This window comes from Methylobacterium sp. J-067, assembly GCF_022829465.1.
GTDB classification, from domain to species: Bacteria; Pseudomonadota; Alphaproteobacteria; order Rhizobiales; family Beijerinckiaceae; genus Methylobacterium; species Methylobacterium litchii.
Genome location: NZ_JAKSXZ010000106.1, coordinates 1 through 54,362, shown reverse-complemented (window position 1 = coordinate 54,362; position 54,362 = coordinate 1). Strand labels below are relative to the sequence as shown.

Genomic DNA, 54,362 nt, shown 5'->3' with positions numbered 1-54,362 from the left:
CTGGTTGTACAATTCCCCGAGCAGCGTCATCGCCGCCGAATCCTTGGGGTTGGCCTCGATGCGCTTGGTCGCCTCGCGGAAAGCGGTCACGTACTGGCCGCGCTGGTAGGCGCCGTAGGCGAAATCCGGCGGCTGGCCGCTCACCGGGGGTACGGCGCCGCCGCTGTAGTTCGGCGTGTAGGGCGTCGGCAATTCCCGCGACGGCTTCTTGTCGGCGGGGGGCACCTCGGTGGCCTTCGGATCGACGACCGAGGCGGCGTGGGCCGGCCCCTGGGCGATCAGGAGGGCGGCGAGGGCGAGGGCGCGCATCCTCATCCGGCCTGCGCTCCGATGAGGGCCTGAGCCCGTGCGACGACGGACGGATCGGACAGCCAGAGCGCGCTCTCGAGCCCGACGAACTCGGCGCCGGTCTCCACGAGCGCGGGCAGCTCCGGCTCCGTCGCGGCGACGGCCACGCAGGGCGTCTCGAAGATCTCGGCCCACCAGCCGGCCCGCGCCAGCACGGTTTCGGAATCCGGCGCGGCGCCGTCCGGGTAGAGGCCGCCGAACATGAGGTAATCGACGCCCGCCTCGCCGGCTTCCATGGCGATGTGCTTCGATTCGAGCCCGCCGGTCCCGAGGATGCGCCCATCCTTCAGGCGGGACCGCAGGTCGCCGAGGTCGCTCGCGGGGTCGCGGGGCTTGTCGAGGTGGACACCGTCGGCGCCGCCCCGTGCGGCGACCTGCACAAGGTCGCCCGCGAAGCCGGGGCAGGCGATGACCAGGGCGGCCTCCCGCGCCTGGGTGATGGCGGCGGTGCGCTTCACGAGGGCGGTCAGCGCCCGCTCGTCGGCGGGGGCGAGCCGCAGGATCACCGCCGCGACGTCGCCTGCGGCGCAGGCGGCCTCAAGGGCGGGCAGGAGAGCCTCGGCCCCCGCGGCGTCGAGGCCGTGGGGACCGAGGAGAGCGAGACGTTGATCGACCATGGGCCCTGGATGCGAGGCTGAAACCGCCTTCGCTTACTGCGCCCCGATCTTCGGGTCGAGGGAGCCGTTGGCATAACGCTTGGCCATTTCGGCCACGGAGATCGGACGGATCTTCGAGCCCTGGCCCGCCGTGTTGAACTCCTCGAAGCGCTGCCGGCAGAGCTTCGTCATCGCGTCCATGGCGGGCTTGAGGTACTTGCGCGGGTCGAACTCCGAGGGGTTCTCGGTGAGCACCTTGCGGATCTGGCCGGTCATGGCCATCCGGTTGTCGGTGTCGATGTTGATCTTGCGCACGCCGTGCTTGATGCCGCGCTGGATCTCCTCGACCGGCACGCCCCAGGTCGGCTTCATCTGGCCGCCGTACTGGTTGATAATGTCCTGCAGGTCCTGCGGCACCGAGGACGAGCCGTGCATGACGAGGTGGGTCGTCGGCAGGCGGCGGTGGATCTCCTCGATCACGTTCATGGCCAACACGTCGCCGTCGGGCTGGCGGGTGAACTTGTAGGCGCCGTGGCTGGTGCCCATCGCGACGGCCAGCGCATCGACCTTGGTCGCCTGCACGAACTTCACCGCCTCTTCCGGGTCGGTGAGGAGCTGGTCGTGGGAGAGAGTGCCCTCGGCGCCGTGGCCGTCCTCGGCCTCGCCCTGGCCGCTCTCCAGCGAGCCGAGCACGCCGAGTTCGCCTTCCACCGAGACGCCGGCCCAATGGGCCATCTGGGTGACGTTGCGGGTGATCTCGACGTTGTAGGTGTAGTCGGCCGGGGTCTTGCCGTCAGCCTTGAGCGAGCCGTCCATCATCACGGAGGTGAAGCCGTACTGGATGGCGGTGGCGCAGGTCGCCTCGTTGTTCCCGTGGTCGAGGTGCATGCAGACCGGGATGTGCGGGTAGATCTCGACGAGACCATCGATCAGCTTGGCCAGCACGATGTCGTTCGCATAGGCGCGGGCGCCCCGGCTCGCCTGCAGGATGACCGGCGAATCGGTGGCGTCGGCGGCCGCCATGATGGCGAGCCCCTGCTCCATGTTATTCAGATTGAAGGCCGGCACGCCGTATTCATGCTCGGCGGCGTGGTCGAGGAGCTGCCTCAGGGTGATCCGTGCCATGGTGTCCGCCTTCCCGTTCGATGTGTCGCGATGCAAACGCCCGTGAGGGCGTGAAATTCCAGTTCAGCCCTTGGCGCGCAGCGCCTCGACGCCCGGAAGGGCCTTGCCCTCCAGCCATTCGAGGAAGGCGCCGCCTGCCGTCGAGACGTAGGTGAAGGTCTGGCCGACGCCAGCGTGGTTGAGTGCGGCCACGGTGTCGCCGCCGCCCGCCACCGAGACCAACTGGCCCGCCTCGGTGCGCTCGGCCGCATGCCGGGCCGCCGCGACGGTCGCTGCGTCGAAGGGGGTGAGCTCGAAGGCGCCGAGCGGGCCGTTCCAGACGAGGGTCTTCGCGACGTCGATGGCGGCGTTGATCTCCGCGACCGATTGCGGGCCGGCATCGAGGATCATGCCGGTCTCCGGCACGGCATCGACCGGGACGGTCTCGTGGGCCGCGTTCGCCTTGAACTCGGAGGCCGAGACGGCATCGACCGGCAGGATGATCCGGCAGCCGGCCTTCTCGGCGGCGGCGAGGATGCGGGTCGCGGTCTCGGCGAGGTCCTTCTCGCAGAGGGACTTGCCCACGCCCTTGCCCTGCGCGTGCAGGAAGGTGTTGGCCATGCCGCCGCCGATCACCAGCATGTCGACCTTGGCGACGAGGTTTTCGAGGAGGTCGATCTTGGACGACACCTTGGCGCCGCCGACGAGGGCGATGACCGGGCGCTGGGGGGATTCCAGGCCCTTGGTGAGGGCGTCGAGTTCGGCCTGCATCTCGCGGCCGGCATAGGCCGGCAGGCGGTGAGCGAGGCCCTCCGTCGAGGCATGGGCGCGGTGGGCGGCCGAGAACGCCTCGTTGACGTAGATGTCGCCGTTGGCGGCCAGCGCGTCGGCGAAGCCCGCCTCGTTCTTCTCCTCGCCCGCATGGTAGCGGGTGTTCTCCAGCAGGAGCACGTCGCCGTCCTTCATCGCGGCGACGGCCTGGGCCGCCGGATCGCCGATGCAGTCCGAGGCGAAGGCGACCGGCTGGCCCAGCGCCTTCGACAGGGCCGGCACCACCGGCTCAAGGGAATCCTTGGCCTCGCGCTTGCCCTTCGGGCGGCCGAAATGCGCGAGCAGCACCACCTTCGCGCCCTTGCCGGCGATCTCGCGGATGGTCGGGACGACCCGCTCGATCCGCGTCGCGTCGGTGACGCGGCCGTTGTCCATGGGCACGTTCAGGTCGACGCGCAGGAGCACGCGCTTCCCCTGAAGCGAACCGGCATCGTCGAGGGTGCGGAAGGCGCTCATAGGGTCCTTTGAGGGGTCGGAAGACAGAAAGGCGGGATCAGCCGGCGCGCGGCGGCAGCAGCTGGTCGAGGTTGAAGCGCTGGAGCGCCACCATCAGCGCGACCGTCAGCACGGCGGTGATGACGGCGGTGAGGACGAGGGCGCCGGTTCCCGGCAGGCGGCGGGTGCGCTCGGCGAGGCCACGCACCTCGTTGCGCAAGGCGGCGAGGTCGGATTGGCGGGCAGCCTCGTTCATCCGGCCGGTGGCGCCTTCGACCTTGTCCTCGACGCGGGACAGCAGCGCCTCCGAGCGGGCGTACTTGTCCTCGATGCGCGAGGTCTTGTCCTCGATCCGGGCGAGCTGGTCGAAGAGCTGGTTGGCGGAGATGGCGGTCATCGGGGCCGCGGCGGAGCCGGCGGCAGGCGGTGGAGCGACGGGTGCGGGAGGAGGCGGAGGTGCCGAAGCGGGAGCCTGGGGAATGAAGCCCTGTCCGCTCGAAGAGCCCTGCGACGCGTCTACCATCCCGAGAACCACCCTTCCGAAGGAACGCCGTACACAAAGAGATCGCCCCGCCGCCCATCGGGGGCGGCGGGGCCGGTCGCGGTCGATCAGATCAGCTTGGCCATGGCGACGGCGGTGTCGGCCATGCGGTTCGAGAAGCCCCACTCATTGTCGTACCAAGTGAGGATGCGGACGAGCACGCCGTCCATCACCTTGGTCTGGTCGAGGTGGAACGTGGACGAATGGGGATCGTGGTTGAAGTCGATCGAGACGTTCGGCTGATCGGTGACGCCGAGGACGCCCTTGAGCGGGCCGGCAGCGGCGGCCTTGATCGCGTTGTTGACCTCCTGCACCGAGGTCTGGCGCTTGGCCGTGAACACGAGGTCGACCGCCGAGACGTTCGGGGTTGGCACGCGGATCGAGGTGCCGTCGAGGAGGCCCTTCAGCTCCGGCAGCACGAGGCCCACGGCCTTGGCGGCGCCGGTGGTGGTCGGGATCATCGACAGGGACGCGGCGCGGGCCCGGTAGAGGTCCTTGTGCATCTGGTCCAGCGACGGCTGGTCGTTGGTGTAGGAGTGGATCGTGGTCATGAAGCCACGCTCGATGCCGATGGCCTCGTGCAGCACCTTCGCGACCGGCGCGAGGCAGTTGGTGGTGCAGGAGGCGTTCGAGACCACGAGGTGGTCGGCCTGGAGCTTGTCGTGGTTCACGCCGTAGACGACCGTCAGGTCGGCGCCGTCGGCCGGGGCCGAGACGAGGACGCGCTTGGCGCCGGCGTCGAGGTGGGCCTTGGCCTTGTCCTTCGAGGTGAAGATGCCGGTGCACTCGAGCGCGATATCCACGCCGAGGTCGCGGTGCGGCAGCTCGGCCGGGTTGCGGACGGCCGTCACCTTGATGCGGTGGCCATCGACCACGAGGAATTCGCCATCGACCGCGACCTGGCCGGGGAAACGGCCATGCACGGAATCGAAACGGAGCAGGTGCGCGTTGGTCTCGACCGGGCCGAGATCGTTGATCGCCACGACCTCGATGTCCTTGCGGCCGGACTCGGCAATGGCGCGCAGCACGTTGCGGCCGATGCGCCCGAACCCGTTGATGGCAACCTTCGTCACGGCAATGATCCTTCCTGATTCCGGGCAGCCCTGCTCGCGCGGGCTTGAACCGGGGATGAACCGGTGCTCCGCCATTCCGGCACCGCCGCAACGCTCTCGGGTGCGGCGAAGGAAATGCGGTCGCGGGCCCGCCCGGCGGCGGCTCGGTGGTCCACTTCGGGAACGCGCGGCTGTCTAGCATGGCGCCCCGACCTGTCAAACGACGGGAAGTGACAAACCACTGGTTGTCACGAACTTCGGTGAATTGCGCCGGGCGAAGACTGCAGAGATTCCTCGGAGAGGCTTTTTCCCTGGAAATCGTCAACCATCCGGTCGACACTTGGGCCTGCCCGCACCATGCCCTCACTCAAGATGACGATGCCGTCCGACGTGCCCGATTCAGATCCCGTGTCCGAAGCCTTGCAACGGCTCGACGCCGTCCTCGCGCGTCTGGAGGCGACCGTGACCCGCCGGCTCGAAGCCGAGGCCGCCCCCGACGACCGCGACACCGAACTGTCGCTGCTCGGCGAGGACCGGAGCCGGCTCGCCGCCGCCCTCGACGCGGCGAGCGCGCGGCTCGCGCAGGTGGAGGCGACGTCGGGCGAGGTCGGAAACCGGCTCGACAGGGCCATCGCCGCCGTGGCCGGCGTGCTGGAAAGGCACTGACCGGATGCCGATCATCACCGTCACCATCGACAGCAAGACCTACCGCATGTCCTGCGGCAAGGACGAGGAGGCGCACCTCACCGCCCTGACGCAGGATTTCAGCGAGCGCGTCGCGCGGATGCGGGAGAGCTTCGGCGAGATCGGCGACATGCGGCTGCACGTGATGGCTGCGCTGACGATCTCGGACGAGCTGTCGGACCTGCGCAAGCGCTTCGCGGCCCTGGAGACCGAGGTGGCGCAGTCGCGCTCCGTGGTCGAGGCGGCGGAACGGGACCGGGACGAGGCGGCCACGCGGGCGGCCGAGGGCATCGCCGCCGCCACCGGCCGGCTCGCCCGCCTCGCGGACGCCCTCAACGCCCCCCTCGGCAGCGCGCCGTTCGGGCGGGGCGGGGAGGGGGACTAGCCTCCGCTCACTCGCCCCCCGGCGCGGCGATGTAGCGGCCCAGCGCGGCGGCGGCGCGCAGCATGTGCGCGCGCATTTGGCGGGCGGCCCTCTCGCCGTCCCCCTCCGACATGGCGGCCAGGATGTCGCCGTGCTCCTCATGCGAGCGGTGGATGCGGTCGCCCTGGCGCAATTGCGTGCGCCGGAAGGCGGCGAGGCGTTCGCGCAGGGCCAAGGCCTGCTCCGCGAGGAAGCCGTTATGGGTGCCGGCATACAGCGCCTCGTGAAAGGCGCGGTTCAGCCGGTCGTAGGTGTCGACATCCCCCGCCGCGACGGAATCCGCCGAGCGGTCGTGCAGGTCGATGAGCGCCCCGCGTTCGAGGGGCGTCATGCGGTAGGTGGCGAGCCGGGCGCACAGGGCCTCGACCTCGGCCGAGGTCTCGAACATGTCGCCGATCCGCTGCGGAGTGAATTGCGCCACCACCACCCCCCGGCGGGGGCGGATCTCCACGAGGCCCGAGGCGGCGAGCTGGCGCAGGGCCTCCCGCACGGGGGTGCGCGAGGCGCCGTAGCGATCGGCGAGAAGCTGCTCGTCGAGGGTGGTGCCGGCGGCGAAATCCCCCGCCGCGATGGCGTCCGTCAGCGCGTTGCGGATGCGCTCCGACAGGAGCCCCCGCTCCGCACTTTCCACCGCTTCGCCGCCGTCCATGCCCAGCCCCTCAGCCGACGAGGGCGCGCACCGTGAGGAAGAAGATCGACGGCCCCACGAGGCACCCGATGCCCGTGTGGAACGTCGCCGTCAGCGCGCCATAGGGAACGAGCTTCGGATCGGTGGCCGCCAAACCCCCGGCGACGCCGCTCACCGTCCCCATCAGGCCGCCATAGGCCATCGCGGAGCGGGGATTGTCGAGCCCGATCAGCTTGGCGACCAGCGGCGTGCCGACCATCACCATCACCGCCTTGGTCACGCCCGTGGCGATGGAGAGCGCCATCACCGTCGAATCGGCGCCGATGGCCGCCCCCGTCACCGGGCCGACGATGTAGGTGATCGCCCCCGCGCCGATGGTCGTGATCGACACCGCGTCGTGGTAGCCGAAGGCCACCGCCGTCAGCGTGCCGACGATGAAGGGCAGGATCGTGCCGAGCGCCAGCGCCAGCACGCCCAGCAGCCCGGCGCGGCGGGCCTCGATCACGTCCACCTCGAAGGCGGTGGCAACGATGGCGAAGTCGCGCAGCATCGCCCCGCCCATCAGGCCGATGCCGGCCAGCGCCGGGATGTCGGCGACGCCCTTCTTTCCGCCCGTGTAGAGCCCGCCGAAATACGCGAGCACCAGCCCGAGCACGATGGCGATGGCCGAGCCGTGAACCCGGCCGTTGGTCAGGCGTTTGGCCGCGTAGTTGGAGACCAGGATCAGCCCGCCGACCACGGCGAAGGCCGCGACGAGGCTCTGCTCGATGAAGACGTGCTCGATGCCGTGCCAGATGCCGATGCTGTTCATGACTCAGACCTCCCGCCGCGGCGCGATCTCGTCGGCCTCGCCCTCGATGACGGCGCCGGCATGGGCGGCCTGGGCACCCGCATGGCTCCGTCCGCCGAAGCGGCTCAGGAGCGCCACCGCGCCGAAGCACAGGACCAGCGAGCCCACCGCCGCGATGATGACGATGGGGCCGCCCGTGAGCGCGGCGACCACGTTCTGCTGCGCCGCCATGGCGACGACGATGGGGATGTACATCCCGGCCCAGAACTCGACGCCGAACTTGACGCCATTCGACAGCTTCCCCCGCCGGTCGAGCCAGATCCGGGCGGCGATGAGCAGAATCATGGCGATGCCGACACCGCCGACATTGGCCTTCACGCCGAGCGCGATCCCGAGGAGGTCGCCGAGATACACGCCGATCAGCGTGCAGGCGGCGAGCAGGGCGACACCGAAGACGATCATCGCGCAGCCCTCCCGTGACGGAGCTGGGACGGCGCGCGGACGGATTCCGCCTGATGCGGCATGGGGCGTGTCCTTTCCCTGGGTTTGTTAGCCCTAACGTATGCAACATCGTGCCGAGTTGGCAATGCGATATACGAGAATGTGAGAATTAACGGTTTGAAAATTCACGAGGCAGCGCTAACTTCCTCCCCGCATACAAGGGAGACGAGCGATGGCCGACTGGCGCGGGGAGAGGAAGGCCCGCGACGCGCGCATCGAGGCGGGGCGGGCGCACGCGCAGGGGAAGGTCGTACCGGCCGATGCGGCGGTGGCGCTGCTGGAAGCGGTGCTGAAGCCGGGGGACCGGGTCTGCCTCGAAGGCGACAACCAGAAGCAGGCGGATTGCCTCGCCCGTGCGCTGAGCCAGTGCGATCCGGCCAAGGTGAACGGGCTGCACATGGTGCAGTCGGGCATCGTGCTGCCGGAGCATCTCGACGTGTTCGAGACCGGCATCGCCGAGCGGCTGGACTATTCCTATTCCGGTCCGCAGGGCGCCCGCGTCGCCAAGATGCTCTATGGCGGCCAGATCAAGCTCGGGGCGGTGCACACCTACCTCGAACTCTTCGCCCGCTACTTCATCGACCTCACGCCCCACGTGGCATTGATCGCGGGCGTCTCGGCCGACCGGGAGGGCAACCTCTATACCGGGCCGAACACCGAGGACACGCCGACCATCGTGGAGGCGACCCACTTCAAGAACGGCGTCGTCGTCGCGCAGGTCAACGAGATCGTCGACAAGGTGCCCCGGGTCGACATCCCCGGCGACCGGGTGGATTTCGTGGTTGAGGCGGATACGCCGTTCTTCGTGGAGCCGCTGTTCACCCGCGACCCGGCGGCGATGACCGAGACGCAGATCCTCATCGCCATGATGGCGATCAAGGGCATCTACGCCGAGTACGGCGTGCGCCGGCTCAACCACGGCATCGGCTTCGGCACGGCGGCCATCGAGTTGCTGCTGCCGACCTATGGCGAGAAGCTTGGGCTGAAGGGCGAGATCGCGACGCATTTCGCCCTGAACCCGCACCCGACCCTGATCCCGGCCATCGAATCCGGCTGGGTGAAGCAGGTCCACTGCTTCGGCTCGGAAGTCGGCATGGACCGCTACATCCGCGAGCGGTCGGACGTGTTCTTCACGGGCGCCGACGGGTCGCTGCGCTCCAACCGGGCGCTGTGCCAGACGGCCGGGCTCTACGCCTGCGACATGTTCATCGGCGCGACCCTCCAGATCGACCTGATGGGCCATTCTTCGACCGTCACGCAGTCGCGCGTCGCGGGCTTCGGCGGCGCCCCGAACATGGGCTCGGACCCGCACGGCCGCCGCCACCCCTCCGACGCCTGGATGAAGGCGGGGCGGGAGGCGCAGGTGGTCGGCGATCCGGCGCTGATGCGCGGGCGCAAGCTCGTGGTGCAGCTGGTCGAGACCTTCGGCGACGGGCTCGTGCCGACCTTCGTGGAACGGCTCGACGCGATGGAGCTTGCGAAGAAGATCGGCCTCGAACTGGCGCCAGTCATGATCTACGCCGACGACGTGACCCACATCGTCACCGAGGAGGGGATCGCCAACCTCCTCCTCTGCCGCGACGCGGACGACCGCGAGCAGGCGATCCGTGGGGTCGCGGGCTACACCGAGATCGGCCGGGGGCGCGACCGGGCGAAGGTCGAGGAGTTGCGCGCACGCGGCATCATCCGCCGGCCGGAAGACCTCGGCATCGAGCCCCTGGACGCCGACCGCTCGTTGCTTGCTGCGCGCTCGATCAAGGATCTCGTGCACTGGTCCGGGGGGCTCTACGAGCCGCCGGCCAAGTTCAGGAACTGGTGAGTGTCATGGAATCCCTGACCTTCCGCCACACCACGCAGAAGCCGCTGTCCGGCACCAAGGCCCAGGCGATCACCGGGGTCGTGGCCTCCGGCAACCTCGAAATCCTGCTGGAGCGCGTGCTGCCGCCGGACGCGTTCGAGATCGCCATCGAGACGCCGATCGCCGGCTATGGCCAGGTCTGGGAGGCGGTGGTGGCGGATTTCGTCGCCCGCGCCCAGCCCGGCGGCGTGCGCATCTCGATCAACGACGGCGGCGCCCGGCCGGACACCGTCTCCCTGCGCCTGCTGCAGGGCGCCCGGCTGCTGGAGGCTTAGAGATGGCCGGACCCGACCGCGACTGCCTGAGCTGGTTCGAGGCCAGCGCCCGCCAGCGCCTCGACGCGCTCCTCGATGCCGGCACCTTCCGGGAAGCCATCGGCCCGGCCGAGCGGCGGATGAGCCCGCACCTGCCGCTGTTCGATCTGCCCTGCGCCTTCGATGACGGCATCGTCGTCGGATCCGGTGCCCTCGACGGGCGGACGGTCTTCGTCGCCGCGCAGGAGGGCCGCTTCATGGGCGGGGCCTTCGGCGAGGTCCATGGCGGCAAGCTCGTGGGGATGCTCCGGGCCGCTGTCGAAGCGAAGCCCGAGGCCGTGCTCCTCCTGTTCGACACCGGCGGTGTCCGCTTGCAGGAGGCCAATGCCGGCGAGACCGCCATCGCCGAGACGATGCGCGCCATCACCGAGGCCCGCGCGGCGGGCGTGCCGGTGATCGGTCTGATCGGCGGACGGGCCGGCTGCTACGGCGGCGGCGGGCTCATCGCCGGTACCTGCTCGCGGCTGGCCGTCTCGGAGGGCGGGCGCATCTCGGTCTCAGGGCCGGAGGTCATCGAGACCAACAAGGGCGCCGAGGAGTTCGATTCCCGCGACCGGGCGCTGGTCTGGCGCACGATGGGCGGCAAGCACCGCCGCCTCATTGGCGGGGCCGATGCCTTCTGCGACGACACCGTCGCGGCCTTCCGCGCCGCCGCCCTCGACCTGATCGGCCGGGCGCCGGCCTTCGACCTCGCGATGCTGGAGGCCGAGCAGGCACGCCTGCGCGCCCGCATCGACCGCTTCGGCGATTGCCGCGACGCGACGGAGATCTGGGCGCGGCTCGGCGTCAACGATCCCGAGGCGGTCCCCGCCATGGACACGCGTGCCTTCGAGGAGACCGTCGCCCGCGTGGAGGAGGCCCGCCATGACGCTCGCTGAGATCCTGACTTCGCTCTTCCCCGAGGGCCATGCGGTCACGGTGGCGGACGGGCTCGTCGCCGGGGACGGCCCCTTCGACGGCGGCCGAATGCGGGTGATCGGCATCGACGGCGATACGCCGCTGGGCGTTGAGGGCGCGCTGACGCTCGCCGGGCACGTCCTCGAGGCGGTGCGGGCGGGGGACAAGGCGCCGATCCTCGTGGCGGTCGATTCCGACAGCCAGCGCATGAGCCGGCGGGACGAACTCCTCGGCCTCAACGAATGCCTCGCCCATCTCGCCAAGGCGCTGCTGCTCGCGGACCGGCACGGGCACCCGACCATCGGCCTGCTCTACGGGCATTCGGCGGCCGGCGCCTTCATCGCCACGGCGCTCGCGACGCGGGTGCTCGCGGCGCTGCCCGGCGCCAACCCGAGCGTGATGGACCTGCCCTCCGTCGCCCGCGTCACCAAACTGCCGCTCGAAAAGCTTCAGGAGATGGCGCAATCGACGCCGGTCTTCGCACCCGGCCTCGACAACATGCTCGCCACGGGCGCCGTCCACGCGGTGCTCGACCCCGCCGCGCCCCTGGGGCCGCAGATCGCCTCCCTGATCGCCGACCGGCCGGAGGGCGATGTGCGCGACCGCCTCGGCCGCGAGCGGGGCGGGCGCCCGGTCGCGGAGGAGATCGCGCGCCTCGTCGCCGGGCGGCTCCGTGCCGGCTGAGGCCTTCGCCCGCCACGACCTCGTGGCGGCCGAGCCCGCCGCCTGGGACGCGCTGCTCGCCGGGCGGCGCGACCTCGACGGCGTGCCGCACCTGCCCGGCTGGGCGAAGACGGGCCGCCCGCTCATCGTCCGCCGCCGCGTGCCGGGGGAGGGCGACGGGTCCGTGCCGCTCGGCCTGCCCCTGCCCCCCGCCGACGGCAAGCGCCGGATCGGCCTCGCCCTGCCGGCGCAAGCCCTGCGACCTGTCTTGCCGCCGAGCCTTGCCGAGGCGGCGCCCCACGCCCCCGCCGCGTGGGGGGACGCCATCGCTGCCCTGCTGGCGCTCGCCGCCGAGCACGGCGTGACGCCACGACCCTTCGGCGCCCTGCTGTGGCAGGCGGTGACGGGCCTGACCTACCTCTCGCCCACGTCCGACCTCGACCTGCTGTGGCCGGGGCCTGTCCCGCGCACGTACCTCGACGGTCTCGCCCGGATCGACGCCACGGCGCCGATGCGCCTCGACGGCGAAATCCTCCTGCCGGATGGCGGCGGGGTGCAGTGGCGGGAGTTGCACGAGGCGCCGCCCGGCGGCACCGTACTGGTGAAATACCTCGACCGGGTGGCGATGCGGCCGGTGGCGCTATGACCCTCGCAATCCTCCTGTCGGGCCAGGGCGGCCAGCACCCGGCCATGTTCGACCTCACGGCCGAGCGCGCGGAAGCGCAGCCCGTCTTCGAAGCGGCGCGCCCGCTCCTCGGCGGCACCGACCCGCGCGACCTCGCCAAAGCGGGGGAGGGGCTGCACGGCAACCGCACGGGGCAGATCCTGTGCTGCGTCGCGGCGCTCGCCGGATGGAGCGTCATCGCTTCGGGCCAGCCCGGCCGGGCCATCGTGGCGGGCTATTCCATCGGCGACCTCGCCGCCTGGGGCGTCGCCGGCCGGTTCGACGCCGCCACGGTGCTGCGGCTGGCCGCTGCCCGCGCCGAGGCGATGGACGCGGCTTCCGGTGAGGGGTTCGGCCTCGCGGGCATCCGCGGTCTCACCCTTCAGGCCCTGGACGACCTCGCCCGGCGGCACGGATGCCACCTCGCCATCCGCAACGCCGCCGACAGTGGCGTGGTCGGCGGGAAGCGAGACGCCCTCGACGCCCTCTGCACGGACGCCCTGGCGCAGGGCGCCCAGCGGGCCGTGCCGCTGGCCGTCGCGACGCCCTCGCACACGCCCCTGCTCGCCGCCGCCTCGGAGCGTTTCCGGCAGATCCTGGCGGAGGCCGAGCTTCACCGGCCGCCGCCTTCCGCGCCGCGTCTGCTGAGCGGCCTCGACGGGGCGGCGGTGTTCCAGCCGCAGGCCGGGCTCGACAAGCTCGCGCGGCAGATCTCCCACACGATCGACTGGGCCGCCTGCCTGGAGGCCTGCGGCGAGTACGGCGCGAGCCATGTGCTCGAACTCGGCCCCGGCCACGCGCTGGCCACCATGGCCGAGGCCGCTCTGCCGGGGGTGCGGGTCCACGCCCTCGACGCGTTCCGCTCGGTGGAGGGCGTGTGCGACTGGATCGGGCGCGGCTGAGGCTGGCGCCGTGCTCCGGCCTGTTCCATATCCGGCCCATCCGCCGGAACAGGGAGTACGCCCGATGAAGACCTATCAACTCTACATCGACGGGGCGTTCGTCGATCCGGTCGAGGGCGAGTGGTTCGAGTCCGTCGATCCCTATCGCGGCGAACCCTGGGCCAGGATCCCGCGCAGCTCGAAGGCCGATGTCGACCGGGCCGTCGCGGCGGCCAAGCGCGCCATGACCGAAGGCCCCTGGGCGACGATGACCGCCTCGGCACGGGGCAAGGTGCTGCGTAAGATCGGCGACATCGTGGAGCGGGAGGCCCGCCACCTCGCCGAGATCGAGACCCGCGACAACGGCAAGCTCTTCGCCGAGATGTACGGCCAGACCCGCTACCAGCCGGAATGGTGGCACTACTTCGCCGGCCTCGCCGACAAGATCGAGGGCACGCAGGTGCCGATCGACAAGCCGGAGACCTTCGCCTTCACCACCCACGAGCCGGTGGGCGTGGTCGGCGCGCTGACCGCCTGGAACTCGCCGCTGCTGTTCGTGGCCTGGAAATGCGCCCCGGCCCTCGCCGCCGGCTGCGCGGTGGTGATCAAGCCCTCCGAGTTCGCCTCGGCGAGCACGCTGGAATTCGCCGCCCTCCTCAAGGAGGCAGGCCTGCCGGACGGGATGCTGAACGTCGTGACCGGCTACGGCGCCGAGACCGGCGCGGCCATCGTCGAGCACCCCGACGTCGCCAAGATCACCTTCACCGGCTCGGATGCGACGGGGGCGCGGATCTATTCCGAGGCCGCCAAGCAGGTGAAGCGCGTGGCCCTCGAACTCGGCGGCAAGTCGCCGAACATCGTCTTCGCCGACGCCGACCTGAAGATGGCCGCCGCCGGAGCCATCTCCGGCATCTTCGCCGCCACCGGCCAGACCTGCATCGCGGGCTCGCGCCTCCTCGTGCAGAACAGCATCCGTGAGGACTTCACCGCCCGGCTGATCGAGCTCGCGAAATCCGCCAAGCTCGGCGATCCGATGGATTCCGGCACCAACATCGGCCCAATCACCACCCCGCCGCAGTACCAGAAGGTGCTGGACTACATCGCGGTGGCCAAGAAGGAGGGCGCCCGCTGCGTCTTCGGCGGCAACCCGGCCACCGGCGAAGGCGTGAAGGGCGGCCAGTTCGTTGAGCCGACGATCTTCGCCGACGTGACCAATTCGATGCGCATCGCGCAGGAGGAGGTGTTCGGCCCAGTCCTGTCGATCATCGGCTTCGAGGACGAGGCCGAGGCGCTGCGGCTCGGCAACGACGTGATCTACGGCCTCGCGGCCGGCGTCTGGACGCAGGATATCGGCAAGGCGATGCGGATGTCGAAGGGCCTGAAGGCGGGCACGGTCTGGGTGAACACCTACCGGGCGGTCAGCTACATGATGCCGTTTGGCGGCATGAAGCGCTCCGGCCTCGGCCGCGAGAGCGGCATCGAGTCGATCCGCGAGTATCTGGAGACCAAAAGCATCTGGATCTCCACCAGCCGCGACGCGCCGGAGAACCCGTTCGTGATGCGGTAGGCACAAGAGCCACACCGTCATTGCGAGCGAGAGCGAAGCAATCCAGGGCGGCGCTGCGTTCTGAGAAGGCCCGCATCCCTGGATTGCTTCGCTACGCTCGCAATGACGTGGTGCCATGGGCGAAAGCAGATGAAACCAGCCTTTCGCCTCGCCCTCACAGCCGTCATCCTGCTCGCCGCGGCGTGGATCGCATTCCACCTGCGGTGAGGCCCGAGGAGCCACGATGACCGACGAACCGCACGGCCTCGACCGGGGGCTCACCAACTACGGCGACCGGGATTTCGCCCGGTACCTGCGGCGCTCCTTCGCGCGCTCCATGGGGATCTCGCCCCGGCTCTTGAACAAGCCGGTGGTGGGCATCGCCATGACGCCCTCGGGCTTCAACAATTGCCACCGGGGGATGCCGGAACTGGTGGAAGCGGTCTCGCGCGGGGTGCTCGAAGCCGGCGCCCTGCCGCGCCCGTTCCCGACCGTCTCGCTGGGCGAGGTGTTCCTCAACCCGACCAGCATGGTCTACCGCAACCTCATGGCCATGGACACGGAGGAGATGATCCTCGCCCAGCCCATGGATGCGGTGGTGCTGATCGGCGGCTGCGACAAGACCGTGCCGGCCCAGCTCATGGGCGCGGCCTCGGCCGACCTGCCGGCGATCCAGCTCGTCACCGGGCCGATGTCCACCGGCCGCCACCGGGGCCAGCGGCTCGGCGCCTGCACCGATTGCCGGGGCTTCTGGGCGAAGTACCGCGCGGGCACCGTCGATGACGAGGAGATTGCCGAGGTCGAGGGACGGCTCTCGGTCACGCAGGGCACCTGCGCGGTGATGGGAACCGCCTCCACCATGGCCTGCATCGCCGAGGCCCTGGGCATGTCGTTGCCGGGGACGGCGGCGATCCCGGCCGTCCATTCCGACCGGCTCGTCGCCGCCGAGGAGACGGGCCGCGCCGCCGTGCGCCTCATCGAGACGAAGATCCGCCCGAGCCGGGTCATCACGCAGAAGTCCGTCGAGAACGCGGTCCGCGTGTTGATGGCGGTGTCGGGCTCCACCAACGCCATCGTGCACCTCACCGCCATCGCCGGGCGGCTCGGCATCCGCATCCCCTACGAGCGCTTCAACGCCATCTCCGACGAGACCCCCGTGCTGGTCGATCTGAAGCCGGTCGGCGACGGATACATGGAGGATTTCCACGCGGCCGGCGGCATGGGCGCCCTCCTGCGCGAGTTGCGCCCACTCCTGCACCTCGACACCGTGGACATCGAGGGCCGCACCCTGGCCGAGCGGCTGGACGAGCCGGAGACCTGGGTCGACCGCGCGGTGATCCGGCCCTTTGCCGATCCGGTCTCGCCGCAGGGCGGCCTCATCACCCTCGGCGGCAGCCTCGCGCCGGACGGGGCGATCTTCAAGCGCGCCGCCGCGACGCCCGGCCTGTTCGAGACCGAGGGAAGGGCGGTGGTGTTCACCGGGCTCGAAGACCTCTCGGCCCGGATCGACGACCCCGACCTCGACGTCACGCCCGACGACATCCTCGTCCTGCAGAATGCCGGCCCGCACGCCGCCGGGATGCCGGAGGCCGGCTATCTGCCGATCCCGAAGAAGCTCGCCCGCGCCGGGGTGAAGGACATGGTGCGCATCTCGGACGCACGCATGTCGGGCACGGCCTTCGGCACCATCGTGCTGCACGTCGCCCCCGAAGCGGCCATCGGCGGGCCGCTGGCCGCCGTGCGCGACGGCGACCGCATCCGCCTCTCGGTGAAGGAGAAGCGCATCGACCTACTGGTCGCGCCGGAGGAGATCGCCCGCCGCCTCGCCGCGCACGAGCCGCCGCCCGCGCCGAAGCGGGGCTACAAGGCCCTCTATCGGCGCAGCGTCACCCAGGCGCCGGAGGGCTGCGATTTCGACTTCCTGGCTGGAGCCGCGCCCGACCACCCTTGATCCGGGGGATCGGCGGGGCCATCGTCCGGGCAACGGGAGAGAAACGATGACGCGTGCCTGCATCGTGGGCTGGGCCCACACCCCCTTCGGCAAGCTCGAAGACCCCGACGTCGAGAGCCTGATCGCCCGCGTCTCCGGCGAGGCGCTGGCCCATGCCGGGGTCGCAGCGTCCGAGGTCGACGGCATCTATGTCGGCGTCATGAACACCGGCTTCTCGAAGCAGGGCTTCGAGGGCTCCCTCGTCGCCCTGAACCAGCCGGACCTCGCCCACGTCCCCTCGACGCATCTGGAAAACGCCTGCGCCACCGGCTCGGCGGCGCTCTACGCGGCCCTCGACTTCGTGGACAGCGGCCGGGGCCGCATCGCCCTTGTGGTCGGTGCGGAGAAGATGACCGCGAAATCTGTCGCCGAGACCGGGGACATCCTGCTTGGCGCCTCCTACCGGAAGGAGGAGGCCGAGATCGAGGGCGGCTTCGCGGGCGTGTTCGGGCGCATCGCGGCGGGCTACTTCCAGCGCTACGGCGACCGCAGCGAGGAACTGGCCCGCATCGCCGCCAAGAACCACCGCAACGGCGTCGGCAACCCCTACGCGCAGCTGCGCAAGGACCTCGGCTTCGACTTCTGCAACAAGGTCTCGGACAAGAATCCCTACGTCGCCGCGCCGCTGCGGCGCACCGATTGCTCGCTGATCTCGGACGGCGCCGCCGCCCTCGTCGTGGCCGATGCCGAGACTGCCGCGCGGCTGGAGCGGGCCATCGGCTTCCGGGCGCGGGCGCAGGTGAACGACATCCTGCCTCTCTCCCGCCGCGACCCCACCGCCTTCGAGGGCGCCCGCCGCGCCTGGGACAAGGCCCGCACGCAGGCCGGGATCGGCAACGAGGACCTCTCCTTCGTGGAGACCCACGATTGCTTCACCATCGCCGAACTCCTCGAATACGAGGCGATGGGCCTCGCCGCGCCGGGCGAAGGCTTTCGCATCGTCCGCGAGGGGGTGACGGAGAAGGGCGGCCGCTTGCCGGTGAACCCGTCGGGCGGGCTCAAGGCCAAGGGCCACCCGGTCGGCGCGACGGGCGTCTCGATGCACGTCATGGCCTGCCTGCAACTGATGAACGAGGCCGGCGAGATGCAGGTGCCCGGCGCCGAGCTCGCGGGCGTGTTCAACATGGGCGGCGCGGCGGTCGCCAACTACGTGTCGATCCTGGAGCGGCGGAAGTAGCGCGCGCTCACCCCTGCGGGCGGCGAGCCGTGTGCCGGATGCCGAGGATCACGACGTTCCCATCCGCGACCGTGTAGGTGATCGCATAGGGATAGGGCAGGGCGATGATCCGCCGGACCTGCGGACGGGCCGTGACACGTCCCGCGAAGGGATGATCGACGAGAACGTTCATGACCGAGCGCAGCCGGTCACGAACGTTCTCAGCACCTTGCGGGTGATGTTTCGCAATGTGCTGAAGCACCGCTTCGAGTTGGCGCGATGCCGGCCGGGTGAGACGCAGCCTCACGCGCCATACTTCGCCCAGATCGCGTCCACCTCTTCGTCGCTGGCGAAATCGCCCCGCGCCATGGCCGCTTCCGACTCGGTGAGTTCAGCCTCTTCCTCCGGCGTGAACTGGTAGACCGCCGGATCGGAGCCCACGAGGGCGAGCACCATGCGCGCGATCTCGTCCTGCGCATGAGCGGGAAGGGTCCGGGCGGTCGAGAACGCCTTGTCGAGCAGGTCCGTCATTCGCGCATTATGATGCGGATGGAGCCTCGCCGTCGAGGGCGATCTCCTACGCCCCCGCCTGCTCCAGCGCCTGCGCGATATCCGCGATCAGGTCCTCGACGTTCTCCAGCCCGATCGAGAGCCGCACCGTCTCCGGCCCGACGAAGGCGATGGCCTTTTCGCTGGCGGGCAATTGCCGGTGGGTCGTGGTCGCCGGGTGAATCGCCAGCGTCTTGATCTCGCCGATGTTGACGAGGTGCGAGACCAGTTCCAGCGAGGTGATGAACTTCAGTGCCGCCTTCTCCCCACCCTTGAGGGCGAAAGTGAAGATCGCGCCGGGTCCCTTCGGCGTGTAGCGCGCCGCGTTCGCTTCGCCGGTCTGGCCCGGCAGGCCGGGATAACTGACCCATTCCACCGCCGGGTGGTCCTTCAGGTAGGCGGCGACGGTCTTCGCGTTGGAACAGTGGCGCTCCATGCGCAGCGGCAGGGTCTCGATGCCGGTGATCGTCAGGAAGGCGTTCATCGGCGATAGGCCGGGGCCGAGGTCGCGCAGGCCGAACAGGCGGCAGGCCACCGCGAACGGCGTCTCCGGGAAACGCTGCGGGATCACGAGCCCGTCGTAATCCGGCCAGGGGTCGTTGATCAGGTCGTAGCCACCGGCCTTCACCCAGTCGAAGGTGCCGCCGTCGCAGATCACGCCGCCGATCACCTGGCCGGAGCCCGCCAGGAACTTCGAGGTCGAGTGCACGACGATGTCGGCGCCGTGCTCGATGGGCCGGATCAGGGCCGGGGAGGCGAGGGTGTTGTCCACGATCAGCGGCAGGCCGTGGCGCTTGGCCACCGCCGCGATACCCTCGATGTCCATCACGAAGCCGCAGGGGTTCACGATGGATTCGCAGACGATGGCCTTGCAGCCCGGCGTGATCGCCGCCTCGAAATCCGCCGGCTCCATGCCGCGGGCGAAGCGGGGCTTCAGGTCGTAGCGACCGTCGAGGCGCCGCATCAACCCCAGCGACCCGCCGAACAGGCGTGGCGACACGACGTAGGAATCGCCGCTGCGCATCAGCGTCATCAGCACGAGCAGCACCGCCGACTGGCCGGAGGCGACGGCGATGGCGGCCTTGGCCCCCTCCAGCGCCGCGACACGCCGCTCCAGGGCCGCCACGGTCGGGTTGGAGCCGCGCGAATAGGAGAAGCCGGTCTTGCGCACGGCGAAGATGTCGGCCGCCTGCTCGGTCGAATCGAACACGAAGCCGTTCGTGAAGTAGATCGGCTGCGCCCGCGCGCCCGTCGCCGGATCGGGGGCGGCGCCCGCGTGGATCGCCTGGGTCGCGAACCGGTGATGTCGGGTCTCGTCGGTCATGGGACTCGTCGGGTCAGGCGGCTCGGCACCGCGCGGATCGGCCACGGCCGAAAGGTCCGTCCCTTATGGCTCAGGCCGCGCGGCGGATGAAGGCGCGCAGGGTTCGGACCAGGGTTGTCGGCTCGTAGGGCTTCGGGATGAAGCGCGCCCCGTCGGGCATGTCGTGCGGGCCGGGGGTGCCCATCCCCGAAACGACCAGCACCGGGATGCCGGGCCAGCGATGCGCCACGAGGCGGGCGAGGGCGAAACCGTCCATGGAGCCCTGCGGCATATCCACGTCGGTCATCAGGACCTCCACGTCGTCCCGGTTCTCCAGGACGGCGAGGGCCTTGTCCGCGTGCGACGCCTCCAGAACGGTGAAGCCGGCATCCGCAAGGGTGTCGGACGCCTCCATCAGGAGGAGGCCGTCGTCTTCGACCAGCAGGACGACCGGTTGCTCGGAGGAGTGATCCGTCATCAGGCGTGGATACGTTCCGCGACAGGGATGGAAGGGGCGCCCTATTCGGAGCGCCCCGCCGCGTCAAGGTGAGAGGCGGTAAGCCGACTACCGGCATCCACCCGCATATTGCCTCAGGCGGCCTCTTCCCGCTTGCCCAGACGCTTGTCGAGATAGGTGTCGACGGTCTGCGTCAGCTCATCGACCTTGCCGTCGAAGAAGTGGTTCGCGCCATCGACGATCTGGTGCTCGATGATGACGCCCTTCTGCGTCTTCACCTTCTCAATCACCGGCATCACCTCGCGGGCCGGCGCGACCCGATCCTCGGAGCCGTGCACGAACAGGCCGGAGGAGGGGCAGGGGGCCAGGAAGGTGAAATCGTAGCGGTTGGCCATGGCCGCGATGGAGATGAAGCCCTCGATCTCCGGGCGGCGCATCAGCAATTGCATGCCGATCCACGAGCCGAAGGACACGCCCGCGATCCAGCAGGCCTTCGCCTCCGGGTTCACCGCCTGCACCCAATCGAGCGCTGCCGCCGCGTCGGACAATTCGCCCGAGCCGTGATCGAAGGCGCCCTGGCTGCGGCCGACCCCGCGAAAATTGAAGCGCAGGGCTGCGAAGCCGCGATTGGCGAACGTGTAGAAAAGATTGTACACGATTTGATTGTTCATCGTGCCGCCGAACTGCGGGTGCGGGTGCAGCACGATGGCGATGGGAGCGCCGCGCTTCTTGGGGGCCTGATAACGGCCCTCCAGGCGCCCGGCGGGACCGGTGAAGATGACCTCTGGCATGTTCGTCCTCTCGCTCCGTCGCCCTCGGCCGCCCGTTCCCGCACCGCAGCGGACCACCTTGACTCGATGGACCCACGTCATAAAAGCACTCTTAGAACAATTCTAGGTCATTAGAAGCGTTCTAAAGTATGGCGTAAGTCCACCGCAGGGTGGTGTGCCGGGACGATCTCGGCCGGAGGGACCGGTATTTCTCTCGGCGCGCCTTAACACGGCGGGCCACCCTGCGTGCAAGCACTTCGCGCGATTGGAGACGAAGCATTACGGCGATGGACAAGACCCGCGCCTATCTCGATCACAATGCGACCGCCCCGGTTCGTCCGGACGTGGCGGCGGCGGTGGCGCGCGCCCTGACCCTGCCGGGCAACCCCTCCTCGATCCATGCCGAGGGCCGGGCGGCGCGGGCGGCGCTCGAAGGCGCGCGGGCGCAGGTGGCGGGTCTCGTCGGCGCGAAGCCGGGGCAGGTCGTGTTCACCAGCGGCGGGACGGAAGCCGCGAACGCAATCCTCTCGGGGGCTCTGCACCGCCGGGTCTGGCCGGAGCCGACCCACCTTCTGCACAGCGCGAGCGAGCACCCCTGCGTCGCCGCCGGCCACCGGTTCCCCGATGAGGCGGTGGAGCTTCTGCCGGTGGATGCGGCGGGGGTGATCGACCTCGCCGCCCTCGACGCGCGCCTGACGGCACTCGCGGAGGAGTGCGTGCTGATCTCGGTCCATGCCGCGAACAACGAGACCGGCGTGATCCAGCCGCTCGCGGAAATCGTCGCCCGGGCCCGCGCCCATGGGCGCTCCCTCGTCCACAGTGACGCGGTGCAGGCCGTGGGCAAGATCCCTTTGGATTTCTCTGCCCTCGGTCTCGACGCCCTGACCCTCTCCGGCCACAAGTTCGCCGCCCCGAAGGGGGTCGGCGCGCTGGTGTTGGCCGACGACGTCACTCTCGACGGGGCCTTCGTCCGGGGGGGCGGCCAGGAAAAGCGCCTGCGCTGCGGCACCGAAAGCCTGCCCTCGCTCGTTGGCATGGGAGAGGCAGCGCGGATCGCGGCTGAATCGCTTCCCGCCGAGGCTGAACGGATCGCCGCTCTGCGGGATCGGGCCGCGGCCGGTGTCCGCGCTCTGGCGCCGGACGCCGTGGTGTTCGGGGAGGGCGCGCTGCGCCTGCCGAACACGCTGAGCTTCGCCGTTCCGGGGCTCGATGCCCCGGCGGCGCTGATCGCCCTCGACCTCGCGGGGGTGGCCGTCTCGTCGGGCTCGGCCTGCTCGTCGGGCAAGGTCGCGCGCTCCGCGACGCTGGCGGCGATGGGCGTGCCCCCGGCCCTCGCGGGCGGGGCGCTCCGAGTGAGTCTGGGCTGGAATACCGTGGAGGAGGATGTGACCCGCTTCCTCCACGCCTTCGAACGGGTCGTGACATCCCTATATGAGAGGCAAGGGCGGGCGGCCTGAGGGCCGCGTCCCGAGCCACATCCACACGCTTCCCGGCCCTTGACGCCGGGCATGCCAGGAGACGCTGATGCCTGCCGTGCAGGAAACCATCGACCGGGTCCGCTCGATCGACCTCGACCAGTACAAGTACGGGTTTGAGACCACCATCGAGATGGAGAAGTCCGAGAAAGGCATCTCCGAAGACGTCGTGCGCTTCATCTCGGCCAAGAAGAACGAGCCGGAGTGGCTGCTGGAATGGCGCCTCGACGCCTACCGCCGTTGGCTCACGATGAAGGAGCCCGAGTGGGCCCGCGTCTCGTACGATAAGGTCGATTACAACGACATCTACTACTACGCCGCGCCGAAGCGCCCGGCGGCGATGTCGCTCGATGAGATCGACCCCGAGATCCTGAAAACCTACGAGAAGCTCGGCATTCCGCTGCGTGAGGTGGAAGTGCTGGAAGGCATCGCCCCCGAGCGTCGCGTGGCCGTGGACGCGGTGTTCGATTCCGTGTCGGTCGCCACGACCTTCAAGAAGGAGCTGGAGAAGGCCGGCGTGATCTTCATGCCGATCTCCGAGGCGGTGCGCGAGCATCCCGAGCTCGTGAAGAAGTATCTTTGCTCGGTCGTGCCGGCGACGGACAATTTCTTCGCCACGCTGAACACGGCGGTCTTCTCGGACGGCTCGTTCGTCTACATTCCGCCGGGCGTCCGCTGCCCGATGGAGCTGTCGACCTATTTCCGCATCAACGAGCGCGACACCGGCCAGTTCGAGCGCACGCTGATCATCGCCGACAAGGGCTCCTACGTCTCGTACCTTGAGGGCTGCACGGCCCCGAAGCGCGACGACAACCAGCTCCACGCGGCCGTGGTCGAGCTGGTCGCCCTGGACGATGCCGAGATCAAGTACTCGACCGTCCAGAACTGGTACCCGGGCGACAACGACGGCAAGGGCGGCATCTACAACTTCGTGACGAAGCGCGGCGATTGCCGTGGCGACCGCTCGAAGATCTCGTGGACGCAGGTCGAGACCGGCTCGGCGATCACGTGGAAGTACCCGTCCTGCATCCTGCGCGGTGACGACAGCCGGGGCGAGTTCTACTCGATCGCAGTGTCGAACGGCATGCAGCAGGTCGATTCCGGCACCAAGATGATTCATCTCGGCAAGAACACGACGAGCCGGATCATCTCGAAGGGCATCTCGGCCGGGCGTTCGCAGAACACCTACCGGGGCCTCGTCTCGGCCCACAAGAAGGCCAAGGGCGCACGGAACTTCACGAACTGCGACTCGCTGCTGATCGGCGACCAGTGCGGGGCGCACACCGTGCCCTACATCGAGTCGAAGAACGCCTCCGCCGTGTTCGAGCACGAGGCGACGACCTCGAAGATCTCCGAGGACCAGAAGTTCTACTGCCTGCAGCGCGGCCTTTCCGAGGAGGAGGCGACCGCGCTCATCGTCAACGGCTTCGTCCGGGACGTGCTGCAGCAGCTGCCGATGGAGTTCGCCGTCGAGGCCCAGAAGCTGATCTCGATCAGCCTCGAAGGCTCGGTGGGCTAAGCGACACCACAACTCTCCTCCCTCCCCCGACGCGGGGAGGGAGACGACCGCTATGGAACGGGACTGACGACCTATGCTCGAAATCAAGAACCTCGTCGTGCAGATCGAGGACAACCGCATCCTCAACGGCCTCAACCTCACCGTGAAGGATGGCGAAGTCGCCGCGATCATGGGGCCGAACGGCTCCGGCAAGTCGACGCTCTCCTACGTCATCGCCGGCAAGGAGGACTATGAAGTCCTCGAAGGCGAGATCCTGCTCGACGGCCAGAACGTGCTGGAGATGGCCCCGGACGAGCGCGCCGCCGCCGGCGTGTTCCTTGCCTTCCAGTACCCGCTGGAGATCCCCGGCGTCGGCACCATGACCTTCCTGAAGGCGTGCCTGAACGCCCAGCGCAAGGCGCGCGGCGAGGCCGAGCTCTCCACGCCGGACTTCATCCGCGCCGTGAACGGCGCCGCCGACAAGCTTGAGATCAATAAGGAAATGCTCAAGCGAGCCCTCAACGTCGGCTTCTCCGGCGGTGAGAAGAAGCGCATGGAAATCCTCCAGATGGCGCTGCTTCAGCCGAAATTCTGCGTGCTGGACGAGACCGATTCCGGCCTCGACATCGATGCCCTGCGCATCGTCTCCGAGGGCGTTAACGCGCTCCGCGCGGAAGGCCGCTCCTTCCTCGTCATCACCCACTACCAGCGGTTGCTGAACCACATCGTCCCCGACGTCGTGCACGTCATGTCAAAGGGGCAGATCGTGAAGTCGGGCGGCAAGGAGCTGGCGCTGGAACTCGAAGCCTCCGGCTACGCCGAGTACCGCACCGGGGAGGCCGCGTAATGGCCGAGGTCAAGAACCTCCGCACGGGCGCCGAGACCGGCCTGTCGGCACTGTTCGAGTCCGGGCGCAAGAGCTTCGCCGCCGAGGAGGCCATCGGCCGCGAGGAGGCGTTCAAGTTCTTCGAGGCCACCGGCCTGCCGAGCCGCCGGGTCGAGGCGTTCAAGTACACCGACCTGCGCGCCGCGATCACCGACGCCGCCCCGCCCGCCGAGGCCCCCTCGGCGGAGGCCGCCCGCACCGCGGTCGCCGTCGCGAAGGGCTTCGCCACGATCGAGGCGGCCCGGCTGACCTTCGTCAACGGCCACCTGGTCCGCGCCCTGTCCGACCTCTCCGGCCTGCCGGAGGGCGTGACCGTGACGCCGATCAACGACGCCATGGGCAAGGGCGATGCGCGCCTGAAGCGCCTCGCCCCGGTCGAGCAGGCCCGCGAGAACGCGATCTATCAGCTCAACACCGCCTTCCTCGCGGACGGCGTGCTGATCGGCGTCACGGCGGGCGCCAAGCCCGACCTACCGCTGCACATGCGCTTCGTGAACACCGGCTCAGAGCCGTTCTCCACCGCGACCCGCGTCCTGGTCGATCTGGCCGACGGCGCCGAACTCTCGGTCTTGGAAAGCCATGAGGGGCCGGACGGCCTGACCTACCAGCCGAACGATGCCCTCGACGTGCATATCGGCAAGGGTTCGGTCTTCCGGCACAGCCGCACGAACACGGAAGGCTCGGCCGCCGTCGCCCTCTCGACGATCAGCGTGAAGCTGGACGACGAGGCGGAACTGGAGACCGTGGCCGTGGTCACGGGCGCGGTACTGTCGCGCCACCAGATCTTCCTGAACATCGCGGGCGAGAACACCAAGGTCGTCGTCAACGGCGCGGCCATGCTGCGCGACGGTCAGCTCGCCGATTCGACCCTGCTGGCCGACCATGCGGCGGTGGGCGGCGTCGGCCGCGAGCAGTTCAAGACGGTGATCGACGGTAACGCCACCGGGGTGTTCCAGGGCAAGATCATCGTCCGCCAGGCGGCCCAGCAGACCGACGGCAAGATGAAGTCCGATTGTCTCCTCCTCACCGACGAGGGGCAGATGATGAACAAGCCGGAGCTGGAAATCTTCGCCGACGATGTCGCCTGCGGCCACGGGGCTACCTGCGGCGCGCCGGACGAAGACCTCCTGTTCTACCTGATGGCCCGCGGCCTGCCGCGCCCCCTCGCCCAGAGCCTGCTCGTCCAGGCCTTCCTCGGCGAGGCGATCGAAACGGTCACGCACGAGGGCGCCCGCGAGGCGCTGATCGGCGAGATCGACGCGTGGCTCCACGCGCGCGGTTGATCCGCGACGACCCTCCCCCTTCCGAAGGGGGAGGGACACCAGCGAGCGAGAACCGATGAACGCACCCGTCCTCACCCCGACCTACGACGTTTCGGAGATCCGCAAGGAGTTCCCGATCCTGGCGGAGACGGTCTACGGCAAACCGCTGGTCTATCTCGACAACGCCGCCTCCGCGCAGAAGCCCCGCGCCGTCATCGACGCGATGGTGAACTGCATGCAGACCGGCTACGCCAACGTGCATCGCGGCCTACATTACATGGCCAATGCCGCGACCGAGGGGTTCGAGGGCGCCCGCGAGACCACGCGGCAATTCCTCAACGCCGCCTCCATCGACGAGATCATCTTCACCCGCAACGCCACCGAGGCGTACAATCTCGTCGCCTCGTCCATGGGCTGGGCCGGGCTGATCGGGGAGGGGGACGAGATCATCCTCTCGATCATGGAGCACCATTCCAACATCGTGCCCTGGCACTTCCTGCGCGAGCGCCGGGGCGCCGTGATCAAGTGGGCGCCCGTCGATGACGAGGGCAACTTCCTCGTCGAGGAATACGAAAAACTGTTCACGCCGCGCACCAAGATGGTGGCGATCACCCACATGTCGAACGTGCTCGGCACGGTGACGCCGGCCAAGGAGATCGTGCGCATCGCCCATGCTCACGGCGTGCCGGTGCTCCTCGACGGCGCGCAGAGCGCGGTCCACCAGCCGGTGGACGTGCGGGCGCTCGATTGCGACTTCTTCGTCTTCACCGGCCACAAGGTCTACGGGCCGACCGGCATCGGCGTGCTCTACGGCAAGAAGGAATGGCTGGAGCGCCTGCCCCCCTACCAGGGCGGCGGCGAGATGATCCGCGCGGTGAGCCAGGATGCGGTCACCTACAACGATCCGCCCCACCGCTTCGAGGCGGGCACGCCGGCGATCATCGAGGCAGTCGGCCTCGGCGCGGCGCTGGAATTCATGATGACCCTCGGGCGCGAGAACATCGCCGCGCACGAGACGATGCTGACCGAGTACGCCCACCAGCGCCTCTGCGCGATGAATTCCCTGCGGATTATCGGCACGGCGAAGGGCAAGGGCGGCGTCATCAGCTTCGAGATGAAGGGCGCGCACGCCCACGACATCGCCACCGTGATCGACCGACAGGGCGTCGCGGTTCGGGCGGGGACGCATTGCGCCATGCCGCTGCTGACGCGGTTCGGCGCCACCTCGACCTGCCGTGCCTCGTTCGGGCTTTACAACACGACCGATGAGATCGATGCGCTTGCCGAGGCGCTGGCGAAGGCCGAAATGCTGTTCGCCTGATTGTGTGAGACCGGCCGCGCCTTGAACGCGGCAAGGGAAGGGTTGAGACCGATGAGCACCGACGCCACCATCACGGGCGGCAGCAACACGCCCGCCGTCGAAGGCGCCTCGGCGATCCCGCCGGAGGAGATGGACCGGCTGACCGACGCGATCGTCGTCGCCCTCAAGTCCGTCTACGATCCGGAGATCCCGGCCGACATCTACGAACTCGGCCTGATCTATCGGGTGGACATCGACGACGACCGCAAGGTCGCCATCGACATGACCCTCACCGCACCGGGCTGCCCCGTGGCGGGCGAGATGCCGGGCTGGGTGGAGAACGCCGTCTCGGCCGTGCCGGGCGTCCAATCCTGCAGCGTGACGATGGTGTTCGATCCGCCGTGGGACCAGAGCCGCATGTCGGACGAGGCCCGCGTCGCCCTCGACATGTGGTGAGCCGCCCACGCCGTTAAGCTTCCGCTAACCATGACCGGGGACAGTCCCGGCTTGGCTGGTGTCGGCGCGCGGATCGGTGGGATGGCTTTCGGATACGTTCTCGCGCTGGCCCTCGTCGCGGCGGGCCTCGTCGGTCTCGTGATCGGCCTCGTCCGCCTCCGGGCGGAAAGCCGCGCACGGGCGGCGGAACTGCGAGGCCTGCTCCTCACCGGCAACGCCGTGGCCGCCTCGGCGAACCGCAACGCCGCCTCGGGCCGCATCCCCCGGCAGATCTTCGTGGATTGCGCCCCGCGCACCCTGGCGCAGGACGGGCGCGAGGCTCGCGCGGCCCTCGAACGGGCCCTGGATTCCCTCCGCCGGGTCGAGCGTCAGGCCGCCTGATCCGTTCAGCGCAGGATGATGTCGAGGCCGCTGCCGCAGAGCACGACCGCGCTGAGGGTGAAAAGGAACTTCAGGTCTTCGAGGCGGGCGCTCATCGGTCTCTCCGGTTCGTCGATGGCCTGACGATGCCCGCATTAACGGTTTGTTCGCGAGTCCTTTCACGCTCCGTTAGCCATTCATCGACGGTTTCCAATCGTAAACCTTGATGAACGGTAAACCTCGCTGGTTCTCACGGCGCCGCCGTTAACCATTTGACCTTGCGGTGCCCTTGCGCACTTTGAGGACAACTGGATTGCGGGCAAACTGTTGGCTGACGCGTTGACACGGCGTGCGACTACGCAGACGCGCGACATCCCCACCAAGCGTGGCTAAAAGAGCCTCAGGCACCGGGGAGACGCGACTTATGCTGATCCGCACGAAAGCCGATCGATATATGTAAGTTTCCATCCGATGAGACTGGACCTCCAATATCAGCGAATAGTTTCAGGACTTGCCCCCTGCTGGCAGGTTGCAAACATCGGCATCTTATTGAATGCTGTCGTGGTACTGCGCCATGGGCCCTCGGCCCGGAGTCGCATGGGTTTCGGACGGACCGGTCGAGTGGGCGGACGACACCATGACTGACGCGGGCGGCTTCCTTCCGACACAGGACACGAAGTCCACGACCGACCGGGCCCGGCTCCTGCGCCAGATCGCGACCGCCCTGGACATCCCGGTCAGCACCTTCACCCGCGCTCCCTCGGCCGAGCCGGGCCAGGAGCCGTCGAGCAGCGAATGCGCCGCGATGATCGCCGCCTTCACGCGCATCCGCGATCCGAAGATGCGCGACTTCTGCCTGAGGATGCTCGAATCCTTCGCGAGGCGCGGAGGGGCTTGAGCCGCCCGGTGTGCCCGCGCACGCGGGACGGGCTGAGGCCGAACGTGGGCGTGCTATAGGCCGCCACCCCGTTGCAGCCCCCGTGCGATGCCCATCATCTCCATTTCGGACCTGTCGAAGACCTATGCGTCCGGGTTCAGTGCCCTGAAGGGCGTGAACCTCGCCATTGAGCGTGGTGAGATCTTCGCCCTGCTCGGGCCGAACGGCGCCGGCAAATCGACCCTCATCAACATCGTCTGCGGCATCGTCACGCCGAGCACCGGCACCGTGACCGTCGATGGCCACGACATCGCCCGGGATTACCGGGCGGCCCGGCGGTCGATCGGCCTCGTGCCGCAGGAACTCACCACCGACGCCTTCGAGACGGTGTGGAACACGGTCAGCTTCTCGCGCGGGCTGTTTGGCATGAAGCCGGACCCGGCCCATATCGAGCGGGTGCTGAAGGCGCTCTCCCTGTGGGACAAGCGCACCAACCGGCTCATGACCCTGTCGGGCGGCATGAAGCGGCGGGTGCTGATCGCCAAGGCGCTCTCGCACCAGCCGCGCGTGCTGTTCCTCGACGAGCCGACGGCCGGCGTCGACGTGGAGTTGCGCCAGGACATGTGGCGCCTCGTGCGCGACCTGCGCGACGAGGGCGTCACGGTCATCCTCACCACCCATTACATTGAGGAGGCCGAGGAGATGGCCGACCGGATCGGCGTGATCCGCGGCGGGCAGATCATCCTCGTGGAGGAGAAGGCGGCGCTGATGCATCAGCTCGGGCGCAAGCGCCTGATCCTGCAATTGCAGACACCCCTCGATGCGGTGCCGGACAGCCTTGCGCATTTCGGCCTGGCCCTGACGGGGGAGGGGCGCGAACTGGTCTACACCTACGACACCAAGGCCGAACGAACCGGCATCACCGGATTGCTCACCGCCCTATCCGAGGCGGAGATCCGGTTCAGCGACCTGCGCACGGAGCAATCCTCCCTGGAGGACATCTTCGTCGGATTGGTGCGCGGGGAGGCGGCGTGATGGGCGGCATGAACTGGCCAGCGGTCCTGGCGATCTACCGCTTCGAGATGAGCCGCTTCTGGCGCACCGCCGGGCAGAGCATCCTGGCGCCGGTCATCTCGACCACGCTCTATTTCGTGGTGTTCGGCGCGGCCATCGGCTCGCGGGTCACGGCCGTGGACGGCGTGCCCTACGGGTTGTTCATCGTGCCGGGGCTGATCATGCTCTCGCTGCTGACGCAGAGCATCGCCAACGCCTCGTTCGGCATCTACTTCCCGCGTTTCGCCGGCACGATTTACGAAATCCTCTCGGCGCCGATCTCCCCCGTGGAGGTGGTGCTCGGCTATGTCGGGGCGGCGGCCTCGAAGTCGATCCTGATCGGGCTGATCATCCTGGCGACCGCGTCGCTCTTCGTGCCCCTGCGGATCGACCACCCGTTCTGGATGATCGGCTTCCTGCTGCTCACGGCCACGACGTTCAGCCTGTTCGGCTTCGTCATCGGCCTTTGGGCGGACGGGTTCGAGAAGCTGCAACTGGTGCCGCTCCTCGTGGTGACGCCGCTGACCTTCCTCGGCGGCAGCTTCTACTCGGTGAGCATGCTGCCGCCCTTCTGGCACGCGGTGAGCCTCGCGAACCCGGTCGTCTATCTGATCAGTGGGTTCCGCTGGGCGTTCTTCGGCAACGCCGACGTCAGCATCGCGGTGAGCCTCGCCATGACAGGGCTCTTCCTCGTGATCTGCCTCGGCCTCGTGACCTACATCTTCCGCACGGGCTACCGGCTGAAGAGCTAGGGCTGGGCCGCGAGGAACGCGAGCACGCCGTCGCGGTGGGCCTTGGCGCCCACGGCGGTGGAGTGATCCTTGCCCTCCAGGTCCAGGGCGCGCGCATCGGGCATCAGGGCGGCGAGCCCCGGGCCCGAGCCCGCCACCGTGTCCAACGTCCCGACCGAGACCAGCACCGGCACCTCGATCTGCGCCAGTTCGCTCCGGCTGAGGGTCTGGCGCGAGCCGCGCATGCAGGCCGCGAGCGCCCGCAGGTCGCTGCGGGTCTGCTCAGCGAAGGTGCGGAACGCCGCCGCCGTGGGGTTCGGGGCGGGCGTGCCGGCGGGGGCCTCCAAGGCCTCCGCGATGCCGGAGGGCAGGCCGCGCCCCTCCACCAGATGCATCCCGAGGCCGCCGATGAGCGCCGTGCGCACGCGCGCGGTATGGTCGAGGGCGATGTGGGCGGTGATCCGCGCGCCCATCGAGTAGCCCATGATGTGGGCGCGTTCGATGCCGAGATGGTCGAGGAGCCGCACCGCGTCCGACGCCATCGCCTCGGAGGAATAGGCCTCCGGATCGTACAGCTTCTCGCTCTCGCCGTGGCCGCGATTGTCGAGGGCGATGGTGCGGTAGCCGGCCTGGGCGAGGGCGCGCACCCATTGGGTGTTGACCCAGTTCACCGCGTGGTTCGACGCGAAGCCGTGGATCAGCAGGATCGCGTCGCCGCCGCCTGAAGCCGGCGGCACGTCGATATAGGCGATCCGCACGCCATCGGAATCGAAACTGTCCATCCCCGAACCCATTCCGCCACAACGGGTCCGGCTTACCGGCAGCGCCGCGCCACGACAACGCGCGCTTGCGACAGAGCGCCCCGGCTGGCATCACCGCCGCGCCATGAGCGATTCACGACCCTACGGGACTTACGCGCCGACCGGCCTCGTCGCCGCGATCACCCGGCGCACCAGCAGCATCGGCGCGGAGAACTGGTATGGGCGACGCCTCGCCCTGCTGCTCCGGCGCCTCGGCATCTCGCTGCTCGGGGGCAAGCCCCTCGACGTAACGCGCTACGGCGCGAAGATGCGGCTGCACCCGTACAACAACAACTGCGAGAAGAAAGTCCTCTTCACCCCGCAATTCTTCGATCCGCAGGAGCGTGCCCTGCTGAAGGCGCGGCTGCCGCAGGATTGCGTGTTCCTCGACATCGGCGCGAATATCGGCGCCTACGCCCTCTACGTCGCCGCCTTCGCCGGGCCGCAGGCGCGGATCGTGGCGGTGGAGCCGCAGAAGGACGTGTTCGCGCGGCTGAGCTACAACATCGCGCAGAACCCGTTCCACACGGTGAAGGCCGTGGCCTGCGCCGTCGCCGACAAGACCGGAGAGCTGACCCTGTTCATCGACCCCCGCAACCGGGGCGAATCGAGCCTACGGATCGTCGGCACCAATGAGGGCGCGCAAGTCACCGTGCCGGCGGTGACACTCCTCGACCTGCTGCACGGCGAGGGCCTGACCCGCGTCGACGCGATCAAGCTCGACGTGGAGGGCGCCGAGGACCTGATCCTCGAACCCTTCCTGCGCGAGGCGCCGGAGACCCTGCTGCCGCGCCTGCTCCTCATCGAGAACGGCACCGGCCAATGGCAGCTCGACCTGCCGAAACTCCTGAAGGAGCACGGCTACCGCGAATTGCCGCCCTCGCGGCTGAACCTGATGTTCGAGCGGGGCTGAGGCCCCTCAGGCCGGCGCCCCTGCGTCATTGCGAGCGCAGCGAAGCAATCCAGGGATAACGCCTCGTTCTGCGGCGTCACGCTGCCCTGGATTGCTTCGCTCTGCTCGCAATGACGAAGAGAGCGGCATTCAGGCCGGCGTGACGATGGGGATCTCCGCCACGATCGCCACGCCCTCCGGCCCGACATCGCAGCGATAGGCCCGCGTCTCGACGCCCGCCGCCCGTGCCTCCCGAAACGCGCGGTCGAAGGCCGGATCGATGTCGCGGGCGACGTCGAAGGCCTCGGCCCGCATCTGCACCACGATCACCACCAGGGCCCGCCCGCCGGCCTCGACCACCTCCGCAAGGTCGCGCATGTGCCGGGCGCTGCGGGCGGCATTGCAATCGGGAAACTCGGCAAGCCCGGCCCGCCGCATGAGGTGGCAGTTCTTCACCTCGACATGGCACGGCCCCGCCGGGCCGCCCGCCAGGAAATCGACCCGGCTCGCCTTCGCGTAGCGCACCTCCGGCCGCAGGGACTCGTAGCCCGCCAGCGGGGCGAGGAGACCGCCGCGAAAAGCCTCGGCCACCAGGGCGTTCGGGCGCATCGTGTTGATGCCGACCCATTGCGACCCGCCCGGCAGGTCGGCCTCCACCGCCTCCCAGGTCAGCGGCAGCTTGCGCGTCGGGTTGGACGAGCGTGACAGGAGCACCCGGCTCCCCGCCGCGTCGAGCCCCATCATCGCGCCGGGGTTCGGGCAATGGACGGTCTCGACCCCCGCCGGGGTCTCGATATCGGCCAGGAAGCGCTTGTAGCGTCGCAGGAGCCGCCCCTCCGTGAGGGGCGAGGGCCAAAGCATGGGGATCGCTCGGTCTGGACTGTGGCGTCGGGATCGCAGCGCGCTATCTGCACGATCATTCAGAATCACGACAGGTCCGATGAACGCCACCCCCGCTACGGTCACAGCCGCGATCCTCGTCATCGGCGACGAGATCCTCTCGGGGCGCACCAAGGACAAGAACATCGGCACCATCGCCGATTACCTCACCGCCGCCGGGATCGACCTGCGCGAGGTCCGCATCGTCCCCGACGAGGAGGACCGGATCGTCGAGGCGGTGAACGTTCTGCGCGAGCGCTACAACTACCTGTTCACCACGGGCGGCATCGGCCCGACCCATGACGACATCACCGCCGATTGCGTCGCCAAGGCCTTCGGCGTCGGTATCGACGTGGACGAGCGCGCCCGCGCCATGCTGCTGGAGCGGCACAAGCCGGAGGACCTGAACGAGGCCCGCCTGCGCATGGCCCGCATCCCCTTCGGCGCGGACCTGATCCCCAATGCGATCTCGAAGGCGCCGGGCTTCCGCATCGGCAACGTGATGGTGATGGCCGGCGTGCCTGCGATCATGCAGGCGATGCTCGACGCCGTGGGCCCGACCCTGACGGGCGGCACCGCCATGCGCTCCGTCACCATCGAGGCGAAGGGCATCCCGGAGGGCAATTACGCGGGCGATCTCGGCGAGATCGCCAAGCGCCATGCGTCCGTTTCCATCGGATCCTATCCAATGATGACGCCGGAGGGGTTCCGCAACCGTATCGTCGTGCGCAGCCGCGATGACGCCGCCCTCGCGGCAGCCCAGGCCGAGGTCGAGGCACTGGTGGCCCGGCTCTCGGCCTGAGGCCCTTCCCATCGTCGGCGTAGCGGAGCGGTGCGGATGACCGAGGACGACAAGTCCGACAGGAAGACGAGACGCCACGAGCTTCTCAAGACCGTGGACGAGATCGCCCGGCCGGACGCCTATGTCCTGCACGAGGCGATCCGCCTGGGCGGCGACGAGGAGTTGCGGCGGCACGGAGGCGCCCTGTTCCTCTCGGCCTTCGCCGCCGGCCTGAGCATCGCGCTCTCGCTGATCGTGCCCGGCGTGCTCAAATCGCACCTTCCGGAGGCCGATTGGAGCAAGGTCATCACCTCGATGGGCTATTCCGTCGGGTTCCTCGTCGTGGTGCTCGGCCGGCAGCAGCTCTTCACCGAGAACACGATCACCCCGGTCCTGCCCCTCCTGCACGACCGCTCGATCAAGACGACGTGGCGGGTGCTGCGCCTGTGGACCATCGTCCTCCTCGGCAACCTCCTCGGCACGCTGGCCATCGCGACCCTGATCGCCCATGCGGGCGCCTTCGAGCCCTCGGTGCAGAAGGCCTTCGCCGAGATCAGCCACGACGCCATCGCCCACGAATTCGCTGCAACCTTCGTGAAGGCAATCTTCGCCGGCTGGATGATCGCCCTGATGGTGTGGTTCCTGCCCGCCACGGGCAGCGCCGCGCCCTTCATCATCATGCTGATGACGTGGCTCGTGTCGCTGTGCAGCCTCGCCCACGTCGTCGCCGGCTCGGTGGAGGCCTTCTACTTGGTGGTCACGGGCGCGGCCTCCCTGAACGATTACGTCTTCCGGTTCTTTCTGCCGACGCTGGCCGGCAACCTGTTCGGCGGCGTCACCCTCGTCGCCGTGCTGAATTACGGGCAGGTCGCACCGGAGGTCGAAGAGACCCGCGAGGTCGAGGGCGAGCGGCCGGACTGAGCGATCAGTCAAGCCGCACGGGCGGGCTCACCCTCCGGTCGAGCTCGTCGGCGGCCCAGGTCGCCAGGGCGAGACCGGGGCCGAACAGGCCGAGCTGGTGCTGGCGGTAGAGGAGATCGTGCGCCAGCCGGGCGAAGAGCCCGTTCAGGCGCCCGCCGCCGAACGTGTAGCGCCCCAGCGTCCCCCAGCCGTTGAAATCGGCGAGCGAGACGATGGCGCCGCGTTCCCGGTAGTGAAACGGCGGCAATGTCGCCGCGACGCCACCCTCGGTGAGAGCCCGCCGCAACGCCGGAACGAGGTGCTGCGCCTGCTGATGCGCCGCCTGGGCCGTCGCGGGGACGGGCCGTGCGGTGGCCGGATCGGTCAGGCTGGCGCAATCGCCGAGCGCCAGGATCGCCGGATCCCGCGTGGTGCGCAGATCCGACCCCACCACGAGGCCGCCCGTGCGGGCCCGCTCCAGCCCGTCGATCCGCGACAGGACGTCGGGCGCCTTCACCCCTGCCGCCCAGACCTTGAGCGTCGCCTCGACACGGCCGCCGTCCTTCAGGGCGAAGCCGGTCTCGTCGGCCGCCGTCACCATGGTCCCGGTCATCACCTCGACGCCGAGCCCGGCGAGCGTCTTCGCCGCCGCCGCCGAGACTCTTTCCGGAAAGGCCGGCAGCAGGCGAGGTCCGCTCTCGATCAGCGACAGGCGCAGGCGGCGGGGCAGGTCGGGCGAGCCGTAGCGGGCCAGGAGGTCGATGGCGTGCTTCAGTTCGGCGGCCAGCTCGACGCCCGTGGCGCCTCCCCCGACGATGGCCACCGACAGCTCGTCCCCGCCCCGGAAGCTGCGGAGCAGATGCCGGCGCAGGGCGGCATGGAAATCCTCGGCTTCGGGGAGGTCGTCGATGGTCGAGCAATGCTCTTCCACACCCGGCGTCCCGAAATCGTTGGCGCGGCTGCCGATGGCCAGCACGAGCAGATCGTAGGGGAGGGTGAGCGGCGGCCGGGACTCGGCCTCCTCCACCACGAGGGAGATCGTCTTCGCCGCCCGGTCCACGGCGGTGAGGGTGCCGGGCTGGAAGTGGAACCCGTTGCGCTTGGCCTGCGCGAAGAAATCGACCGTCTGCCGGTCGGGCCGCGCCGTGCCGGCGGCGAAGGTGTGCAGCATCGGCTTCCAGACATGGGACAGGCCGCGATCCACGAGCGTCACGGCGGCGTGGCTCTCCCGGCCGAGGCCGGTGGCCACTTCCAGCCCCGCGACACCGCCGCCCACCACGACGATCCTGACCCTGTCCGCCATGAAGTCCCGACCTCCGCCCCGTCGATGCCCTCGCCAACTCCCCGAGGGAATGGGCGTTCACCGGAGCGGGGAGGGGCCAAACGAAAAAAGCCGCCCGAAGGCGGCTTTCGTGTCGGCGCTGAAGTGGAAGGTCTCAGGCGCGGAGGCGGGTGCGGATCTCGCCTAGGCTCGACCGGATGAGACCCTGGGCGGAATCGCCCTGCAGGCGCTCCTTGAGGATCGTCTCGGAGACACGGACCGCCGCCTCGGCGGCCGCCGCGCGGACCTGGGCTTCGGCCTGCGCCTCGGCCTGGGCGATCTTGGTGTCGGCGGCCTTGGTGCGGCGGGCGAGGAACTCGTTCAGCTTGCGCTGGCCCTCGTCGGCGGCGCGCTGCGCCTCCTCGCGGGCGCTGGCGATGATCGCCTGCGCTTCCTTCTCGGCCTCGACCTGACGGCGCTTGTAGTCGGCCAGCACGGCGGCGGCTTCCTCGCGCAGGCGCTTGGCCTCGTCGAGTTCGTGGCGGATGCGGTTGGCGCGGCCGTCCAGACCCTTGGTCATCGTGCTGAAGGCGCCGGCCTTCCACGCGATGGCCATGAAGATGAAGAACGCGACGGCGACCCAGAATTCGGCTTCGAGCAGCATGGCGGTCCTCTTCAGTGAGCCGTGGCGTCGAGCGCCCGGTTGAGGCTCGCCTGATCGGGGGCTTGGCCGGTCAGCCGCTCGACGATGGCCGAGGCGGTCTCGCCGGCGATCGAACGGACGTTGCCCATCGCCGCGTCGGTGCGGCTGCGGATGGTGGTCTCGGCGGCGACGAGCTTGGCGTTCAGCTCGGCTTCCAGGGCCTTGCGCTTGCCGTCCGCCTCGGCGTTCAGCTCGTTGCGCGTGGCCAGCGCGATATCGCGCGCCTTGTTCTGCGCTTCGCGCAGGGAGGTCTCGTAGGCGACCCCGGCCGCATCGGCCTGGGTCTTCATCGCCTGCGCCTGATCGAGATCGGCGCGAAGCCGCTCGGCGCGGTTGTGGAGGATGCCCCGGATGCGGGGCAGGGCCACCTTGTCCATGAGGTAGTAGAGGAGGCCGAAGGCCAGAGCCAGCCAGACAAGCTGAGCGAGGAAGCCCGAAGTCTCGAAGGGCGGGAAGGCGCCGGAATGCGCTTCCGTATGCTCGACATGGCCCGGCACGACTTGCGTGTCGGCGCCCGGAGGCGGCGTCGTGAGAGGGTTCGGCTGCGCCATCAAACCGGTCCGAGAAAACACCGTCGGGGGGCGCCTGGGGGCGCCGGAGGAGGAGGACGCGGGGCGTCACCCTCCCGTGGAGAGGCGGCGCCGGGGCGCCGCCGAAGCCGGGGCCCGAGGACCCCGGCGAGCGCCGATCAGACGGCGAACAGCAGCAGCAGCGCGATCAGCAGCGAGAAGATGCCGAGCGCCTCGGTGAGGGCGAAGCCCAGGAGCAGGGTGGCGCGCTGGCCGTCGGCGGCCGAGGGGTTGCGAAGGGCGCCGGCAAGGAACTGACCGAACAGGTTGCCGAGGCCGATGCCCGCACCCGCCATGCCGAGGCAAGCGAGGCCGGCGCCGATGTACTTCGCAGCGACGGGATCCATGGTAACTCCTGAGGTCTTTCTCGAGAAACGTGCGCGAGGTTCGCGGCGGGGAAGCCGGCCGGTCGTCAGTGGCCGGGGTGAAGAGCGTCGTTCAGGTAGATCGCCGTGAGCGTCGCGAAGACGTAGGCCTGAAGGGCCGCCACGAGGAATTCGAGGGCGGTCAGGGCGATCGTCAGGAACAGCGGGAGGGGCGATAGCACGCTCCAGGCCCCGGCGAGAAGAAGCTGAACCACGAAGAAGGCGAAGATCTTCATCGCGATGTGGCCGGCCAGCATGTTCGCGAAGAGACGAACCGACAGGCTGATCGGACGCGAGATGAAGGAGATGATCTCGATCGGCACGAGGATCGCCAGCAGCACCTTCGGCACGCCCGACGGCACGAACAGGCCAAAGAAATGGGCGCCGTGCTTGTACACGCCGTAGCCGACCACCACGCTGATCACCAGGGCGGCGAGGCCGAAGGTGATGATGAGATGGCTCGTCACCGCGAAGGCGTAGGGGATCATGCCGAACAGGTTCAGGATCAGCACGAACATGAACAGCGAGAACACGAGCGGCATGAACTTCCGGCCGCCTTCGCCGGTCGCCTGATACACCGTGTCGTCGATGAATTCGTAAAAGACTTCCGCCAGGGACTGGATGCGGCCCGGCACGATCGACCGCGACGCCGTCGCGACGATGGTGATGAGCGCGATCACGCCCACGGCGGCGAACATGTACAGAGCGGATTGGGTGAACGCGAGCTGCTGATGGCCGATATGGCCGAGCGGCACGAGGGACTTCAGCTCGAATTGGTGAATCGGGTCGATCGTGACCGCCATGCCCGCTCCCGCCCTTCTTATCTCTCTCCGGCGCCGACTTCGGCGCCTGTCTCAGCGATCGGATCCGTCGCGCCGTTGAGGGCGCGTACCGCCGAACCCGGAGGCCCGCAACACGTTGTAGAAGCCTGCCACGCATCCCAGCAGCAGAAGGACGATCAGTCCCCAGGGTTTCGTCCCGAAGACATGGTCGACGATCCAGCCGAGGATGCCCCCCGCGATCACACCGGCGACGAACTCCGTGGAGAGCGTCATCGCCTGAGCGAGCGGGGTGCGGCCAGTGTCCTGTGGGCGCGACGACGTGCCGGGAGCAGCCGAAGGCCGCTTCCGTTCAATCTGCGCTTCGAGACGCCTGAGCCTCGCGGAGAGGTCGCCCTCCGGTGGCTTGCCGGCATCCCCGTTTCCGTCCCTCGCGTCGTCGCCGTTCACGGCTCTAACCCTCGGGAAATCCGGACCCGGAATCTGCTGGAAGCCCCCTTCAAGCGGGGCGCACCATAGTTTCGCCTACCTTGGGTGTCAAGGCGACCGCCCATCGTCGCAACTCGTTGTCAACGTTACGTTTTCGGGCGTTTCGGCAAGCTTTTCCCGCCACCCGTGTTCACGGCCGCGTGTGGCCGAGTGCTCAGGCTTCGATGATCGGCTTGATCACCTTCTCCATCGCGTCGATCGTCTGCTCGCCGGTGTAGCGGGTGCCGTTGATGAAGAAGGTCGGCGTCGAATCGACCTTGAACACGTCCATGCCGCGCTGCTTCACGGCGTTGATGCCGGAATAGATCTTCTCGTTCTTCAGGCAGGCCTCGAACTTGTCCTTCGTGTAGCCCGCCTGCTTGAGCATCTGCTCCAGGTTGTCGACCGGCTTCTGGGTGAAGGCCCAGCCCTGCTGCTGGTCGAAGAGCAGGTCGGTCACCGGATAGTACATCTTGTCGCCCTCGCACCGGGCCAGCATGAACGCGGCGGTGGCCAGGGGATCGAGGGGGAATTCGCGCAGGGTGAACCGCACCTTGCCGGTGTCGATGTAGCGCTTGCGCAACTCCGGCCACGTCTCCTTGTGGAACTTCGCGCAGTGCGGGCACGTCATCGAGGCGTATTCGATGATCGTGCACTTGGCGTCGGCCGGGCCGAGCCAGACATCGCCCAACGGGCCGGGCTGGAGCAGCGCGGCGTTGTCGACCGTGTCGGCGAAGGCCGGGGCCGCGAAGGCGGGGAGGGCGAGGCCGGCGGTGACGAGGCCGGTGAGCTTCAAGACGTCGCGTCGGGTGGTCATTGGCGTGATGCCTCCGCCGTTTGGCGTGTGTCGTTGTGCAACCGGGTATCTGCGGAAGGCAGGACTGGCAAGGCGGCGCGACGGCGCTGCCGGCTCACGTCTTCTTCACCGGCCGTCCCGGGGCGGGGGCGGTGGCCACGGTGGCGATGCCGAGGCGGTCGAGGGCGTCGCGCAGGCCAGGATCCTCGATCGCCGAGACCGCCTTCGCCACCTCGCCCCGCCGCGCGGGATCGATCCCCCGCGTGGCCGAGGCGGCGCCCCTTTGCCCGACGCGATCCTGCTTGAGCACGATCTTGCCGACGCAGGCCCAGCCGTAATGGGCGTTGATGCGCTGGATCACGACGGGGGCGAGGTGCTGCAACTCGATGGCGAAGACGCCCTCGACGCGCACGATCAGCGTGCCGGGTTCCGGCCCGCTCCCGTCCTCTGCGCGGCGCCGCCGGGGCCATTCGAGCTTGGCGGGCCGGCAATAGCGGGCGAGCCGCTCGCCGACGATCTCCGGCCAGGCGGCGAGGATGTCGGTGGAGGCGAAGCCCTGGGCCGCGAAGGCCGGGCCGATGCAGGAATCGATGAGTTCGGCGAGGGGCTTGGGGCGTGCCATCGGGTGCGTCGTGTGGGGTGGCCGAAAACCTGCTCCCGCCGGCGCGAAAAACCGGTTAAGGCCAGCGCATGGTAGCGCCCGCGGCGTCACACTCAAGACAGGACGCCCGGCCCGAGGCGGCCGACCTGCTGGTCTGGTACGACCGCCATCGCCGGGCGCTGCCGTGGCGCGCGCTGCCCGGCGAGGTGCCCGATCCCTATCGGGTCTGGCTGTCGGAGATCATGCTGCAGCAGACCACCGTCACGGCGGTGAAGCCCTATTTCGCCCGCTTCCTCGAACGCTTCCCCGATGTCGCCACCCTTGCCGCCGCGCCGGAGGAGGCGGTGATGAGCGCCTGGGCGGGGCTCGGCTACTACTCGCGCGCGCGCAACCTCCACGCCTGCGCCCGCGCGGTGGTGGCCGCCGGCGGCACCTTCCCCGACACGGTGGAGGGCCTGCGCAAGCTCCCCGGCATCGGCGCCTACACGGCGGGCGCCATCGCTTCCATCGCCTTCGACCGGCCGGCGGCGGCGGTGGACGGCAATGTCGAGCGAGTCGTCTCCCGGCTCTTCGCCGTCGAGCAGCCGCTGCCCGCCGCGCGCCCGGTCCTGCGCACCCTCGCCGAGACGCTGGTGCCGCAGACGCGGCCGGGGGATTTCGCGCAGGCGGTGATGGATCTCGGCGCGACGCTCTGCACCCCGAAGCGCCCGGCCTGCGCCCTGTGCCCGTGGATGCGGCCCTGCCAATCCCGCAGGGAGGGCACGCAGGAGACTTATCCCCGCAAGGTGAAGAAGGAGGCCGGCACCCTGCGGAGGGGCGCGGCCTTCGTGGTGCAGCGGGCGGGGGACGGGGCGATCCTCCTGCGGACGCGCCCGGCGAACGGTCTCCTCGGCGCCATGGCCGAGCCGCCGACCAGCGAGTGGCGGCCGGATTACGACCCCGCGCAGGCGCTCCTCGACGCGCCCCTCGACGCCCGCTGGAAGCGCCTGCCCGGCCTCGTGCGGCACGTCTTCACGCATTTCCCGCTGGAACTGACGGTGTTCATGGCGCGGGTCGCGGCCGACATGCCGGCGCCCGAGGGGATGCGCTTCACCACCCCCGCCGGACTCGGCGAGGAGCCCCTGCCGGGGGCGATGAAGAAGGTTCTGGCCCACGCCCTCGATCAGAAGCTCGCGCTGCCGCCCGCGCCGACGCCCGAACCGGAGCCGGACCTCGCGACGCCGCCGCCCGCCGAGCCGCCGGCCCGCCGGGCGCCCCTGCCGAAGGTACTGTCCCGCCGTCCCGTCGCCGCCGCCCCGCCGCGCAAGGGCGGGCCGAAGGTGCGGTAGGGACGCTCAGGCCCCCGCCATCGTGGCGCGGATCTCGGTGCGGAACATGTCGATGCAGGTCTTCCGGCCGCCGCGCTCGGCGTGCCAGAAGGTCCAGCCGTTGCAGGCCGGCAGGCCCTGGACGAGGGCGCCGATCTTGTGGATCGAGCCGACCACCAGCCCGTTGTCGAGCTGCCCGTCCGGACGCACCGTGGCGCGGAAGCGCCCGCGCTCGTCGCACAGCGTCTCGCCGGCCTGGACCAAACCGGCCTCGATCACCGAGAGGAACGGCACGCGGGGTTCCGCGCGCTTCGTCGGCGCCACGAGGAGGGCGGCTTGCGACAGGGTCTCGACCCCCGCGATCCGCTCCCGCGCGGCGGCGGCGTAGCCGGGGTCGCGCTCGATGCCGATGAAGCGGCGGCCCAGGCGCTTGGCCACGGCGCCGGTCGTGCCGGTGCCGAAGAACGGATCGAGCACCACGTCGCCGGGATTGGTGGCGGCGAGCAGGGTGCGCGCGAGCAGCGCCTCCGGCTTCTGCGTCGGATGGACCTTCCGGCCCTCCTCGTCCTTCAGGCGCTCGTCGCCCGTGCAGAGGGGGATGAACCAGTCCGAGCGCATCTGGAGGTCTTCGTTGCCCCCCTTCAGCGCGTCGTAATGGAAGGTGTAGCCCTTCGAGTCCGCCGAGCGGGACGCCCAGATCAAGGTCTCGTGCGCATTGGTGAACCGCTTGCCGCGGAAGTTCGGCATCGGGTTCGCCTTACGCCAGACGATGTCGTTGAGGATCCAGTAACCGAGATCCTGAAGGGCGCTGCCGACGCGGAAGATGTTGTGGTATGACCCGATCACCCAGAGGGTCGCATTCGGCTTCATCACCCGGCGGGCGGCGGCGAGCCATTCGCGGGTGAAGGCGTCGTAGGCGGGGAAGCTCGCGAACTTGTCCCAGTCGTCGTCGACGGCGTCGACGCGGCTCTGGTCGGGGCGCAGCAGCCCGGCATCACCCAGCTGGAGATTGTAGGGCGGGTCCGCGAACACGCAGTCGACGCTGGACGCCGGAAGGGCGTTCATGGCGGCGATGCAATCGCCGATCAGCACCGTGTCGAGGGGAAGGTCCTTGGACCTGAGTGGCGACGGCTGGGCAGAGTAACCCATCCGTGGCGCCGACGCGGGCCGCCCGGCACGCGAGACCTGATTCCGGGCGAGAGCGTCGGCTGCCACGGTACGCTGGGAAGCCATGAGACACACCGGTTACGCGACTGACCGGGGGACCATGCGTCGGCTACGGTAAAAACCGCGTTCAGCCTGTTTCGATAAAAGCGTCCCGTTCTGACCCGGCCTCATTCGCGCCGGCCCGCGAGCCTCCGCCTGAGCGGGAGGCAGCCCTTCGCGACACGCAGATCTAGGATAATCCTCGCACCATCGCCGGTCATCCAGTGCCGCGCGCTTATCTATCGCGATACTTCGCCAGCATTCGTCGCAAGTATTTGTTACTCTGATCCAGGAAAAGCCGATGCTGACCGCCATGTAATCATTGCGTTCAGCATCAATGGGGCCAAAATGCGACCCCAAAATCACGAAATCTGACGCCACATTGCTGCCCGTTTCCGAAACGACTGGCGCCGTCCCGCTAACAACAAGGGAATGCGCGGACAAATGAAGGTTGGTTTCGGTAAGATCGCTCTCGTCCTCGGAATGCTGGCTGGCGCCGTCGGCGCCGTGTCCCCGGCCGCCGCTCAGGGCGGCAATGCATCCTGGTACGGCAGCGGACATCGCACGGCGAACGGTGAGCGCTTCAATCCCAACGGGCTGACCGCAGCCCATCGCACGCTGCCCTTCGGCACCCGCGTGCGGGTCGAGAACCGCCGCACCGGCCGGGCTGTCGTCGTCCGGATCAACGATCGTGGCCCGTTCGTCCGCGGGCGGATCATCGACCTGTCCCGCGGCTCGGCGCGGGCGCTCGGCATGCGCGGGACCTCGTGGGTCTCGCTCCGCGTCATCGACTGACGCGATACCAGACGTCAGGCGGCGCCCGCTCCGGCGGGGCCGTCATCCCGGAGCCGGCGCAGGCGGGCCACCTTGGGGCGGCTGGTGCGGAACTGACCGCGCTCCACCGTCACGAACACCATCACCGCGATGGCGAGCGTCGCGAGCCACCACACCGTGGTGAGGCCGACGCCAAGACAGGCCACCGCGAAGGCGCTGGCGAAGCAGGCCATGGCGCCGGGCACGAGGGCGGGGGCGTCCCGGCCCGCCCTGCGGATCGAAGCGTAGAGGGCGAAAGCGGCGGCGAGGGCCCCGACGATGCCGAGCTCGTACCAGAATTCGAACAGGGCCGTGGTCGGCGCATTGGCCGGCACGAGCCCGACGACCCGCCCGCGCAGGGCGGTCTCCAGCCCGTGCCCGGTCACGAGGCGCACCGGCTCGGTGGTCACCACCTTCTGCCAGCTCTTGAGCGACAACGCCGCCGGGCTCACCGGCCCGAGCACGGCCGAGGCGATGGGGCGTGCGAGGAAGGGCAGGATCGGCGCGGCGGCGAGCAGGATCGCCGCCGTCAGAGCGGTGGCGGCCACGCCCGCCTTCAGGCGAAGGCTGGTGAGCGCGTAGGCGAGGGCGCCGATGGCGAGTGCCGCGATCTGCGTCGCATCCGGCTGGACGGTCAGGGCCACGGCCACGAGCAGGGCGACCACCAGCGCCTCCCGGTCCCGGCGGCGGGAGCGCAGCCACGCCAGGGCGGGCCAGACGAGGAGGATCAGCAGGATCAGGCCCCGGTCGAGGGCGCCGTCATCCTCCATGCCCGGCGCCATCCGCGCCCCCGAGATGCCAAGGGCGATGGCCACGATGGCCCCCGCCGTCACGCCGAGCGGCAGGAGATAGAGGTTCGCTGAGCGCATCCGGTCGGGCAGGGCGAGGTAGGCGGCAAGGCCGAGGCCGATGGTCGCCACGAGGTTGGCGAGCCGTTCCCCCGCCGGGCCGAGGAAGGGCGTCCAGGCCAGCGACAGGGCCGACCACAGGACGACGAGGCTGCCGGCCAGAAAGGCGGGCGCCGTCAGCAGCCGCCGGATGGCGGGCAGGGTGGGCCGCTGCCGCCGGTCGATGCCGCTGGCGATGAGGAGCAGCACGACGGCGATGGGCGCGAGGATCACCGCCGCGCGCCGGGCGACCTGGGCCAGGACGGGAAGGACCACGAACAGCCCGAAGAACCCGACGCGCCGCAACAGGGCGGCGGCGTCGAGGGCGGGGTCGATCGTCTGTGTCGACGCGCGTGGCATGGTACGCCCCATCCGATCCGGAGCGAGCGGATCCAGGCTCGATAAGCAAGCGGCGGGCACAGGGCTGTAGACGCCCGGCAACACCCCGCCACTGCTCTTCACTCAGGCGACCGTCGCCGGCTGCCGCGACCGGCGTCTCGTGGCCCGCCGGCCGATATCGGAGAGAACGCGCCAGCCGCCCCAGGCGGCCAGGAAACCGACCAGCCCGGCGGTCAGCCCATCGGCCGTCGTCGGCACGGCGGGCTGGTAGTCCCGCAGGGTCGCCCGGGCGATGCCGGTGTCGGGATCGCGGATCACGGCGACCGTCCGCCCGAGGGGGCTCGTCGCCTCGGTCAGGGCCTGCTGCTGCGCCGAGAGGCGGGCGAGCCGGGCGATGTCGGCCTGGGCCGCCTCGCCGCGCCGGGCGACCAGACCGTCCGGGTTGCTGCGCAGGCGCTCCACCGCGCCGTCGCGGGTGGTGCCGTTGGCCTGCGCATCCGATTCGAGGGTCGCGATCTCCCGGCGCAACTCATCCACCGCGCCGCCGAGGCGCTGTGCGTATTGCTGCGCGAATTCAGGGGCCTGCGCCGCGATGGCGCCGCCGAGAAGGCCGAGGGCCAAGCCCAGGGTGCGCAGGATGCCGAACACGAAGCCGCCCTCGCCAGAACTATATGCGGTCAGAAGAGCACGCCCGCGCCGCAGGTTCCAGCCGTGCCGCACACGCCGATTTGCCCTTGCGCCCAGCCGCGAACGCACATAAAGATATCTTTATGTCTAGTGATCGCCAGAGAGAGGCGGGGTCGGTCCCCTTTTCCCAAGCCTTGGCCGTCCTGCGCGCCGCGGCGGAGGAGACGCGCCTGCGCATCCTCGCCCTGCTGGCGGAGGGAGAATTGTCGGTCTCGGACCTCACCGACATCCTCGGCCAGTCGCAGCCGCGCATCTCGCGCCACCTCAAGCTTCTCGTGGAAGCGGGGTTGGTGGAGCGGCATCGCGAGGGCGCCTGGGCCTTCTTCCGCCTCGCGGAGAACCGCGCCGACCTCGCCGACCCGCTGGTCGCCGGGCTCGACCGCGCCGCGCCGCCGCTCTCCGAGGACCGCGCACGGCTCGATGCGGTGCGGACGCAGCGGGCCGAGGCGGCGCAAAGCTTCTTCGCCCGGCTGGCGCCGAAATGGGACGAGCTGCGCTCGCTCCACGTGCCGGAGGCCATCGTCGAGGCTGCCGTGCTGGAAGCCCTCGGGCCGCGCCCCATCGGCAGCCTGCTCGATCTCGGCACCGGCACCGGCCGGATGCTCGGGCTCCTCGCGCCGCTGGCGGGGAGGGCGGTCGGGCTTGATTCGAACCACGCCATGCTCTCCGTCGCCCGCGCCAACTTCGAGCGCCAGGGCCTCGCACGGGTGGAACTGCGCCAGGGCGACATCCACGCCCCGCCCTTCGCGAAGGCGGGGTTCGATCTTGTGATCGTGCATCAGGTGCTCCACTACCTCGACGACCCGGCCCGCGCGCTGAAAGCCGCCGCGCGCCTCGTCGCGCCGGGAGGACGCCTGCTGGTGGTCGATTTCGCCCCGCACGATCTCGAATTCCTGCGCACCGCCCAGGCGCACCGCCGGCTCGGCTTCTCCACGGAGCAGATCGCCGGCTGGCTCGCCGAGGCTGGTCTGCCCGCCGTCACCGCGCGCGACCTCGCGCCCGCGGCCTCCGGCCAGCTCACGGTCACGCTGTGGCTCGCCGAGGGGGAAGGGCAGGGGCGGGACACGAACGCGACCTGGGGCGAAGACCGCGCTGTCGCCTGAGATTTCACCGAGGAATGCCGTCCGAACCGTCGGATCTTGAGGACGAGGAGCAACGAACATCATGGCCCGGACCACACGCGCCAGCCGCGACGGCTACCACCCCATCCGCGTTTCCATCGAGTTCTTCCCGCCCAAGAGCGAGGAGATGGAGAAGGTTCTGTGGAGCTCCATCGAGCGCCTTGCGCCGCTGCAGCCGAAATTCGTGTCCGTGACCTACGGCGCGGGCGGCTCCACCCGTGAGCGCACGCACAACACCGTCGCCCGGATGGTGCGCGAGACCACCCTCAAGCCCGCCGCCCACCTGACCTGCGTGGACGCCACCCGCGAGGAGATCGACGCGGTGGTCCAGTCCTACTGGGATGCCGGCGTGCGCCACATCGTGGCCCTGCGCGGCGACCCGGCCGAGGGCGTCGGCCACGCCTTCCGCCCGCATCCCGGCGGCTACGCCTCCACCGCCGAACTGGTGGCCGGCATCAAGCGGATCGGCGACTTCAAGGTGTCGGTCTCGGCCTATCCCGAAAAGCATCCCGAGGCCGCGACCCTGGAAGCCGACATCGACGCCCTGAAGGCCAAGGTCGATGCTGGCGCGGATCAGGCGATCACGCAGTTCTTCTTCGATAACGACGTCTTCCTGCGCTACCTCGAGAAGGTGCGGGCGGCCGGGATCACCATCCCGATCCTGCCAGGCATTCTGCCGGTGCAGAACTTCAAGCAGGCGGCGAACTTCGCCCGCCGCACCGGCGCCTCGGTACCCTACTGGCTCGCCGCCCGATTCGAGGGCCTGGACGACGACGTCGAGACCCGCCGCCTCGTGGCCGCCGCCGTGGCCGCCGAGCAGGTGCTCGACCTCGTGGACGAGGGCATCAACGATTTCCACTTCTACTCGATGAACCGCTCGGACCTCGTCTACGCGATCTGCCATCTCCTCGGCCTGCGCAATCAGGCCCCGAAGATCGCCGCCGCGAAGGCCGCGTGACACGGCGCCTCCCACCCGAGCCCTCATCCTGAGGCGCCCGCGTCAGCGGGCCTCGAAGGAGGGCTCCAGGGATCGCACAGCTTACTGGAGGCCTCCTTCGAGGCCTTCGCTCCGCTTCGGCACCTCAGGATGAGGTAGTCTGCAAGGACTGACGATGACCGATTTCGCCCCCGTCGATGGCACCGCAATCGCCAAGGCCCTGCGCGAGCGGGCCTCGGAAAAAGTCCTCGTGCTCGACGGGGCGATGGGCACCGTGATCCAGCGCCTGAAATTCTCGGAAGAGGATTTCCGGGGCAACCGCTTCACGGATCACGGGCACGATCAGAAGGGCAACAACGACCTCCTGATCCTCACCCAGCCCGACGCGATCCGGCAGATCCACCTCGACTACTTCCTTGCGGGCGCCGACGTCTGCGAGACCAACACCTTCTCCGGTACGACCATCGCCCAGGCCGATTACGGCATGGAGTCCATCGTCCACGAGCTGAACGAGCAGGGCGCGCGCCTCGCCCGCGAGGCTGCCCAGCTCGCCGAGCGGAAGGACGGCCGCCGCCGCTTCGTGGCCGGCGCCATCGGCCCGACGAACCGCACCCTCTCGATCTCGCCCGACGTGAACAACCCCGGCTACCGGGCGGTCACGTTCGATCAGGTGAAGACCGCCTATGTCGAGCAGGTCCGCGGCCTCATCGCGGGCGGCGCCGAGCTCATCCTCATCGAAACGATCTTCGACACCCTCAACGCCAAGGCGGCGGTCGCCGCCGCGTGGCAAGTGTTCGAGGAGACCGGCATCAAGCTGCCGATCCAGATCTCGGGCACCATTACCGATCTCTCCGGGCGCACCCTCTCCGGCCAGACCCCGGCGGCGTTCTGGAACGCGCTGCGCCATTCCGACCCGCTGACCTTCGGCCTGAACTGCGCGCTGGGCGCCCGCGAGATGCGCGGCCACATCGCCGAGTTGTCGCGGCTGTGCGACACCCTCGTCTGCGCCTATCCGAATGCTGGCCTGCCGAACGAATTCGGCCTCTACGACGAGAGCCCCGAGGCGATGGGCGACCTGGTCGGCGAGTTCGCGGAAGCGGGCCTCGTCAACATGGTCGGCGGCTGCTGCGGCACCACGCCTGACCATATCCGCGCCATCGCGGAGGCCGTGGCCAGCAAGGCGCCGCGCCAGATCCCCGAGGTCCCGCGCCTGATGCGCCTGTCGGGCCTGGAGCCCTTCGTGCTCACGAAGGAGATTCCCTTCGTCAACGTCGGCGAGCGCACCAACGTGACTGGCTCGGCCAAGTTCCGGAAGCTCATCACCAACGGCGATTACGCGGCGGCCCTCGACGTCGCCCGCGATCAGGTCGCGGCCGGCGCGCAGGTGATCGACGTCAACATGGACGAGGGTCTGCTCGATTCGCAGAAGGCGATGGTCGAGTTCCTGAACCTCGTCGCCGCCGAACCCGATATCGCCCGCGTGCCGGTGATGGTCGATTCCTCGAAGTTCGAGGTGATCGAGGCCGGTCTTAAGTGCATTCAGGGCAAGGCGATCGTGAACTCGATCTCCATGAAGGAGGGCGAGGACAAGTTCATCGAGGCCGCCAAGATCTGCCGGTCCTACGGCGCCGCCGTGGTGGTGATGGCCTTCGACGAGCAGGGCCAGGCCGACAGCTACGAGCGCAAGGTCGAGATCTGCACGAAGGCGTACCGGATCCTCACCGAGCAGGTCGGCTTCCCGCCGGAAGACATCATCTTCGACCCGAACATCTTTGCGGTCGCCACCGGCATCGAGGAGCACAACGGCTACGGCGTCGCCTTCATCGAAGCCACGCGCACCATCCGGGAAACCCTCCCCCACGCCCACATCTCGGGCGGCGTCTCGAATCTGAGCTTCGCCTTCCGCGGCAACGAGCCGGTGCGCGAGGCGATGCACGCCGTGTTCCTGTACCATTGCATCCAGGCCGGGATGGACATGGGCATCGTCAACGCCGGCCAGCTCGCCGTCTATGACGAGATCCCCGCCGAACTCCGCGAGTTGTGCGAGGACGTCGTCCTCAACCGTCGCGACGATTCCACCGAGCGCCTGCTGGAATCCGCAGAGCGGTTCAAGACCGGCGCCTCGGCCCAGGCGCGCACCGCCGACCTGACGTGGCGCGAGGCGCCGGTCGCGAAGCGCATCGAGCACGCGCTGGTCAACGGCATCACCGATTACATCATCGCCGACACGGAGGAGGCGCGTCAGGGCGTCGAGCGTCCGCTCCACGTGATCGAAGGGCCGCTCATGGCCGGCATGAACGTAGTCGGCGACCTGTTCGGCGCGGGCAAGATGTTCCTGCCGCAGGTGGTGAAGTCGGCCCGCGTGATGAAGCAGGCGGTCGCCTATCTCGAGCCGTACATGGAGGCCGAGAAGCTGGCCAATGGCGGCGACGGCAAGCGCCAGGCCGCCGGCAAGGTGCTGATGGCCACCGTGAAGGGCGATGTCCACGACATCGGCAAGAACATCGTCGGCGTCGTGCTGGCCTGCAACAACTACGAGATCATCGACCTCGGCGTGATGGTGCCGGCCGCCAAGATCCTCGAAACCGCCAGGCGCGAGCAGGTCGATATCGTCGGCCTGTCGGGCCTCATCACGCCCTCGCTCGACGAGATGGTCCACGTGGCCGGCGAGATGGAGCGCGAGGGCTTCGACGTGCCGCTCCTGATCGGCGGCGCCACCACGAGCCGCGTCCACACGGCGGTGAAGATCCACCCGGCCTACGAGCGGGGGCAGGCGGTCTACGTCACCGACGCGAGCCGCGCGGTGGGCGTCGTGTCGAGCCTGATCTCCAAGGAGACCCGCGGAGCCACCATCGAGAAGGTCCGCGCCGAATACGCCAAGGTAGCAGCCGCCCATGCCCGGTCGGAGGCCGACAAGCAGCGTCTGCCGATCGCCAAGGCCCGCGCCAACCGCTTCAAGGCTGATTGGACCGCCTACGCGCCGAAGAAGCCGACCTTCACGGATGCCCGCGTCTTCGGCTCCTACGAAGTCGCCGACCTCGTGCCCTACATCGACTGGACGCCGTTCCTGCAGACCTACGAGTTCAAGGGCCGCTTCCCGGCGATCCTCGACGACCCGGAGCAGGGCCCGGCCGCCCGCGCGCTCTACGAGGACGCACAGGAGATGCTGCAGCAGATCGTGGCGGAGCGCTGGTTCAACCCGAAGGCCGTGCTCGGCTTCTGGCCGGCGAACAGCATCGGCGACGACATCGTGCTCTGGACCGGTGACTCACGCAGCGACACGCTCGCAACGTTCCACGGCCTCCGCCAGCAGCTCTCCAAGCGCGACGGGCGCCCGAATCTCTGCCTGTCCGACTTCGTCGCCCCGGCGGACACGGGCATCGCGGATTACGTCGGCGCCTTCGTGGTGACGGCGGGCCTGGAGGAGGTTCGCATCGCCGAGCGCTTCGAGCGCGCCAACGACGATTACCGGGCGATCCTCGTGAAGGCGCTGGCCGACCGCATCGCCGAGGCCTTCGCCGAGCGGATGCACGAGCGCGTCCGCCGGGAGTTCTGGGGCTACGCCCAGGACGAGACCTTCACGCCGGACCAACTGACGGGCGAGCCCTATGCGGGCATCCGCCCGGCGCCGGGCTACCCCGCCCAGCCCGACCACACCGAGAAGACGACTCTGTTCGATCTCCTCAAGGCCGAGCGCCGGATCGGCGTGAAGCTCACCGAGTCCTTTGCCATGTGGCCGGGCTCCTCGGTGTCGGGCCTCTACCTCGCCCACCCGGACGCCCATTATTTCGGTGTCGCCAAGGTGGAACGGGATCAGGTCGAGGATTACGCCGTCCGCAAGGGGATGGATGTGGCGGAGGTGGAGCGCTGGCTCGGCCCGATCCTCAATTACAATCCCGCCTCATACCTCGCGCAGGCGGCCGAATAGGGGATCCCAAAGGGCCAGCCCTTTGGCGGGGTGCCGGGGCAGAGCCCCGGCGCGTCCGGATCAGATGGCGAGGGGCCAGAAGCCCATCCGGCGCACGGTCTGCTGCACGCCCTCAATCGATTGCAGGTAAGCAAGCATCGCCTCGTCCGGCGTCCGTTTGGCGTTGGGCGGGAGCGGCAAATTCAAATCCTCGAAGTGCTGTGAGTAGATCGTTGTGAACGCGACGGTCCTCTTCCGCGTATAGCACTGCATGTGCCGCCGATGGCGGATGCCGGTCATAACGACCCGGTCGCACCAGGGTGTCAAAATCTTCGGCATCGTGGACCATAACTGGTTCACGTCGAAAGCCGCGCTGGAAAGCATGATACAGCTCGTATCGACATGGCCCAGGGCCATCTCGTCGGCCTCAACCACATCGATCTTCGTTCCCTTGGGATCGTAATAGTCCCGCCAGCAGCAGGCGACGCTTGCCCCGGTCTCCCTCATGGCGTCGAGCATGCTCGCGAGATGGTCGGGATAGTACCAATTGTCCGCGTCCAGGAAGGCGATGAATTCGGCGCCGTTGGTCTCTGCCACGACACAGCCCACCCCACGCGGCGTGTTGCCGTTGTCGGCATGCGCCTTGGGGAGCCTGATGTGCAGGACATCCCAGCCGTCGATCTCCTCCCGAGGATGCCCGTCCGCGATCATGACATGCGTTATGCGCGCTTCAGCCTGCTGCGCCAACACACTCTCATGACACCGCCGCAGCACGTCGAGGGATTCGAGGTAATACGGCGTGATAACAAATATCCGTGGCGCAGTTTGCTGAGTATTTTCCGATGCGGTGACTGGCATTTCAGCAAAGCTTTCGTAATGGGCTTGATCGACTTTCACGATGTTTCGATTTTCTTCTGCGACATCGAAGTCCCCCTGCACCCGGGCAGGAACTGCGTAACATCCGTGTGCCTGTCCGTCGTCATTCAGCAGTCAAGCGTCAGGCTGCCAAGCTTCGGAAATACCGGATGGTTTCTTGCAGCCCATCCTCCAGGGACACCTTCGGCTCCCAGCCCAGGCGTTCCCGAGCGAGTCCGATATCCGGTCGGCGCTGTCTGGGATCGTCAGAGGGGAGGGGGTGGTGGATGATCCGGCTCCGGGAGCCGGTCAGCCGGAGCACGCACTCGGCAAGCTCGAGGATGGTGAACTCGCAGGGATTGCCAAGGTTGATCGGCCCGCCGAAGTCCGGCGGCTGATCCATCACCCGGATCATCGCTTCGACCAGATCGTCGACGTAGCAGAAGCTGCGGGTCTGCGTGCCGTTGCCATAGATCGTGATCGGCTCGCCGCGCAGGGCCTGCAGGATGAAGTTGCTGACCACCCGTCCGTCATCGGGCCGCATGCGCGGCCCATAGGTGTTGAAGATCCGCACGACCTTGGTGTCGAGGCGATACTGACGGCGATAGTCCGAGAAGAGGGTTTCGGCGCAGCGCTTCCCCTCGTCGTAACAGGCGCGGATCCCGATGGGATTGACGTGCCCCCAATAATCCTCGGCCTGGGGATGGACGATGGGATCGCCATAGACCTCGGAGGTCGAGGCTTGGAGGATGCGGGCCTTCAGCCGCTTCGCGAGGCCCAGCATGTTGGTGGCACCCACCACGCAGGTCTTCGTGGTCTGAACCGGATCGTGCTGATAGTGGATCGGAGAGGCGGGACAGGCCAGATTGTAGATCTGCCACACCTCGATATAGAGTGAAAAGGTAATGTCGTGGCGCATTTCCTCAAAGCGAGGATGTTGCCGCAGATGTTCGATGTTCCGTTTGCGGCCGGTGAAGTAGTTATCGACGCAGAGGACTTCCTGACCCATCGCCAGAAGGCGATCACAAAGATGCGAACCGAGAAAGCCGGCCCCACCGGTGACTAGAATGGGAACGCCGTTCATCGCCACACCCGGCGGCGAGCGGATAAAAGTAGAATTTCAGCTGGCTTCGGGGACGCCATGGCCATCAAGGCCACCTCTCAGAGCATTCCGGCAGCGCATCGACCTGCCCAGACTTCGAGATAGCGGAAAACCGAGGCCCATGGAACACCTATATTGCAATCAGTGCAATATTCGACTAATGGTAGAAGTATTCACAAGTAAATCTATAAGTTGTACGGCGGAAGGATCACTCGCTAATCATTAGGAGATTGCCGGGCGGACAGCGAACATGAAAAACCCGCCGCGTCTTTCAACGGGCGGGTTGTTCGTGTGTTTGGTTGCGGGGGTTGGATTTGAACCAACGACCTTCAGGTTATGAGCCTGACGAGCTACCGGACTGCTCCACCCCGCGCCAAGCGGTGTCGTGAGAGGGAATGGTGTGTTGTCTTTGCGTTGTGCGGGTCTGGCGGCGACCGACTCTCCCGTGCCTTGAGGCACAGTACCATGGGCGCTGGCGTGTTTAACGGCCGAGTTCGAGATGGGATCGGGTTCTGGGCACGCCGCTC

General features: G+C 68.8%; 58 protein-coding genes, 1 tRNA gene and 1 rRNA gene (1 of these 60 running past the window's edge). 29 read left to right on the top strand and 31 right to left on the bottom strand.

Features of this window, described 5'->3' with window-relative positions; all coding sequences use genetic code 11:
- From MKK52_RS13575 to gap, 6 genes are all read right to left on the bottom strand, one after another.
- On the bottom strand, positions 1-315 hold the beginning of the coding sequence (locus MKK52_RS13575) for a tetratricopeptide repeat protein (protein WP_243954573.1). Its footprint begins 702 nt before the window's first position; only the first 315 of its 1,017 coding nucleotides appear in the window; it begins with the start codon at positions 313-315; its stop codon lies off the left edge, out of view.
- A complete protein-coding gene (locus MKK52_RS13570; protein WP_243954570.1) occupies positions 312-965 on the bottom strand; it encodes a thiamine phosphate synthase in 654 nt (217 codons plus the stop codon). Before MKK52_RS13570 ends, MKK52_RS13575 begins: the two co-directional genes overlap by 4 nt.
- Positions 966-998: 33 nt before the next feature.
- Positions 999-2,069, bottom strand: coding sequence for a class II fructose-bisphosphate aldolase (gene fba, locus MKK52_RS13565; protein WP_243954568.1), 1,071 nt, complete (start codon positions 2,067-2,069; stop codon positions 999-1,001).
- A 63-nt stretch (positions 2,070-2,132) separates the two neighbouring features.
- Positions 2,133-3,335, bottom strand: coding sequence for a phosphoglycerate kinase (locus MKK52_RS13560; RefSeq protein WP_243954566.1), 1,203 nt, complete (start codon positions 3,333-3,335; stop codon positions 2,133-2,135).
- A gap of 37 nt (positions 3,336-3,372) precedes the next feature.
- On the bottom strand, positions 3,373-3,837 hold the full coding sequence (locus MKK52_RS13555; protein ID WP_243954564.1) for a hypothetical protein: 465 nt from the start codon (positions 3,835-3,837) through the stop codon (positions 3,373-3,375).
- Positions 3,838-3,923: 86 nt separating this feature from the next.
- Positions 3,924-4,928: a type I glyceraldehyde-3-phosphate dehydrogenase gene (gap, locus tag MKK52_RS13550; protein ID WP_243954563.1), complete on the bottom strand. Its 1,005-nt coding sequence runs from the start codon at positions 4,926-4,928 to the stop codon at positions 3,924-3,926.
- A 357-nt stretch (positions 4,929-5,285) separates the two neighbouring features.
- Here gap and MKK52_RS13545 point away from each other — a divergent pair, with 357 nt between their 5' ends.
- Together MKK52_RS13545 and MKK52_RS13540 are read left to right on the top strand one after the other, a co-directional pair.
- On the top strand, positions 5,286-5,573 hold the full coding sequence (locus MKK52_RS13545; protein WP_243954645.1) for a DUF4164 family protein: 288 nt from the start codon (positions 5,286-5,288) through the stop codon (positions 5,571-5,573).
- 4 nt (positions 5,574-5,577) lie between these two features.
- Entirely contained in the window at positions 5,578-5,976 is a 399-nt protein-coding gene (locus MKK52_RS13540; protein ID WP_243954561.1) for a cell division protein ZapA, read from the top strand.
- Between the two features lie 7 nt (positions 5,977-5,983).
- On the opposite strand, the gene MKK52_RS13535 is transcribed toward MKK52_RS13540, so the two are convergent.
- From MKK52_RS13535 to madL, 3 genes are read right to left on the bottom strand one after another with little or no spacing between them, the layout of a single operon-like run.
- Positions 5,984-6,664: a GntR family transcriptional regulator gene (locus tag MKK52_RS13535; protein WP_243954559.1), complete on the bottom strand. Its 681-nt coding sequence runs from the start codon at positions 6,662-6,664 to the stop codon at positions 5,984-5,986.
- Between the two features lie 10 nt (positions 6,665-6,674).
- Positions 6,675-7,439 carry a malonate transporter subunit MadM gene (madM, locus tag MKK52_RS13530; RefSeq protein WP_243954643.1) on the bottom strand — a complete coding sequence of 255 codons (765 nt, stop codon included), beginning with the start codon at positions 7,437-7,439 and terminating at the stop codon, positions 6,675-6,677.
- An 18-nt stretch (positions 7,440-7,457) separates the two neighbouring features.
- Entirely contained in the window at positions 7,458-7,895 is a 438-nt protein-coding gene (gene madL / locus MKK52_RS13525) for a malonate transporter subunit MadL (RefSeq protein ID WP_243954556.1), read from the bottom strand.
- Between the two features lie 211 nt (positions 7,896-8,106).
- On the opposite strand from madL, the gene mdcA reads away from it, so the two are divergent.
- From mdcA to MKK52_RS13480, 9 genes are all read left to right on the top strand, one after another.
- Positions 8,107-9,753 (top strand): malonate decarboxylase subunit alpha, encoded by a 1,647-nt coding sequence (mdcA, locus tag MKK52_RS13520; RefSeq protein ID WP_243954554.1) that lies wholly within the window; start codon positions 8,107-8,109, stop codon positions 9,751-9,753.
- A 5-nt stretch (positions 9,754-9,758) separates the two neighbouring features.
- Entirely contained in the window at positions 9,759-10,067 is a 309-nt protein-coding gene (gene mdcC / locus MKK52_RS13515) for a malonate decarboxylase acyl carrier protein (protein ID WP_243954552.1), read from the top strand.
- Positions 10,068-10,069: 2 nt separating this feature from the next.
- Positions 10,070-10,984: a biotin-independent malonate decarboxylase subunit beta gene (locus MKK52_RS13510; protein WP_243954550.1), complete on the top strand. Its 915-nt coding sequence runs from the start codon at positions 10,070-10,072 to the stop codon at positions 10,982-10,984.
- Positions 10,971-11,687, top strand: coding sequence for a biotin-independent malonate decarboxylase subunit gamma (gene mdcE / locus MKK52_RS13505; RefSeq protein WP_243954548.1), 717 nt, complete (start codon positions 10,971-10,973; stop codon positions 11,685-11,687). The genes MKK52_RS13510 and mdcE overlap by 14 nt, the downstream gene beginning before the upstream one ends.
- Entirely contained in the window at positions 11,677-12,312 is a 636-nt protein-coding gene (mdcG, locus tag MKK52_RS13500) for a malonate decarboxylase holo-[acyl-carrier-protein] synthase (RefSeq protein ID WP_243954546.1), read from the top strand. Before mdcE ends, mdcG begins: the two co-directional genes overlap by 11 nt.
- A complete protein-coding gene (locus tag MKK52_RS13495) occupies positions 12,309-13,232 on the top strand; it encodes an acyl transferase (RefSeq protein WP_243954544.1) in 924 nt (307 codons plus the stop codon). Before mdcG ends, MKK52_RS13495 begins: the two co-directional genes overlap by 4 nt.
- Positions 13,233-13,296: 64 nt before the next feature.
- Positions 13,297-14,778 (top strand): aldehyde dehydrogenase, encoded by a 1,482-nt coding sequence (locus MKK52_RS13490; RefSeq protein ID WP_243954542.1) that lies wholly within the window; start codon positions 13,297-13,299, stop codon positions 14,776-14,778.
- A 223-nt stretch (positions 14,779-15,001) separates the two neighbouring features.
- Positions 15,002-16,708 (top strand): IlvD/Edd family dehydratase, encoded by a 1,707-nt coding sequence (locus tag MKK52_RS13485; RefSeq protein ID WP_243954539.1) that lies wholly within the window; start codon positions 15,002-15,004, stop codon positions 16,706-16,708.
- 46 nt (positions 16,709-16,754) lie between these two features.
- Complete coding sequence (locus MKK52_RS13480; protein ID WP_243954537.1) at positions 16,755-17,924, top strand: acetyl-CoA acetyltransferase; 1,170 nt, start codon at positions 16,755-16,757, stop codon at positions 17,922-17,924.
- Between the two features lie 7 nt (positions 17,925-17,931).
- On the opposite strand, the gene MKK52_RS13475 is transcribed toward MKK52_RS13480, so the two are convergent.
- From MKK52_RS13475 to MKK52_RS13455, 5 genes are all read right to left on the bottom strand, one after another.
- The gene (locus tag MKK52_RS13475; RefSeq protein ID WP_313898753.1) at positions 17,932-18,210 is read right to left on the bottom strand and encodes a type II toxin-antitoxin system RelE/ParE family toxin; all 279 of its coding nucleotides are present in this window, start codon (positions 18,208-18,210) and stop codon (positions 17,932-17,934) included.
- The gene (locus MKK52_RS13470) at positions 18,207-18,434 is read right to left on the bottom strand and encodes a hypothetical protein (RefSeq protein WP_243954535.1); all 228 of its coding nucleotides are present in this window, start codon (positions 18,432-18,434) and stop codon (positions 18,207-18,209) included. Before MKK52_RS13470 ends, MKK52_RS13475 begins: the two co-directional genes overlap by 4 nt.
- 46 nt (positions 18,435-18,480) lie before the next feature.
- Positions 18,481-19,776 carry an O-acetylhomoserine aminocarboxypropyltransferase/cysteine synthase family protein gene (locus MKK52_RS13465; RefSeq protein WP_243954533.1) on the bottom strand — a complete coding sequence of 432 codons (1,296 nt, stop codon included), beginning with the start codon at positions 19,774-19,776 and terminating at the stop codon, positions 18,481-18,483.
- A gap of 70 nt (positions 19,777-19,846) precedes the next feature.
- Positions 19,847-20,233: a response regulator gene (locus tag MKK52_RS13460; protein ID WP_243954531.1), complete on the bottom strand. Its 387-nt coding sequence runs from the start codon at positions 20,231-20,233 to the stop codon at positions 19,847-19,849.
- A gap of 113 nt (positions 20,234-20,346) precedes the next feature.
- The gene (locus tag MKK52_RS13455; protein ID WP_243954529.1) at positions 20,347-21,003 is read right to left on the bottom strand and encodes an alpha/beta hydrolase; all 657 of its coding nucleotides are present in this window, start codon (positions 21,001-21,003) and stop codon (positions 20,347-20,349) included.
- A gap of 266 nt (positions 21,004-21,269) precedes the next feature.
- Between MKK52_RS13455 and MKK52_RS13450 the strand changes: the two genes are divergently transcribed.
- The 10 genes from MKK52_RS13450 to MKK52_RS13405 all read left to right on the top strand — a co-directional run bounded on the left by MKK52_RS13450 (position 21,270) and on the right by MKK52_RS13405 (position 30,901).
- Positions 21,270-22,439, top strand: coding sequence for a cysteine desulfurase family protein (locus tag MKK52_RS13450; RefSeq protein WP_243954527.1), 1,170 nt, complete (start codon positions 21,270-21,272; stop codon positions 22,437-22,439).
- Positions 22,440-22,506: 67 nt separating this feature from the next.
- Positions 22,507-23,976 carry a Fe-S cluster assembly protein SufB gene (gene sufB, locus MKK52_RS13445; protein ID WP_243954525.1) on the top strand — a complete coding sequence of 490 codons (1,470 nt, stop codon included), beginning with the start codon at positions 22,507-22,509 and terminating at the stop codon, positions 23,974-23,976.
- A gap of 73 nt (positions 23,977-24,049) precedes the next feature.
- Entirely contained in the window at positions 24,050-24,802 is a 753-nt protein-coding gene (sufC, locus tag MKK52_RS13440) for a Fe-S cluster assembly ATPase SufC (protein ID WP_243954523.1), read from the top strand.
- The gene (locus MKK52_RS13435) at positions 24,802-26,124 is read left to right on the top strand and encodes a SufB/SufD family protein (RefSeq protein WP_243954521.1); all 1,323 of its coding nucleotides are present in this window, start codon (positions 24,802-24,804) and stop codon (positions 26,122-26,124) included. Before sufC ends, MKK52_RS13435 begins: the two co-directional genes overlap by 1 nt.
- A gap of 55 nt (positions 26,125-26,179) precedes the next feature.
- The gene (locus tag MKK52_RS13430) at positions 26,180-27,424 is read left to right on the top strand and encodes a cysteine desulfurase (RefSeq protein WP_243954519.1); all 1,245 of its coding nucleotides are present in this window, start codon (positions 26,180-26,182) and stop codon (positions 27,422-27,424) included.
- A 51-nt stretch (positions 27,425-27,475) separates the two neighbouring features.
- Positions 27,476-27,859, top strand: coding sequence for an SUF system Fe-S cluster assembly protein (locus tag MKK52_RS13425; protein ID WP_243954517.1), 384 nt, complete (start codon positions 27,476-27,478; stop codon positions 27,857-27,859).
- 81 nt (positions 27,860-27,940) lie between these two features.
- On the top strand, positions 27,941-28,240 hold the full coding sequence (locus tag MKK52_RS13420; protein WP_243954515.1) for a hypothetical protein: 300 nt from the start codon (positions 27,941-27,943) through the stop codon (positions 28,238-28,240).
- Positions 28,241-28,856: 616 nt separating this feature from the next.
- Positions 28,857-29,117 carry a hypothetical protein gene (locus MKK52_RS13415; RefSeq protein WP_243954513.1) on the top strand — a complete coding sequence of 87 codons (261 nt, stop codon included), beginning with the start codon at positions 28,857-28,859 and terminating at the stop codon, positions 29,115-29,117.
- 87 nt (positions 29,118-29,204) lie between these two features.
- The gene (locus MKK52_RS13410; RefSeq protein WP_243954511.1) at positions 29,205-30,131 is read left to right on the top strand and encodes an ABC transporter ATP-binding protein; all 927 of its coding nucleotides are present in this window, start codon (positions 29,205-29,207) and stop codon (positions 30,129-30,131) included.
- A gap of 8 nt (positions 30,132-30,139) precedes the next feature.
- Positions 30,140-30,901, top strand: a complete 762-nt coding sequence (locus tag MKK52_RS13405) for an ABC transporter permease (protein ID WP_243954509.1) — start codon at positions 30,140-30,142, stop codon at positions 30,899-30,901.
- Here the strand turns inward: MKK52_RS13405 and MKK52_RS13400 are convergent.
- On the bottom strand, positions 30,898-31,662 hold the full coding sequence (locus MKK52_RS13400) for an alpha/beta fold hydrolase (protein ID WP_243954506.1): 765 nt from the start codon (positions 31,660-31,662) through the stop codon (positions 30,898-30,900). The two genes, MKK52_RS13405 and MKK52_RS13400, sit on opposite strands and share 4 nt — an antisense overlap.
- A 103-nt stretch (positions 31,663-31,765) precedes the next feature.
- Here MKK52_RS13400 and MKK52_RS13395 point away from each other — a divergent pair, with 103 nt between their 5' ends.
- Positions 31,766-32,593: an FkbM family methyltransferase gene (locus MKK52_RS13395; RefSeq protein WP_243954504.1), complete on the top strand. Its 828-nt coding sequence runs from the start codon at positions 31,766-31,768 to the stop codon at positions 32,591-32,593.
- Positions 32,594-32,722: 129 nt separating this feature from the next.
- Here the strand turns inward: MKK52_RS13395 and sfsA are convergent, their stop codons facing one another.
- Entirely contained in the window at positions 32,723-33,433 is a 711-nt protein-coding gene (sfsA, locus tag MKK52_RS13390; protein ID WP_243954502.1) for a DNA/RNA nuclease SfsA, read from the bottom strand.
- Positions 33,434-33,512: 79 nt separating this feature from the next.
- Here sfsA and MKK52_RS13385 point away from each other — a divergent pair, with 79 nt between their 5' ends.
- Entirely contained in the window at positions 33,513-34,253 is a 741-nt protein-coding gene (locus MKK52_RS13385) for a competence/damage-inducible protein A (RefSeq protein ID WP_243954500.1), read from the top strand.
- 36 nt (positions 34,254-34,289) lie between these two features.
- Entirely contained in the window at positions 34,290-35,153 is an 864-nt protein-coding gene (locus tag MKK52_RS13380; RefSeq protein WP_279597817.1) for a formate/nitrite transporter family protein, read from the top strand.
- 4 nt (positions 35,154-35,157) lie between these two features.
- Here the strand turns inward: MKK52_RS13380 and MKK52_RS13375 are convergent, their stop codons facing one another.
- From MKK52_RS13375 to MKK52_RS13340, 8 genes are all read right to left on the bottom strand, one after another.
- Positions 35,158-36,435: an NAD(P)/FAD-dependent oxidoreductase gene (locus MKK52_RS13375; RefSeq protein WP_243954496.1), complete on the bottom strand. Its 1,278-nt coding sequence runs from the start codon at positions 36,433-36,435 to the stop codon at positions 35,158-35,160.
- Between the two features lie 133 nt (positions 36,436-36,568).
- On the bottom strand, positions 36,569-37,054 hold the full coding sequence (locus tag MKK52_RS13370) for an ATP F0F1 synthase subunit B (RefSeq protein WP_243954639.1): 486 nt from the start codon (positions 37,052-37,054) through the stop codon (positions 36,569-36,571).
- A 14-nt stretch (positions 37,055-37,068) separates the two neighbouring features.
- Positions 37,069-37,647, bottom strand: coding sequence for a F0F1 ATP synthase subunit B' (locus tag MKK52_RS13365; protein WP_243954494.1), 579 nt, complete (start codon positions 37,645-37,647; stop codon positions 37,069-37,071).
- A 137-nt stretch (positions 37,648-37,784) separates the two neighbouring features.
- The gene (locus tag MKK52_RS13360) at positions 37,785-38,012 is read right to left on the bottom strand and encodes a F0F1 ATP synthase subunit C (RefSeq protein ID WP_007566773.1); all 228 of its coding nucleotides are present in this window, start codon (positions 38,010-38,012) and stop codon (positions 37,785-37,787) included.
- 65 nt (positions 38,013-38,077) lie between these two features.
- Positions 38,078-38,833: a F0F1 ATP synthase subunit A gene (locus MKK52_RS13355; RefSeq protein WP_243954492.1), complete on the bottom strand. Its 756-nt coding sequence runs from the start codon at positions 38,831-38,833 to the stop codon at positions 38,078-38,080.
- Between the two features lie 51 nt (positions 38,834-38,884).
- Positions 38,885-39,259: an AtpZ/AtpI family protein gene (locus MKK52_RS13350; RefSeq protein WP_243954490.1), complete on the bottom strand. Its 375-nt coding sequence runs from the start codon at positions 39,257-39,259 to the stop codon at positions 38,885-38,887.
- 193 nt (positions 39,260-39,452) lie between these two features.
- Positions 39,453-40,094 (bottom strand): DsbA family protein, encoded by a 642-nt coding sequence (locus MKK52_RS13345; protein WP_243954489.1) that lies wholly within the window; start codon positions 40,092-40,094, stop codon positions 39,453-39,455.
- Positions 40,095-40,188: 94 nt separating this feature from the next.
- Positions 40,189-40,695 (bottom strand): DUF721 domain-containing protein, encoded by a 507-nt coding sequence (locus tag MKK52_RS13340; protein WP_243954487.1) that lies wholly within the window; start codon positions 40,693-40,695, stop codon positions 40,189-40,191.
- 68 nt (positions 40,696-40,763) lie between these two features.
- On the opposite strand from MKK52_RS13340, the gene mutY reads away from it, so the two are divergent.
- Positions 40,764-42,002 carry an A/G-specific adenine glycosylase gene (mutY, locus tag MKK52_RS13335; RefSeq protein ID WP_243954485.1) on the top strand — a complete coding sequence of 413 codons (1,239 nt, stop codon included), beginning with the start codon at positions 40,764-40,766 and terminating at the stop codon, positions 42,000-42,002.
- Between the two features lie 6 nt (positions 42,003-42,008).
- Here mutY and MKK52_RS13330 read toward each other — a convergent pair whose 3' ends face one another.
- Positions 42,009-43,214: a site-specific DNA-methyltransferase gene (locus MKK52_RS13330; protein WP_279597816.1), complete on the bottom strand. Its 1,206-nt coding sequence runs from the start codon at positions 43,212-43,214 to the stop codon at positions 42,009-42,011.
- Between the two features lie 417 nt (positions 43,215-43,631).
- On the opposite strand from MKK52_RS13330, the gene MKK52_RS13325 reads away from it, so the two are divergent.
- Positions 43,632-43,982 carry a septal ring lytic transglycosylase RlpA family protein gene (locus tag MKK52_RS13325; RefSeq protein WP_243954481.1) on the top strand — a complete coding sequence of 117 codons (351 nt, stop codon included), beginning with the start codon at positions 43,632-43,634 and terminating at the stop codon, positions 43,980-43,982.
- A gap of 14 nt (positions 43,983-43,996) precedes the next feature.
- Here the strand turns inward: MKK52_RS13325 and MKK52_RS13320 are convergent, their stop codons facing one another.
- Positions 43,997-45,247: a peptide ABC transporter permease gene (locus MKK52_RS13320; RefSeq protein WP_243954479.1), complete on the bottom strand. Its 1,251-nt coding sequence runs from the start codon at positions 45,245-45,247 to the stop codon at positions 43,997-43,999.
- Between the two features lie 102 nt (positions 45,248-45,349).
- On the bottom strand, positions 45,350-45,874 hold the full coding sequence (locus MKK52_RS13315) for a DUF2937 family protein (RefSeq protein WP_243954477.1): 525 nt from the start codon (positions 45,872-45,874) through the stop codon (positions 45,350-45,352).
- Between the two features lie 122 nt (positions 45,875-45,996).
- On the opposite strand from MKK52_RS13315, the gene MKK52_RS13310 reads away from it, so the two are divergent.
- The 3 genes from MKK52_RS13310 to metH all read left to right on the top strand — a co-directional run bounded on the left by MKK52_RS13310 (position 45,997) and on the right by metH (position 51,899).
- The gene (locus tag MKK52_RS13310) at positions 45,997-47,016 is read left to right on the top strand and encodes an ArsR/SmtB family transcription factor (RefSeq protein ID WP_243954474.1); all 1,020 of its coding nucleotides are present in this window, start codon (positions 45,997-45,999) and stop codon (positions 47,014-47,016) included.
- Between the two features lie 61 nt (positions 47,017-47,077).
- Positions 47,078-47,992, top strand: coding sequence for a methylenetetrahydrofolate reductase [NAD(P)H] (gene metF / locus MKK52_RS13305; protein WP_243954472.1), 915 nt, complete (start codon positions 47,078-47,080; stop codon positions 47,990-47,992).
- Positions 47,993-48,146: 154 nt separating this feature from the next.
- Complete coding sequence (metH, locus tag MKK52_RS13300; protein ID WP_243954470.1) at positions 48,147-51,899, top strand: methionine synthase; 3,753 nt, start codon at positions 48,147-48,149, stop codon at positions 51,897-51,899.
- 60 nt (positions 51,900-51,959) lie between these two features.
- Here the strand turns inward: metH and MKK52_RS13295 are convergent, their stop codons facing one another.
- The 4 genes from MKK52_RS13295 to rrf all read right to left on the bottom strand — a co-directional run.
- The gene (locus tag MKK52_RS13295; RefSeq protein WP_243954467.1) at positions 51,960-52,817 is read right to left on the bottom strand and encodes a glycosyltransferase; all 858 of its coding nucleotides are present in this window, start codon (positions 52,815-52,817) and stop codon (positions 51,960-51,962) included.
- A 58-nt stretch (positions 52,818-52,875) separates the two neighbouring features.
- A complete protein-coding gene (locus MKK52_RS13290; RefSeq protein WP_243954465.1) occupies positions 52,876-53,817 on the bottom strand; it encodes a UDP-glucuronic acid decarboxylase family protein in 942 nt (313 codons plus the stop codon).
- Positions 53,818-54,131: 314 nt separating this feature from the next.
- Positions 54,132-54,208, bottom strand: a tRNA-Met gene (locus MKK52_RS13285).
- 49 nt (positions 54,209-54,257) lie between these two features.
- Positions 54,258-54,362: ribosomal RNA gene (gene rrf / locus MKK52_RS13280) — 5S ribosomal RNA — on the bottom strand; the annotation flags it as partial.

Excerpts from the sequence above, each read along its gene's own strand:
- MKK52_RS13570 (WP_243954570.1), bottom strand. The coding sequence starts at position 965 with ATGGTCGATCAACGTCTCGCTCTCCTCGGTCCCCACGGCCTCGACGCC.
- fba (WP_243954568.1), bottom strand. The coding sequence starts at position 2,069 with ATGGCACGGATCACCCTGAGGCAGCTCCTCGACCACGCCGCCGAGCAT.
- MKK52_RS13560 (WP_243954566.1), bottom strand. The coding sequence starts at position 3,335 with ATGAGCGCCTTCCGCACCCTCGACGATGCCGGTTCGCTTCAGGGGAAG.
- MKK52_RS13555 (WP_243954564.1), bottom strand. The coding sequence starts at position 3,837 with ATGGTAGACGCGTCGCAGGGCTCTTCGAGCGGACAGGGCTTCATTCCC.
- MKK52_RS13545 (WP_243954645.1), top strand. The coding sequence starts at position 5,286 with ATGCCGTCCGACGTGCCCGATTCAGATCCCGTGTCCGAAGCCTTGCAA.
- MKK52_RS13540 (WP_243954561.1), top strand. The coding sequence starts at position 5,578 with ATGCCGATCATCACCGTCACCATCGACAGCAAGACCTACCGCATGTCC.
- MKK52_RS13535 (WP_243954559.1), bottom strand. The coding sequence starts at position 6,664 with ATGGACGGCGGCGAAGCGGTGGAAAGTGCGGAGCGGGGGCTCCTGTCG.
- madL (WP_243954556.1), bottom strand. The coding sequence starts at position 7,895 with ATGATCGTCTTCGGTGTCGCCCTGCTCGCCGCCTGCACGCTGATCGGC.
- mdcA (WP_243954554.1), top strand. The coding sequence starts at position 8,107 with ATGGCCGACTGGCGCGGGGAGAGGAAGGCCCGCGACGCGCGCATCGAG.
- mdcC (WP_243954552.1), top strand. The coding sequence starts at position 9,759 with ATGGAATCCCTGACCTTCCGCCACACCACGCAGAAGCCGCTGTCCGGC.
- MKK52_RS13510 (WP_243954550.1), top strand. The coding sequence starts at position 10,070 with ATGGCCGGACCCGACCGCGACTGCCTGAGCTGGTTCGAGGCCAGCGCC.
- mdcE (WP_243954548.1), top strand. The coding sequence starts at position 10,971 with ATGACGCTCGCTGAGATCCTGACTTCGCTCTTCCCCGAGGGCCATGCG.
- MKK52_RS13495 (WP_243954544.1), top strand. The coding sequence starts at position 12,309 with ATGACCCTCGCAATCCTCCTGTCGGGCCAGGGCGGCCAGCACCCGGCC.
- MKK52_RS13490 (WP_243954542.1), top strand. The coding sequence starts at position 13,297 with ATGAAGACCTATCAACTCTACATCGACGGGGCGTTCGTCGATCCGGTC.
- MKK52_RS13485 (WP_243954539.1), top strand. The coding sequence starts at position 15,002 with ATGACCGACGAACCGCACGGCCTCGACCGGGGGCTCACCAACTACGGC.
- MKK52_RS13480 (WP_243954537.1), top strand. The coding sequence starts at position 16,755 with ATGACGCGTGCCTGCATCGTGGGCTGGGCCCACACCCCCTTCGGCAAG.
- MKK52_RS13470 (WP_243954535.1), bottom strand. The coding sequence starts at position 18,434 with ATGACGGACCTGCTCGACAAGGCGTTCTCGACCGCCCGGACCCTTCCC.
- MKK52_RS13465 (WP_243954533.1), bottom strand. The coding sequence starts at position 19,776 with ATGACCGACGAGACCCGACATCACCGGTTCGCGACCCAGGCGATCCAC.
- MKK52_RS13460 (WP_243954531.1), bottom strand. The coding sequence starts at position 20,233 with ATGACGGATCACTCCTCCGAGCAACCGGTCGTCCTGCTGGTCGAAGAC.
- MKK52_RS13455 (WP_243954529.1), bottom strand. The coding sequence starts at position 21,003 with ATGCCAGAGGTCATCTTCACCGGTCCCGCCGGGCGCCTGGAGGGCCGT.
- MKK52_RS13450 (WP_243954527.1), top strand. The coding sequence starts at position 21,270 with ATGGACAAGACCCGCGCCTATCTCGATCACAATGCGACCGCCCCGGTT.
- sufB (WP_243954525.1), top strand. The coding sequence starts at position 22,507 with ATGCCTGCCGTGCAGGAAACCATCGACCGGGTCCGCTCGATCGACCTC.
- sufC (WP_243954523.1), top strand. The coding sequence starts at position 24,050 with ATGCTCGAAATCAAGAACCTCGTCGTGCAGATCGAGGACAACCGCATC.
- MKK52_RS13435 (WP_243954521.1), top strand. The coding sequence starts at position 24,802 with ATGGCCGAGGTCAAGAACCTCCGCACGGGCGCCGAGACCGGCCTGTCG.
- MKK52_RS13430 (WP_243954519.1), top strand. The coding sequence starts at position 26,180 with ATGAACGCACCCGTCCTCACCCCGACCTACGACGTTTCGGAGATCCGC.
- MKK52_RS13425 (WP_243954517.1), top strand. The coding sequence starts at position 27,476 with ATGAGCACCGACGCCACCATCACGGGCGGCAGCAACACGCCCGCCGTC.
- MKK52_RS13420 (WP_243954515.1), top strand. The coding sequence starts at position 27,941 with ATGGCTTTCGGATACGTTCTCGCGCTGGCCCTCGTCGCGGCGGGCCTC.
- MKK52_RS13415 (WP_243954513.1), top strand. The coding sequence starts at position 28,857 with ATGACTGACGCGGGCGGCTTCCTTCCGACACAGGACACGAAGTCCACG.
- MKK52_RS13410 (WP_243954511.1), top strand. The coding sequence starts at position 29,205 with ATGCCCATCATCTCCATTTCGGACCTGTCGAAGACCTATGCGTCCGGG.
- MKK52_RS13405 (WP_243954509.1), top strand. The coding sequence starts at position 30,140 with ATGAACTGGCCAGCGGTCCTGGCGATCTACCGCTTCGAGATGAGCCGC.
- MKK52_RS13400 (WP_243954506.1), bottom strand. The coding sequence starts at position 31,662 with ATGGACAGTTTCGATTCCGATGGCGTGCGGATCGCCTATATCGACGTG.
- MKK52_RS13395 (WP_243954504.1), top strand. The coding sequence starts at position 31,766 with ATGAGCGATTCACGACCCTACGGGACTTACGCGCCGACCGGCCTCGTC.
- sfsA (WP_243954502.1), bottom strand. The coding sequence starts at position 33,433 with ATGCTTTGGCCCTCGCCCCTCACGGAGGGGCGGCTCCTGCGACGCTAC.
- MKK52_RS13385 (WP_243954500.1), top strand. The coding sequence starts at position 33,513 with ATGAACGCCACCCCCGCTACGGTCACAGCCGCGATCCTCGTCATCGGC.
- MKK52_RS13380 (WP_279597817.1), top strand. The coding sequence starts at position 34,290 with ATGACCGAGGACGACAAGTCCGACAGGAAGACGAGACGCCACGAGCTT.
- MKK52_RS13375 (WP_243954496.1), bottom strand. The coding sequence starts at position 36,435 with ATGGCGGACAGGGTCAGGATCGTCGTGGTGGGCGGCGGTGTCGCGGGG.
- MKK52_RS13365 (WP_243954494.1), bottom strand. The coding sequence starts at position 37,647 with ATGGCGCAGCCGAACCCTCTCACGACGCCGCCTCCGGGCGCCGACACG.
- MKK52_RS13360 (WP_007566773.1), bottom strand. The coding sequence starts at position 38,012 with ATGGATCCCGTCGCTGCGAAGTACATCGGCGCCGGCCTCGCTTGCCTC.
- MKK52_RS13355 (WP_243954492.1), bottom strand. The coding sequence starts at position 38,833 with ATGGCGGTCACGATCGACCCGATTCACCAATTCGAGCTGAAGTCCCTC.
- MKK52_RS13345 (WP_243954489.1), bottom strand. The coding sequence starts at position 40,094 with ATGACCACCCGACGCGACGTCTTGAAGCTCACCGGCCTCGTCACCGCC.
- MKK52_RS13340 (WP_243954487.1), bottom strand. The coding sequence starts at position 40,695 with ATGGCACGCCCCAAGCCCCTCGCCGAACTCATCGATTCCTGCATCGGC.
- mutY (WP_243954485.1), top strand. The coding sequence starts at position 40,764 with ATGGTAGCGCCCGCGGCGTCACACTCAAGACAGGACGCCCGGCCCGAG.
- MKK52_RS13330 (WP_279597816.1), bottom strand. The coding sequence starts at position 43,214 with ATGGCTTCCCAGCGTACCGTGGCAGCCGACGCTCTCGCCCGGAATCAG.
- MKK52_RS13325 (WP_243954481.1), top strand. The coding sequence starts at position 43,632 with ATGAAGGTTGGTTTCGGTAAGATCGCTCTCGTCCTCGGAATGCTGGCT.
- MKK52_RS13320 (WP_243954479.1), bottom strand. The coding sequence starts at position 45,247 with ATGCCACGCGCGTCGACACAGACGATCGACCCCGCCCTCGACGCCGCC.
- MKK52_RS13310 (WP_243954474.1), top strand. The coding sequence starts at position 45,997 with ATGTCTAGTGATCGCCAGAGAGAGGCGGGGTCGGTCCCCTTTTCCCAA.
- metF (WP_243954472.1), top strand. The coding sequence starts at position 47,078 with ATGGCCCGGACCACACGCGCCAGCCGCGACGGCTACCACCCCATCCGC.
- metH (WP_243954470.1), top strand. The coding sequence starts at position 48,147 with ATGACCGATTTCGCCCCCGTCGATGGCACCGCAATCGCCAAGGCCCTG.
- MKK52_RS13290 (WP_243954465.1), bottom strand. The coding sequence starts at position 53,817 with ATGAACGGCGTTCCCATTCTAGTCACCGGTGGGGCCGGCTTTCTCGGT.